The sequence below is a fragment of the Paucimonas lemoignei genome (assembly GCF_004342585.1).
Taxonomy (GTDB): Bacteria; Pseudomonadota; Gammaproteobacteria; order Burkholderiales; family Burkholderiaceae_D; genus Paucimonas; species Paucimonas lemoignei.
In genome coordinates this window covers 114,913-164,606 of record NZ_SLZQ01000009.1, presented here as the reverse complement: position 1 = coordinate 164,606, position 49,694 = coordinate 114,913, and the positions used below count along the sequence as shown (strand labels likewise).

At 57.3% G+C, this 49,694-nt stretch carries 66 protein-coding genes and 2 tRNA genes (1 of these 68 running past the window's edge); 9 read left to right on the top strand and 59 right to left on the bottom strand.

Annotated features, from left to right (window positions below; all coding sequences use genetic code 11):
• From EDC30_RS14370 to EDC30_RS14355, 4 genes are all read right to left on the bottom strand, one after another.
• The coding region (locus EDC30_RS14370; protein WP_132259548.1) for a branched-chain amino acid ABC transporter permease at window positions 1-884 on the bottom strand (884 nt) is incomplete at its 3' end.
• Window positions 885-1,001: 117 nt separating this feature from the next.
• The gene (locus tag EDC30_RS14365; protein WP_132259538.1) at window positions 1,002-2,246 is read right to left on the bottom strand and encodes a branched-chain amino acid ABC transporter substrate-binding protein; all 1,245 of its coding nucleotides are present in this window, start codon (window positions 2,244-2,246) and stop codon (window positions 1,002-1,004) included.
• A gap of 58 nt (window positions 2,247-2,304) precedes the next feature.
• Entirely contained in the window at window positions 2,305-3,096 is a 792-nt protein-coding gene (locus EDC30_RS14360) for an SDR family oxidoreductase (protein WP_132259537.1), read from the bottom strand.
• A 328-nt stretch (window positions 3,097-3,424) separates the two neighbouring features.
• A complete protein-coding gene (locus EDC30_RS14355) occupies window positions 3,425-4,345 on the bottom strand; it encodes a 3-hydroxyacyl-CoA dehydrogenase family protein (RefSeq protein WP_132259536.1) in 921 nt (306 codons plus the stop codon).
• Window positions 4,346-4,486: 141 nt separating this feature from the next.
• Here EDC30_RS14355 and EDC30_RS14350 point away from each other — a divergent pair, with 141 nt between their 5' ends.
• The 4 genes from EDC30_RS14350 to EDC30_RS14335 all read left to right on the top strand — a co-directional run bounded on the left by EDC30_RS14350 (window position 4,487) and on the right by EDC30_RS14335 (window position 9,417).
• Window positions 4,487-5,512 carry an AraC family transcriptional regulator gene (locus EDC30_RS14350; protein ID WP_132259535.1) on the top strand — a complete coding sequence of 342 codons (1,026 nt, stop codon included), beginning with the start codon at window positions 4,487-4,489 and terminating at the stop codon, window positions 5,510-5,512.
• A gap of 292 nt (window positions 5,513-5,804) precedes the next feature.
• A protein-coding gene (prfB, locus tag EDC30_RS14345) for a peptide chain release factor 2 (RefSeq protein WP_132259534.1) occupies window positions 5,805-6,909 on the top strand; the annotation gives its coding sequence in 2 pieces (ribosomal slippage) (window positions 5,805-5,885 and window positions 5,887-6,909; 1,104 coding nt in all).
• Window positions 6,910-6,954: 45 nt separating this feature from the next.
• Window positions 6,955-8,514, top strand: a complete 1,560-nt coding sequence (lysS, locus tag EDC30_RS14340) for a lysine--tRNA ligase (RefSeq protein WP_132259533.1) — start codon at window positions 6,955-6,957, stop codon at window positions 8,512-8,514.
• 177 nt (window positions 8,515-8,691) lie between these two features.
• On the top strand, window positions 8,692-9,417 hold the full coding sequence (locus tag EDC30_RS14335) for a glycine zipper 2TM domain-containing protein (RefSeq protein ID WP_132259532.1): 726 nt from the start codon (window positions 8,692-8,694) through the stop codon (window positions 9,415-9,417).
• 66 nt (window positions 9,418-9,483) lie between these two features.
• On the opposite strand, the gene iscX is transcribed toward EDC30_RS14335, so the two are convergent.
• The 12 genes from iscX to uvrB form a co-directional block, all read right to left on the bottom strand.
• Entirely contained in the window at window positions 9,484-9,678 is a 195-nt protein-coding gene (iscX, locus tag EDC30_RS14330; RefSeq protein ID WP_132259531.1) for a Fe-S cluster assembly protein IscX, read from the bottom strand.
• Between the two features lie 56 nt (window positions 9,679-9,734).
• Window positions 9,735-10,073, bottom strand: a complete 339-nt coding sequence (gene fdx / locus EDC30_RS14325) for an ISC system 2Fe-2S type ferredoxin (RefSeq protein ID WP_132259530.1) — start codon at window positions 10,071-10,073, stop codon at window positions 9,735-9,737.
• 42 nt (window positions 10,074-10,115) lie between these two features.
• Entirely contained in the window at window positions 10,116-11,981 is a 1,866-nt protein-coding gene (gene hscA / locus EDC30_RS14320; protein ID WP_132259529.1) for a Fe-S protein assembly chaperone HscA, read from the bottom strand.
• A 24-nt stretch (window positions 11,982-12,005) separates the two neighbouring features.
• Window positions 12,006-12,521 carry a Fe-S protein assembly co-chaperone HscB gene (gene hscB, locus EDC30_RS14315; RefSeq protein WP_132259528.1) on the bottom strand — a complete coding sequence of 172 codons (516 nt, stop codon included), beginning with the start codon at window positions 12,519-12,521 and terminating at the stop codon, window positions 12,006-12,008.
• Window positions 12,522-12,606: 85 nt separating this feature from the next.
• Window positions 12,607-12,930: an iron-sulfur cluster assembly protein IscA gene (iscA, locus tag EDC30_RS14310; protein WP_132259527.1), complete on the bottom strand. Its 324-nt coding sequence runs from the start codon at window positions 12,928-12,930 to the stop codon at window positions 12,607-12,609.
• Window positions 12,931-13,015: 85 nt separating this feature from the next.
• Window positions 13,016-13,414 carry a Fe-S cluster assembly scaffold IscU gene (gene iscU, locus EDC30_RS14305; RefSeq protein WP_132259526.1) on the bottom strand — a complete coding sequence of 133 codons (399 nt, stop codon included), beginning with the start codon at window positions 13,412-13,414 and terminating at the stop codon, window positions 13,016-13,018.
• 57 nt (window positions 13,415-13,471) lie between these two features.
• Window positions 13,472-14,725: an IscS subfamily cysteine desulfurase gene (locus tag EDC30_RS14300; protein ID WP_132259525.1), complete on the bottom strand. Its 1,254-nt coding sequence runs from the start codon at window positions 14,723-14,725 to the stop codon at window positions 13,472-13,474.
• Window positions 14,726-14,740: 15 nt separating this feature from the next.
• Window positions 14,741-15,214 carry a Fe-S cluster assembly transcriptional regulator IscR gene (iscR, locus tag EDC30_RS14295; protein WP_132259524.1) on the bottom strand — a complete coding sequence of 158 codons (474 nt, stop codon included), beginning with the start codon at window positions 15,212-15,214 and terminating at the stop codon, window positions 14,741-14,743.
• Between the two features lie 335 nt (window positions 15,215-15,549).
• Window positions 15,550-15,906, bottom strand: a complete 357-nt coding sequence (locus tag EDC30_RS14290) for a four-helix bundle copper-binding protein (protein ID WP_132259523.1) — start codon at window positions 15,904-15,906, stop codon at window positions 15,550-15,552.
• A 72-nt stretch (window positions 15,907-15,978) separates the two neighbouring features.
• Window positions 15,979-17,079: a hypothetical protein gene (locus tag EDC30_RS14285; RefSeq protein ID WP_132259522.1), complete on the bottom strand. Its 1,101-nt coding sequence runs from the start codon at window positions 17,077-17,079 to the stop codon at window positions 15,979-15,981.
• A gap of 158 nt (window positions 17,080-17,237) precedes the next feature.
• A complete protein-coding gene (locus tag EDC30_RS14280; RefSeq protein ID WP_165973833.1) occupies window positions 17,238-18,008 on the bottom strand; it encodes a uracil-DNA glycosylase family protein in 771 nt (256 codons plus the stop codon).
• A gap of 107 nt (window positions 18,009-18,115) precedes the next feature.
• Entirely contained in the window at window positions 18,116-20,209 is a 2,094-nt protein-coding gene (uvrB, locus tag EDC30_RS14275; protein WP_132259520.1) for an excinuclease ABC subunit UvrB, read from the bottom strand.
• Window positions 20,210-20,334: 125 nt separating this feature from the next.
• On the opposite strand from uvrB, the gene EDC30_RS14270 reads away from it, so the two are divergent.
• Window positions 20,335-21,549: an amino acid aminotransferase gene (locus tag EDC30_RS14270; RefSeq protein WP_132259519.1), complete on the top strand. Its 1,215-nt coding sequence runs from the start codon at window positions 20,335-20,337 to the stop codon at window positions 21,547-21,549.
• Between the two features lie 61 nt (window positions 21,550-21,610).
• Window positions 21,611-21,686 (top strand) — tRNA-Asn (locus EDC30_RS14265).
• Window positions 21,687-21,765: 79 nt separating this feature from the next.
• On the opposite strand, the gene EDC30_RS14260 is transcribed toward EDC30_RS14265, so the two are convergent.
• Window positions 21,766-22,995, bottom strand: coding sequence for a Yip1 family protein (locus EDC30_RS14260; RefSeq protein ID WP_132259518.1), 1,230 nt, complete (start codon window positions 22,993-22,995; stop codon window positions 21,766-21,768).
• Between the two features lie 365 nt (window positions 22,996-23,360).
• On the opposite strand from EDC30_RS14260, the gene EDC30_RS14255 reads away from it, so the two are divergent.
• Window positions 23,361-23,436 (top strand) — tRNA-Asn (locus tag EDC30_RS14255).
• Here EDC30_RS14255 and EDC30_RS20000 read toward each other — a convergent pair.
• From EDC30_RS20000 to EDC30_RS14125, 25 genes are all read right to left on the bottom strand, one after another.
• Window positions 23,395-24,969: a recombinase family protein gene (locus EDC30_RS20000; RefSeq protein WP_424446922.1), complete on the bottom strand. Its 1,575-nt coding sequence runs from the start codon at window positions 24,967-24,969 to the stop codon at window positions 23,395-23,397. The two genes, EDC30_RS14255 and EDC30_RS20000, sit on opposite strands and share 42 nt — an antisense overlap.
• Entirely contained in the window at window positions 24,966-25,610 is a 645-nt protein-coding gene (locus EDC30_RS14240) for a hypothetical protein (protein ID WP_132259517.1), read from the bottom strand. Before EDC30_RS14240 ends, EDC30_RS20000 begins: the two co-directional genes overlap by 4 nt.
• Window positions 25,611-25,777: 167 nt before the next feature.
• Entirely contained in the window at window positions 25,778-26,782 is a 1,005-nt protein-coding gene (locus EDC30_RS14235; RefSeq protein WP_132259516.1) for a tyrosine-type recombinase/integrase, read from the bottom strand.
• A gap of 643 nt (window positions 26,783-27,425) precedes the next feature.
• Window positions 27,426-27,698 carry a hypothetical protein gene (locus EDC30_RS14230; RefSeq protein ID WP_132259515.1) on the bottom strand — a complete coding sequence of 91 codons (273 nt, stop codon included), beginning with the start codon at window positions 27,696-27,698 and terminating at the stop codon, window positions 27,426-27,428.
• Between the two features lie 12 nt (window positions 27,699-27,710).
• Window positions 27,711-28,211, bottom strand: coding sequence for a hypothetical protein (locus EDC30_RS14225; RefSeq protein WP_165973832.1), 501 nt, complete (start codon window positions 28,209-28,211; stop codon window positions 27,711-27,713).
• 65 nt (window positions 28,212-28,276) lie between these two features.
• Complete coding sequence (locus EDC30_RS14220; protein ID WP_243656795.1) at window positions 28,277-28,738, bottom strand: hypothetical protein; 462 nt, start codon at window positions 28,736-28,738, stop codon at window positions 28,277-28,279.
• Window positions 28,739-28,740: 2 nt separating this feature from the next.
• Window positions 28,741-28,944, bottom strand: a complete 204-nt coding sequence (locus tag EDC30_RS14215) for a hypothetical protein (protein ID WP_132259513.1) — start codon at window positions 28,942-28,944, stop codon at window positions 28,741-28,743.
• Window position 28,945: 1 nt separating this feature from the next.
• Window positions 28,946-29,164 carry a hypothetical protein gene (locus tag EDC30_RS14210; RefSeq protein WP_132259512.1) on the bottom strand — a complete coding sequence of 73 codons (219 nt, stop codon included), beginning with the start codon at window positions 29,162-29,164 and terminating at the stop codon, window positions 28,946-28,948.
• Complete coding sequence (locus EDC30_RS14205) at window positions 29,154-29,675, bottom strand: hypothetical protein (protein ID WP_132259511.1); 522 nt, start codon at window positions 29,673-29,675, stop codon at window positions 29,154-29,156. Before EDC30_RS14205 ends, EDC30_RS14210 begins: the two co-directional genes overlap by 11 nt.
• Window positions 29,676-29,691: 16 nt before the next feature.
• On the bottom strand, window positions 29,692-29,988 hold the full coding sequence (locus EDC30_RS14200) for a hypothetical protein (protein ID WP_132259510.1): 297 nt from the start codon (window positions 29,986-29,988) through the stop codon (window positions 29,692-29,694).
• Window positions 29,981-32,743, bottom strand: coding sequence for a toprim domain-containing protein (locus EDC30_RS14195; protein WP_132259509.1), 2,763 nt, complete (start codon window positions 32,741-32,743; stop codon window positions 29,981-29,983). Before EDC30_RS14195 ends, EDC30_RS14200 begins: the two co-directional genes overlap by 8 nt.
• Before the next feature lie 298 nt (window positions 32,744-33,041).
• Window positions 33,042-33,290, bottom strand: coding sequence for a hypothetical protein (locus EDC30_RS14190; RefSeq protein ID WP_132259508.1), 249 nt, complete (start codon window positions 33,288-33,290; stop codon window positions 33,042-33,044).
• Window positions 33,287-33,481, bottom strand: a complete 195-nt coding sequence (locus EDC30_RS14185) for a hypothetical protein (protein ID WP_132259507.1) — start codon at window positions 33,479-33,481, stop codon at window positions 33,287-33,289. The genes EDC30_RS14190 and EDC30_RS14185 overlap by 4 nt, the downstream gene beginning before the upstream one ends.
• Entirely contained in the window at window positions 33,478-33,771 is a 294-nt protein-coding gene (locus EDC30_RS14180) for a hypothetical protein (RefSeq protein WP_132259506.1), read from the bottom strand. Before EDC30_RS14180 ends, EDC30_RS14185 begins: the two co-directional genes overlap by 4 nt.
• Entirely contained in the window at window positions 33,768-34,145 is a 378-nt protein-coding gene (locus EDC30_RS14175) for a DUF2528 family protein (RefSeq protein WP_132259505.1), read from the bottom strand. The genes EDC30_RS14180 and EDC30_RS14175 overlap by 4 nt, the downstream gene beginning before the upstream one ends.
• Complete coding sequence (locus EDC30_RS14170) at window positions 34,138-34,539, bottom strand: hypothetical protein (RefSeq protein ID WP_132259504.1); 402 nt, start codon at window positions 34,537-34,539, stop codon at window positions 34,138-34,140. Before EDC30_RS14170 ends, EDC30_RS14175 begins: the two co-directional genes overlap by 8 nt.
• A gap of 20 nt (window positions 34,540-34,559) precedes the next feature.
• Window positions 34,560-34,988: a hypothetical protein gene (locus tag EDC30_RS14165; protein WP_132259503.1), complete on the bottom strand. Its 429-nt coding sequence runs from the start codon at window positions 34,986-34,988 to the stop codon at window positions 34,560-34,562.
• Window positions 34,985-35,542, bottom strand: a complete 558-nt coding sequence (locus EDC30_RS14160; RefSeq protein WP_243656794.1) for an HD domain-containing protein — start codon at window positions 35,540-35,542, stop codon at window positions 34,985-34,987. The genes EDC30_RS14165 and EDC30_RS14160 overlap by 4 nt, the downstream gene beginning before the upstream one ends.
• On the bottom strand, window positions 35,539-35,784 hold the full coding sequence (locus EDC30_RS14155; protein ID WP_132259502.1) for a hypothetical protein: 246 nt from the start codon (window positions 35,782-35,784) through the stop codon (window positions 35,539-35,541). The genes EDC30_RS14160 and EDC30_RS14155 overlap by 4 nt, the downstream gene beginning before the upstream one ends.
• Window positions 35,781-36,209, bottom strand: coding sequence for a DUF7673 family protein (locus EDC30_RS14150; protein WP_207907283.1), 429 nt, complete (start codon window positions 36,207-36,209; stop codon window positions 35,781-35,783). The genes EDC30_RS14155 and EDC30_RS14150 overlap by 4 nt, the downstream gene beginning before the upstream one ends.
• Window positions 36,210-36,233: 24 nt before the next feature.
• Window positions 36,234-36,428: a hypothetical protein gene (locus EDC30_RS14145; protein WP_132259501.1), complete on the bottom strand. Its 195-nt coding sequence runs from the start codon at window positions 36,426-36,428 to the stop codon at window positions 36,234-36,236.
• Window positions 36,425-36,619: a hypothetical protein gene (locus EDC30_RS14140; protein WP_132259500.1), complete on the bottom strand. Its 195-nt coding sequence runs from the start codon at window positions 36,617-36,619 to the stop codon at window positions 36,425-36,427. The genes EDC30_RS14145 and EDC30_RS14140 overlap by 4 nt, the downstream gene beginning before the upstream one ends.
• Window positions 36,616-37,287, bottom strand: a complete 672-nt coding sequence (locus tag EDC30_RS14135; RefSeq protein WP_165973831.1) for a tyrosine-type recombinase/integrase — start codon at window positions 37,285-37,287, stop codon at window positions 36,616-36,618. The genes EDC30_RS14140 and EDC30_RS14135 overlap by 4 nt, the downstream gene beginning before the upstream one ends.
• A gap of 56 nt (window positions 37,288-37,343) precedes the next feature.
• Window positions 37,344-37,541, bottom strand: a complete 198-nt coding sequence (locus EDC30_RS14130; RefSeq protein ID WP_132259498.1) for a hypothetical protein — start codon at window positions 37,539-37,541, stop codon at window positions 37,344-37,346.
• A 103-nt stretch (window positions 37,542-37,644) separates the two neighbouring features.
• On the bottom strand, window positions 37,645-37,842 hold the full coding sequence (locus EDC30_RS14125) for a hypothetical protein (protein WP_132259497.1): 198 nt from the start codon (window positions 37,840-37,842) through the stop codon (window positions 37,645-37,647).
• Here EDC30_RS14125 and EDC30_RS19510 point away from each other — a divergent pair.
• Window positions 37,841-37,987 carry a hypothetical protein gene (locus EDC30_RS19510; protein ID WP_165973830.1) on the top strand — a complete coding sequence of 49 codons (147 nt, stop codon included), beginning with the start codon at window positions 37,841-37,843 and terminating at the stop codon, window positions 37,985-37,987. The two genes, EDC30_RS14125 and EDC30_RS19510, sit on opposite strands and share 2 nt — an antisense overlap.
• Before the next feature lie 25 nt (window positions 37,988-38,012).
• Here the strand turns inward: EDC30_RS19510 and EDC30_RS14120 are convergent, their stop codons facing one another.
• The gene (locus EDC30_RS14120; RefSeq protein ID WP_132259496.1) at window positions 38,013-38,483 is read right to left on the bottom strand and encodes a phage regulatory CII family protein; all 471 of its coding nucleotides are present in this window, start codon (window positions 38,481-38,483) and stop codon (window positions 38,013-38,015) included.
• A 180-nt stretch (window positions 38,484-38,663) separates the two neighbouring features.
• Between EDC30_RS14120 and EDC30_RS14110 the strand changes: the two genes are divergently transcribed.
• On the top strand, window positions 38,664-39,689 hold the full coding sequence (locus tag EDC30_RS14110) for a hypothetical protein (RefSeq protein WP_243656793.1): 1,026 nt from the start codon (window positions 38,664-38,666) through the stop codon (window positions 39,687-39,689).
• Here the strand turns inward: EDC30_RS14110 and EDC30_RS14105 are convergent, their stop codons facing one another.
• The 16 genes from EDC30_RS14105 to EDC30_RS14030 form a co-directional block, all read right to left on the bottom strand.
• Window positions 39,690-39,911 carry a hypothetical protein gene (locus EDC30_RS14105; protein WP_132259493.1) on the bottom strand — a complete coding sequence of 74 codons (222 nt, stop codon included), beginning with the start codon at window positions 39,909-39,911 and terminating at the stop codon, window positions 39,690-39,692.
• A 97-nt stretch (window positions 39,912-40,008) separates the two neighbouring features.
• Complete coding sequence (locus EDC30_RS14100) at window positions 40,009-40,503, bottom strand: hypothetical protein (protein WP_132259492.1); 495 nt, start codon at window positions 40,501-40,503, stop codon at window positions 40,009-40,011.
• Window positions 40,500-40,685, bottom strand: a complete 186-nt coding sequence (locus EDC30_RS14095) for a hypothetical protein (RefSeq protein WP_132259491.1) — start codon at window positions 40,683-40,685, stop codon at window positions 40,500-40,502. The genes EDC30_RS14100 and EDC30_RS14095 overlap by 4 nt, the downstream gene beginning before the upstream one ends.
• Window positions 40,682-41,197, bottom strand: coding sequence for a glycoside hydrolase family protein (locus EDC30_RS14090; protein ID WP_132259490.1), 516 nt, complete (start codon window positions 41,195-41,197; stop codon window positions 40,682-40,684). Before EDC30_RS14090 ends, EDC30_RS14095 begins: the two co-directional genes overlap by 4 nt.
• Window positions 41,194-41,436, bottom strand: a complete 243-nt coding sequence (locus EDC30_RS14085) for a holin (RefSeq protein ID WP_243656792.1) — start codon at window positions 41,434-41,436, stop codon at window positions 41,194-41,196. Before EDC30_RS14085 ends, EDC30_RS14090 begins: the two co-directional genes overlap by 4 nt.
• A 3-nt stretch (window positions 41,437-41,439) precedes the next feature.
• The gene (locus EDC30_RS14080) at window positions 41,440-41,922 is read right to left on the bottom strand and encodes a hypothetical protein (RefSeq protein WP_132259489.1); all 483 of its coding nucleotides are present in this window, start codon (window positions 41,920-41,922) and stop codon (window positions 41,440-41,442) included.
• A 2-nt stretch (window positions 41,923-41,924) separates the two neighbouring features.
• The gene (locus EDC30_RS14075; RefSeq protein ID WP_132259488.1) at window positions 41,925-42,611 is read right to left on the bottom strand and encodes a DUF4376 domain-containing protein; all 687 of its coding nucleotides are present in this window, start codon (window positions 42,609-42,611) and stop codon (window positions 41,925-41,927) included.
• Between the two features lie 14 nt (window positions 42,612-42,625).
• Window positions 42,626-43,501, bottom strand: a complete 876-nt coding sequence (locus tag EDC30_RS14070; protein ID WP_132259487.1) for a gp53-like domain-containing protein — start codon at window positions 43,499-43,501, stop codon at window positions 42,626-42,628.
• Window positions 43,502-43,504: 3 nt separating this feature from the next.
• Entirely contained in the window at window positions 43,505-44,098 is a 594-nt protein-coding gene (locus EDC30_RS14065) for a YmfQ family protein (protein WP_165973829.1), read from the bottom strand.
• Between the two features lies 1 nt (window position 44,099).
• The gene (locus EDC30_RS14060) at window positions 44,100-45,164 is read right to left on the bottom strand and encodes a baseplate J/gp47 family protein (RefSeq protein WP_132259485.1); all 1,065 of its coding nucleotides are present in this window, start codon (window positions 45,162-45,164) and stop codon (window positions 44,100-44,102) included.
• Window positions 45,154-45,624 carry a phage GP46 family protein gene (locus EDC30_RS14055; protein ID WP_132259484.1) on the bottom strand — a complete coding sequence of 157 codons (471 nt, stop codon included), beginning with the start codon at window positions 45,622-45,624 and terminating at the stop codon, window positions 45,154-45,156. Before EDC30_RS14055 ends, EDC30_RS14060 begins: the two co-directional genes overlap by 11 nt.
• Window positions 45,624-46,175, bottom strand: a complete 552-nt coding sequence (locus EDC30_RS14050; RefSeq protein ID WP_132259483.1) for a phage baseplate assembly protein V — start codon at window positions 46,173-46,175, stop codon at window positions 45,624-45,626. Before EDC30_RS14050 ends, EDC30_RS14055 begins: the two co-directional genes overlap by 1 nt.
• The gene (locus EDC30_RS14045) at window positions 46,172-47,341 is read right to left on the bottom strand and encodes a phage baseplate assembly protein (RefSeq protein ID WP_132259482.1); all 1,170 of its coding nucleotides are present in this window, start codon (window positions 47,339-47,341) and stop codon (window positions 46,172-46,174) included. Before EDC30_RS14045 ends, EDC30_RS14050 begins: the two co-directional genes overlap by 4 nt.
• Window positions 47,334-48,596, bottom strand: a complete 1,263-nt coding sequence (locus EDC30_RS14040; protein ID WP_165973828.1) for a DNA circularization protein — start codon at window positions 48,594-48,596, stop codon at window positions 47,334-47,336. The genes EDC30_RS14045 and EDC30_RS14040 overlap by 8 nt, the downstream gene beginning before the upstream one ends.
• Before the next feature lie 81 nt (window positions 48,597-48,677).
• Complete coding sequence (locus EDC30_RS14035; protein WP_132259480.1) at window positions 48,678-49,313, bottom strand: hypothetical protein; 636 nt, start codon at window positions 49,311-49,313, stop codon at window positions 48,678-48,680.
• Between the two features lie 66 nt (window positions 49,314-49,379).
• Window positions 49,380-49,694 carry the 3' end of a phage tail tape measure protein gene (locus EDC30_RS14030; RefSeq protein WP_132259479.1) on the bottom strand. It continues 1,800 nt past the right edge of the window, so 315 of the gene's 2,115 nt are visible here — the last part of the coding sequence; its start codon lies beyond the right edge, outside the window; it ends in the stop codon at window positions 49,380-49,382.

Sequence of the window (49,694 nt, the reverse complement as noted above, 5' to 3'; positions counted from 1 at the left end):
GCAAATGGAATCGTCGCCGCCAGCGAGGATATTTTCAGCGTCAGCAAGCCGCCGACTTCTTGCGCCCATTCCCCGGCGCCGACATAGCCCAGCACATCGGCCGCGCTCAGGTCGATGCCCACCGCAAACGAGGAAATCAAGCCGATCAGAATCGACGACACCATCGCGCCTTCGAGCGAACCCAGACCGCCGATCACCACCACCACGAACACCAGCACGCCCAGTTCCAGCGCCATGTTGGGGTTGGTGGTGTAGAACGCCCCGGCCACCGCACCGGCGAGACCCGCCAGCGCCGCGCCCACGCCGAACACGCCCATGAACACCATCGGCACGTTATGGCCGAGGGCTTCGGCCATCTTCGGGCGGTAGATCGCCGAGCGCACCACGATGCCGACGCGGGTGCGCGACAGCAGCAGGAAGACCAGGCCGAACATCAAGAGCGAGATGACGCCCATCATCAGGCGATAGAAGGGATAGTCGGTGCCGAAGAGCTGGAAGGCAGCGAAATTCAACGAGGACGGCACCTGGTAATTGACCGGATAATTGCCGAAGAACAGCTTGATGATTTCCGCGATGATGAACGACAGGCCGAAGGTCACGAGCAATTCATGCGCGTGGCCATACTTGTGCACGCGGCGCAAAAAGAAGCGCTCGACGACCACGCCGAGAAAGCCGACGATGATCGGGGCGACAATGATCGCCGGCCAAAAGCCAATCACCTTTTGCAGGCTGTAGGCCAGGTAGGCGCCGATCATGTAAAAAGAGGTATGGGCAAAGTTCAACACGCCCATCATGCCGAAAATCAGCGTCAAACCGGCCGAAACCATGAACAGCAACAAGCCGTAGATGGTGCCGTTGAGCAGCGATACGGTAAAGAATTCCATGAGCTTTTCCAGAAATTGCGGGACGCAGAGCCCCGTGCCGCGCATGGAAAACATGCGCGGCAGGACAGTCAAGTCGGTGCAGCGTCAACGCTCAACGCTACACCTGGTACAGCACCCTTAGGAGGGACGTTTCATGACGCAGCTGGATTGCACCGGGGTCGCAGCTTCTTCAGCAGAGAAACGCTTGACCGGCTTGAAGCCCATGTCGGTGCCGTCAACCTTGAACTTGGCATCCTTTGCCACGGTCGACACGATCATCGGCAGCAAAGCCTGGTGGTCGGCGGCACGCATCGACATTTCACCCACCGGGGTTTTCACCTTCGCCGTTTCCAGATTCTTGGCAAATGCGTTGACGTTCAATGCGCCTGCCTCCGGCTTGGTGCGCTTCAGGGCATCGGCAACCATCTGCATGCCGAACACGGTTTGCGGCTCGATGAATGCCGGCATATGGCCGGTCTTGGCCTTATAGTCGTTGACGAAGCGTTCGCCTTCGGCGCCACCGGCTTCCGGATTGAATGACTGAACGACATAGTGGCCGACAGCGACTTCGCCGGCGTTGGCGACGTTACCCGGCTGATCCAGGTAAACCGTCCCGAACCTGACTTTCAAACCGGCTGCGCGGGTAGCTTTCATCAACAACAGCAAGTCGTTGGACCAGTTGCCAGTCAAGACGGTGTCAGCGCCGCTGGCCTTGATCTTGGCAACGTACGGAGCGAAGTCCTGGATCTTGTTGACGTCATGCAGGGCCTTTTCCACGACCTTGTAGCCACCCGCCGCAGCATTGTCGGAAATGGCATGATCCATATCCTGGCCCCAGGAATAGTTTTGATTGATCGAATAGACCTTCGAACCAAGCACGTTCGCCTGTTTCATCGCATCGACCAGTGCCTTGGTGCGGACTTGCGCATTGCCGCCGAAACGGAAATGATGGAAATTGCACTTGTCGCCAGTTAATTCCAATGCTTCCGCGCCGACATTGATATAGACGATTTCCTTGCCTGGATTGCGCAGGTTGTGCTTGCGCACGTCTTCCGTGATTTGTCCGCCAACAGCCGACGATGCGCCTTGGACCACGATCTGCACGCCATCGGCAATCGCTGCCTTCAGTTTGTCCGAAGCGCCAGACGGGCCGCCCTGGTTATCGTAGTCGACCAGCTGGACCGGTTCGCCATTCCAGCCGCCGGTGGCGTTCATCTGGTCAACGGCATACTTGACCGCGGTGCGGTACAGCAGGCCGGTCGAAGCTTGCGGGCCCGAGAGCGTTTCCAGAACAGCGATCTTGACAGGCGCCGCGGTGGCGATGCCGGCCACAAGAGCCAGGGTCGGAGCGATTGCGAATTTTAATTGTGTGGATTTGTGCATGGTTGTCTCCAAGTTCTAATGCAGGAAGAAAAGAAAAGGGCGAAACTACTGACTACGCTTAAAGGTATTCGATGTTGCCATCGACACTGATCGCTTGTCCTGTCACGTTGCGCGCGGCAGGAGAGCTAAGGAATGCGGCCATGGCGGCCACATCATCCATGGTGACCATGCGGCGCAGGGAAATCTTGCGCAGATATTCCTCGCGCATGGCTTGAACTGAAACGCCGGTCGCTGCGGCGCGGGCACTGATGACACTGCTCATGCGTTCTCCTTCCACGACACCCGGAAGAATGGCGTTGACGCGCACTCCATGCGGGCCCAGCTCGATGGCCAGCGATTTCATGAGGCCGACGATGGCCCATTTCGTCGAGGCGTAAGGAGTGCGGAAGGCATAGCCCAGGCGGCCTGCGACCGAGCTCATGGCGATGATGCAGGGATTGGCGCTCGATTGCTTCAGCATGGGCACTGCTCTCCGCGCAAAATAAAACTGGCTGTTGAGATTGACCGATACGGTGCGATCCCATTCGTCCTGGTCAAGCTCTTCGACCGCTCCCGTAGGCCCGGCAATGCCGACATTGTTGACCAATACATCCAGCCCGCCCAATGCGCTCTGAACGTTGTCAAATACGAGGTCGACATCATCGGGCGCGGAGGCGTCAGCCATGGTGGCGCCGATACCCGGCACTTCGGCGGTCAGGCGATCCAGGGCAGCGCGGTCAATGTCGCAAACGTGAACCCGGGCACCGAGCTCGTGAAATGCGCGGGCGATTGCGGCGCCGATTCCCGAGCCGCCAGCTGTGACAAGAACCCGCAGGCCCGGCTCTGGAAGAAGTAAGGATTTGATGCTCATGATGGTTTTCTGAAATTTGATTTCACATTGGCAGTAATTTTTGCGCCATGCCGAAACATCAAGTTGGCGCTACTAGCCAAGAACTTTAGATGAGCGAGAGCCTGAAAAACATGTTTGATCCCCACACATTTACCGAACAACCAATGTGAACATGCCACTTATCCACCCGGCATTAACGCTAAACATTAACACTCGGCCTTGTTCGCTTAGTGCCCAACCCAGGCGGTCCCGCCGCTTTAGCTAAAGCTCGCCGTCCGGCTCTGCGCCCTCGGGTCGGGCATTGCCCGACTATCGACGAAAGCGCGTTTTTTATTCGAATAAATCGCAGTCAGCCCACAGGAGCGTTCATTGAAATCAATAGCGCAGCCAGCCTCCGCCGTACTTCGTCGGCTTGCTGCGGTGTCCAGGCGCGCAGCCCTTTTCCCGATTTCATGCCCAAATCCCCTTGCTTGATGAGCTGGCTCAGCGTTGGCGACGGTGTTTTGGAACAATCCAGATCAGGAAAGACAACGGCGTGCACCTCGCGGATAAGATCCAGTCCGACCAGGTCTGCGTTTTCCATGGGCCCCAGCACGGAAAGCCGCATGCCGAAGCTGTTCTTGATCACGGTGTCGATGGTTTCTGCATCACACACCCCGGCGTCAATCAAGGCGAAAGCTTCCCGCCACAAGGCATGCTGCAGTCGATTCCCAATGAATCCGGCGACATCCTGATGGACTTTTACCGGCATCTTGCCGACTGCCGCGAGGATGTCGAAACCAGTCTGAAACACGTCCTCTCTGGTATGCACGGTCCTGACCACTTCGACCAGCGGAATAAGGTGCGGCGGATTCCACCAATGCATGCCGAGCAACCTTGCGCGCGCATTCGCTTCGAGAAGCTCGCCGATCTGGGTGATCGGTATGACCGAGGTATTGCTGGCAAAAATTGCATGCTCAGGCGCCCATTTGGCGACGTCGGAAAAAATGCGCTGCTTGAGCGCCAGGAGTTCGGGAGCCGCTTCAATCACGAGATCGGCAGTCCTTACCGCCTGCGACAATTCGGCTTCGATGGCGATGTTGGCAAGCACCGGCTCGGCCTCGATATTCATTTCTGCCAGGTTGCGCGCGATATGCCTGAGCGCCGCATCCAGCGCCGCCTGGTTGGGATCGGTGAGCGTCACGCGATTGCCGGCCCGCGCAAAGACTTGTGCAATGCCATGGCCCATGAGCCCGGCGCCGATGACTGTCACGGAAAGAGCTTGTTGCATACTTGTCTCCATTTGATTTCTCCACCGGCCCGATGACCGATGCGTCAATTTTTTGCTATGGTAGTATTGGCAATCGGACAGTAGGAGGTTCCATTCGGACATGCACATATTCATCGAGGACAAACTGATTGGGAACAGACCGTGACAGTAAAACTGCCATTGCTGAATGAACGGATATACGCGCCCTACAAGATTGCAGCCCTGGTCGAGACCTTGGGTGAGCAAGGCATCTCCACAGAAGAAAGCCTTCAGGGAAGCGGCATTACCGAAGCGGAAATGTATGCCGCCGACACGCTGACATCGGTACGGCAGTATTTCGCGGTCTGCAAGAATGCCGTGCAGTTGTCGCATGATCCGGCTACTCCTTTCCAGGTCGGCATGCGCATGCACCTGTCCGCATACGGGATGTATGGCTACGCCCTGCTCTGTAGCGAAACCATCCGTGATTTTTTCGATTTGGGCGTGAAGTACCACAAGCTGGCCACACCGACCTTGGCAATTCAGTGGCGCGAAGAGCCGGGATTCGCCATCTGGTGGTTTCCCGAGAATTTCATCTCTGCGCCTTCGAAGGAGTTGCGCCAATTCCTCATCGAACAGCAACTTGCGCAGCATGTGACCCATCTTCGTGATGTGGTCAGTCCGGAATGCGTTCCGCAAAAAATCCACGTCTCGCACCCTGCTCCGCCGCACGCCGATCTTTACGAAAAATATCTGGGCTGCCCGACGTATTTTGATCAGCCGGTATCTGAAATTTATTATGACTCGTCTATTCTTGACCGCAAGCCGCAGCTCGCGCACCGCCTCACCTCCACCCTGCTGCAGGAAACCTGCGACCGCTTGATAGGACAGGCCAAGGTTTCTGCCGGCGTCGCCGGCGAGGTGTATCAGATCCTGATGCGCACTCCTGGCCAGTTTCCCGGCATGGACGAGGTTGCCGATGCCTTGCATATGACTTCCAGGACGCTGCGGCGCAAGCTCGAAGCAGAGGGCATGTCATTCGTGGAGATATTGAACGATGTCCGCTGTTCGCTCGCCACTGAATACCTTCAGACGACGAAACTGAGCACCGACGATATCGCCACCCTGCTCGGATTCAGCGATGCGGCAAACTTTCGGCAAGCTTTCAAAAAGTGGACTGGCAAAGCGCCGAGCGCCTATAGAAAATGAGCTGCAATAACTCGGCCTTGCAGCATCTTGACGGCAAGGAATTCGCTCCTTGGGCGCAAGTTTCTACAGCTCATCCCGCACCGCTTTACTCCCAATACCTGGCGCAGAGCCGACCAGTTCACGAATAGCAGATTTTCAAGCCTGACTACTCACCCAACCATATTGCAAGACAAGCATATTTGGCGAATGCCCAAATATCATCCTCGAAGAGGACAGGCGAAGAAATCGGCCGGAAATCTCTCTTCTTACCTCAGGTATAATGTAAGGTTTCACCAAATCCAAGAAATTCACCATGGAAGCCGAACGCCTCAATGCCCTTTCCGCCCTGCTGGCGGACCTCACCACCCGTGAGGCAGAACTACGGAGGTATCTTTGACTTCGCTGCGAAGTCGGAGAAACTCGAACAAGTCAACGCCGAACTGGAAGACCCCAACGTCTGGAATGACCAGAAGCGGGCCCAGGATCTCGGACGTGAAAAGAAATCCCTCGAAGCCATCGTCGTTTCGCTGACCGAAATCGAAGCCGGCCTGCGCGACGCCACCGATCTGTTCGAAATGGCGCGCGAAGAAGGCGACGACGATACCATCGTCGCTATCGAGCAGGATGCCGAAGAACTCAGGAAACGCGTCGAAGGCATGGAATTCCGCCGGATGTTCAACAATCCGATGGACCCCAACAACTGCTTCATCGATATCACCGCCGGCGCCGGCGGCACCGAAGCCCAGGACTGGGCCTCGATGATCATGCGTCAGTACCTGCGCTATTGCGAGCGCAAGGGCTTCAAGACCGAGATCCTGGAAATTTCCGAAGGCGAGGTCGCAGGCATCAAGACCGCCTCGATCAAGGTCGAAGGCGATTATGCCTATGGCTTTTTGCGCACTGAAACCGGCGTGCACCGCCTGGTGCGCAAGTCGCCGTTCGACTCGGCCAACGGTCGCCATACTTCGTTCTGCAGCCTGTTCGTCTATCCGGAAGTGGATGACTCGATCGAGATCGATATCAATCCGGCCGACGTGCGCATCGATACATACCGCGCTTCCGGCGCCGGCGGCCAGCACATCAACAAGACCGACTCCGCCGTGCGCCTGACGCACGCGCCGTCGGGCATCGTCGTGCAGTGCCAGAACGATCGCAGCCAGCATCGCAACCGCGCCGAAGCCTGGGACATGCTGAAGGCCAAACTGTACGAGCTGGAATTACGCAACCGCATGAGCGAACAGCAGAAGCTGGAAGATTCCAAGACCGATGTCGGCTGGGGCCACCAGATCCGCTCCTACGTGCTGGACCAGTCGCGCATCAAGGATTTGCGCACCGGTCATGAAGTCGGCAATACCAAGGCCGTGCTGGACGGCGACATCGACGACTTCATCGCCGCTTCGCTCAAGCAGGGTGTCTGATCCCTGCACCTTTCCGGCCATCGAACATAACAATACGCAATCATCATGACTCAGCAAAACGCTCAACAACCCGATCAGCAAGCCGCGCAACAAAACGATAGCGCCGCGCCGCAGGATGACAATTCCATCATCGCCGAGCGCCGCGCCAAGCTGGCGGCGATCCGCGAACAGGGTGTCGCCTTCCCCAATGATTTCCGCCCGCAGCACAAGGCCGCCGACCTGCAGTCGCAGTATGGCGAAACCGAACGTGAAGCGCTGGAAGCACAAGGCGTGAAGGTCTCCGTGGCCGGCCGCATGATGCTCAAACGCGTGATGGGCAAGGCATCCTTCGCCACCATCCAGGATGCTTCCGGTTCCAAGGCCGATGGCCGCATCCAGTTGTACATCAATGACGAAGCCACTGGCGCGGACGCCCATGCCGCCTTCAAGCATTACGACATGGGCGACATCCTCGGCGCGGAAGGCACGCTGTTCAAAACCAACAAGGGCGAGCTGTCGGTCAAGGTGACGAACCTGCGTCTGTTGACCAAGTCGCTGCGCCCGCTGCCGGACAAGTTCCACGGCTTGGCCGACCAGGAAACCAAGTATCGCCAGCGCTATGTCGACCTGATCATGAGCGAAGACACGCGCCGCACTTTCAAGGCGCGCACCGCCGCGATGTCGTCGATCCGCCGCTTCATGGGCGAGCACGGCTTCATGGAAGTGGAAACGCCGATGCTGCACGTGATCCCGGGCGGCGCCGCAGCCAAGCCTTTCGTCACCCATCACAATGCGCTCGACATGGAAATGTACCTGCGCATCGCCCCGGAACTGTATCTGAAGCGCCTGGTGGTGGGCGGCTTCGAGCGCGTGTTCGAAGTCAACCGCAACTTCCGCAACGAAGGCGTATCGCCGCGCCATAATCCGGAATTCACGATGATGGAATTCTATGCGGCCTACGTCGATTACAAATGGCTGATGGAATTCACCGAGCAGGTGATCCGCCAGGCCGCCATCGATGCGCACGGCACCGCCAAGCTGACTTACCAGGGGCGCGAGCTGGACCTGTCCAAGCCTTTTGAACGCCTGACCATCGTCGGTGCGATCAACAAGTACGCGCCGCACTACACCAACGAGCAGCTGCACGACGAAGCGTTCCTCAAGCAGGAATTGAAGAAGTTCGGCGTCGAGCCGCATGTCATCTCCGGCGTGGGCGCGCTGCAGTTATCGCTGTTCGAGGAAACCGCCGAAGCGCAATTGTGGGACCCGACCTACATCATCGACTATCCGGTGGAAGTCTCGCCGCTGGCGCGCGCCTCCGACACGGTGCCCGGCATCACCGAGCGCTTCGAGTTGTTCATCACTGGCCGCGAAATCGCCAACGGCTTCTCCGAGCTCAATGATGCCGAAGACCAGGCCGAGCGCTTCAGGAAGCAGGTGGCAGCCAAGGAAGCCGGCGATGACGAAGCCATGTACTACGACGCCGACTACATCCGTGCGCTGGAATACGGCATGCCTCCGACCGGCGGCTGCGGCATCGGCATCGACCGCCTGATGATGCTGATTACGGATTCGCCGAATATCCGCGACGTGATCTTGTTCCCGCATCTGCGCCGTGAAGACTGAAGATATGTTTTCGCGATAAGAAAAGGGCTGCACGGCAGCCCTTTTTTATTGACTGATTCGCCAGTCGTTACAAACCCTTACATCTGTCACCGCTTGCCGTCTATTTCCATTGAAACTTTCCTTCGATAATCAGTTCTTAGGAAGACAACTTCAACATGGATTTACACGGGAGCCTGTATGGACACCAACAACAAGCCTAATCGCATTCACCCACTGGTTGCAATCGCTGCCGTATCCGTCACGGTATTGAGCCTTGCCGGCGTAGCGGCCATCACCGGCCTGCTGCCCACCTCGCATAGCGAGAGCGGCCCTGCCAATGCGCCGGTTGCCAGCCTGATGGCACCCGCAGCCAATAGCGCCAGCGCTGCGCAAGCCGCGCCCGGCGTGTCCAGTGATAGCGCGCAAGCCAAGACTGCCGCCGACACGGCTTCGACAAAGACTCAGCTGGCAAATAACGAAGCGGAAAAACCGGCTCCCAAGGCGGCTTCCAAGACAACAACCCAGCACCGCAGCACACCCCGTCCTGCGTCGCAGAATTATTCCCAGCAAACGGCACAGGCACGCGCCATCTGCTATGACTGCGGCCGGATCGAAGCCGTTACTCCTGTCCAGGAACAGGGCCAAGGCAGCGGCGTGGGAGTGGTGGCCGGTGCAGTAGTGGGTGGTCTATTAGGCAACCAAGTCGGTGGCGGCAATGGCCGCAAGCTGGCTACCGTAGCCGGCGCAGTGGGCGGCGGCTTTGCCGGCAATGAAGTGGAAAAACGGGCCCGCGCAACTAGCAGCTATCGTGTCAGTGTCCGGATGGAAGACGGCAGCACGCGCAGCTTCAAGGAAACTACCGACAACTGGCGCGTTGGTGACCGCGTGCGCATCGTCAACGGTCAGTTGACCCTGCGCGGCTAAAAAGCAATTGGGCGGAGTGATATGAATCGCCTCCACCCAATTCAAGAATGCAGCAAACCGCGCTGCTTATTTTGCTTCCTCGATCCAGGCCATCTGGATGCCTTCGAGGATTTTTTCATTGGAGCGGTTCGGTTCGTCATCGAACCCTTCCAGACTACATACCCACTTATGCAGGTCGGTGAATCTGACCGTCAGCGGATCGATGTCGGGATACTTGTCGTACAGTTCTTCCGCAATCTGAATGGTATCGGTCCATTTCATGGTTTTCCTCCTTGGGTTGCCTATGCTGTCTTATGCGGGCACAGGCAGGATAGCGTTTAGTGATTTTCCCGGGCGTGATTGATGGTGTACTTGGGAATCTCGACCACCAGATCCTCGTCGCCCACGACCGCCTGGCAAGACAGGCGCGAGGTCGCTTCCAGGCCCCAGGCCATGTCGAGCAAATCTTCTTCTTTTTCCTCGGGCTCGTTCAGCGAATCAAAACCTTCGCGCACGACGACGTGACAAGTCGTGCAGGCGCAGGATTTTTCACAGGCATGTTCGATCTCGATATCATTTTCGAGCAGGACATCGCACACGCTCTTACCCTTTTCCGCTTCGATGACGGTGCCCTCAGGGCAAAGAGTGGCATGGGGAAGAACAACAATCTGGGGCACAATTACCTCGGTTAATTTAGTTATATGGAGTCAGCCGTTTGTTCAGGCGATCTCGTCAAGCTTCTTGCCCGACAGCGCGGCGCGCACGCTGCGATCCATTCTCCGCGCGGCGAATTCCTCGGTCCCTGCGGCAAGGTCATGGATTGCCGCCTTGATGGCGTTATGGTCCGAACCCTGCGCTACCTGACGAAGGTTCGCAAGCAAGCCATCGATGGCAGCGCGTTCTTCGTCGGACAGCAGGTTGCCGTCAGCAGTCAGCGCCGATTCGGTGGCCAGCACCAGACGGTCGGCTTCCACCTGTTCCTCGCGCAAGGCACGTGCCTGCATGTCGCTTTCCGCCGACTTGAAGGAATCCTGCAGCATCTGCGCAATCTCGTCGTCGGACAGGCCATAAGACGGCTTCACGGTGATCGAGGATTCGACACCCGAGCGCAATTCCCGCGCCGACACCGACAGCAGTCCATCGGCATCGACCTGATAGGTGACACGGATGCGCGCGGCGCCGGCTGCCATCGGCGGAATGCCATGCAACTCGAACTTCGCCAGCGAGCGGCAATCCGATACCAGCTCGCGCTCGCCCTGCACCACATGGATTGCCATCGCAGTCTGGCCATCCTTGAAGGTGGTGAATTCCTGCGCGCGAGCGCAGGGAATCGTGGAATTACGCGGAATGACTTTTTCCACCAGCCCGCCCATGGTCTCAATACCCAGCGACAGCGGAATCACGTCCAGCAGCAGCCAGTCGTCGCCCGGCGCACGGTTACCGGCCAAAAGATTCGCCTGGATCGCAGCGCCCAGCGCCACCACCTTGTCGGGGTCGATATTGGCCAGCGGCGTGGTCTTGAAAAACTCGCCGACCGCCTTGCGGATATGCGGCATGCGCGTGGCGCCGCCCACCAGCACCACGCCATCGATATCGTCATCGGTCAAACCCGAGTCACGCAAGGCTTTCTTGCATGGCTGCAGGGTCTTCTTGACCAGATGCTCGGTGATGGCATAGAAGATGTCGGTCGAGAGCGTCAGGTGCACTTCCTCGCCGCTATTGAGAACCGCATCGATCTGGGTTTCCGCCTTGGTGGACAACAGTTCCTTGGCTTCGCGGGCCTTGACCATCAGCAGGCGCGTGTCCTGGTCCGACAGCGGCGCCAGCTTGGCTTGCTCGATAATCCAGCACAGGATGCGGTGGTCGAAATCGTCGCCACCCAGGGCAGAATCGCCGCCGGTAGCCAACACCTCGAACACGCCCTTGGTGAGTTTCAAAATCGAGATATCGAAAGTGCCGCCGCCGAGGTCATACACGGCATAGATGCCTTGCGAATTGTGGTCGAGACCGTAGGCAATCGCTGCTGCGGTCGGTTCATTCAGCAGGCGCAACACATTCAGGCCAGCCAGCTTGGCGGCATCCTTGGTAGCCTGCCGCTGGGCGTCGTCGAAATAGGCCGGCACGGTAATCACTGCGCCAACCAGTTCATCGCCCAGCACGTCTTCCGCGCGCTGGCGCAATGTCGCCAGAATTTCCGCCGACACTTCCACCGGGCTTTTCACGCCCGCCACGGTCTTCAACTGGACCATGCCCGGCGTGTCGAGAAAATCGTACGGCTGGTTTTCCGCGTAAGCGATATCCTTCAGGCCGCGCCCCATGAAGCGCTTGACCGAGACGACCGTATTCTTGGGATCGGCCACCTGCGCGGCCTGCGCCTTGTAACCGATGTTCGCATGACCATTCGGCAGGTAGCGCACCACGGACGGCAGCAGCGCCCTGCCCTCATCATCGGTCAGCACTTCCGGGATGCTGCTGCGCACGGTCGCCACCAGCGAATTGGTCGTGCCCAGGTCGATCCCCACCGCCAGCCGATGCTGGTGTGGCGCGGTGGACATGCCCGGTTCGGAAATTTGCAGAAGCGCCATAAAATCAGTATTCCTTCAGTATTCCTACTCGCTGACCAGGTCGAACACCCTGGCCACTTCTTCTTCGAATTTTTCAATGAACATCATGCGCCGCACACCCTGCGCGGCAGCCTGGTAGTCGCCTGCATTCAAGGTCGCGGCAAGCGAGGCAAGCTCGCTCTTGCGCGCGGCGCGCAGTTCGCCCTCGAGATTTTCCAGTTCGCCGATGTCTTTACCGGCATGGGCATCTTCGAGCTTTTCACGCCACTCCATCTGCTGCATCAGGAATGCCGGCGGCATGGCCGTGTTGGATTCCACCTGCAAATCCACGCCATTCAGTTCGCACAGGTATTTCGCCCGCGCCAGCGGATTCTTCAGGGTTTTGTAGGCTTCGTTGGCGCGTGTCGCCCACTGCATGGCTACGCGTTTTTCGGCGCCGCTGGCACTGGCAAAGCGATCGGGATGCGCCTGGTTCTGCACTTCGTGATAGGCGCGATCCAAGGCTTCGGTATCGATCTCGAAGCGCTGCGGCAGATGAAAAAGCTCGAAGTGGTTTTGCATGATCTCTTAAAACAAAAGCCTGTCAGCAGACCAACAGGCTTCGGCAATCGCTCGGGCGGCGATGGCGCCTCGCGGCGCCACGATGTCAGATTCGGAAGCTTTCGCCGCAGCCGCACTCGTCCTTGACGTTGGGATTGCGGAACTTGAAACCTTCGTTCAAGCCTTCGCGCGCAAAGTCCAGCTCGGTGCCATCAATGTACGGCAAGCTCTTCGGATCAACAAACACCTTGATGCCGTGCGATTCAAACACCTCATCTTCGGCCGCGCTCTCATCCACGTATTCCAGCTTGTACGCCAGGCCGGAGCAACCGGTGGTGCGCACGCCGAAGCGCAGGCCGATGCCTTTGCCGCGCCGCTCAATATAACGAGAAATATGTTTCGCTGCTTTTTCCGTCAATGTGATTGCCATCTTGCTTTCCTCAAGCTATCCCCTCGTGAGGGACGCACCTTACTTTGCGCCTGTATTACGTCAATTACCTGCGCCACATCCTTACTTACGCTACTTCCTTGGACGCACCATGCTTGGCCTGGTAATCCTGCACCGCCGCCTTGATGGCGTCTTCCGCCAAAATCGAGCAGTGGATCTTTACCGGCGGCAGCGCCAGCTCTTCGGCGATCTGGGTATTCTTGATCGACAGTGCTTCGTCCAGTGTCTTGCCCTTGACCCATTCGGTCACCAGCGACGACGAGGCGATCGCCGAGCCGCAGCCATAGGTCTTGAATTTCGCATCCTGGATCACGCCATCTTCGCCGACCTTGATCTGCAGTTTCATCACGTCGCCGCAAGCCGGGGCGCCGACCATGCCGGTGCCGACCGAGTCATCGCCTTTTTCAAAAGCGCCGACGTTGCGGGGGTTTTCATAGTGGTCGAGGACCTTGTCCGAATATGCCATTTTGATGCTCCTTCTAATCTTGGTTTTTGCAGGGGGCCGAAAAATTGCGGCCTCCTGTCAGTGTGCTGCCCACTGGATCGAATTGATATCGATCCCTTCCTTGTGCATGTCCCACAGCGGCGAGAGATCACGCAGCTTGCCGACCTTTTCCTTCAGCAGCTTGACCGTGAAATCGACGTCTTCCTCGGTGGTGAAGCGGCCGATGGTGAAACGGATCGAGCTGTGCGCCAGTTCATCGCTGCGGCCTAGTGCGCGCAACACGTAGGACGGCTCCAGGCTGGCCGACGTACAAGCCGAGCCGGACGACACGGCGATATCCTTGATCGCCATGATCAGCGACTCGCCTTCGACATAGTTGAAGCTGACGTTGAGGTTGTGCGGCACGCGGTGATCCATGTCGCCGTTGATGTACACCTCTTCGATTTCCATCAAGCCCTTGGCCAGGCGGTCGCGCAATGCGCGGATGCGGGCCAGTTCGCTATCCATCTCTTCGCGGGCGATGCGGAAGGCTTCGCCCATGCCGACGATCTGGTGCGTCGCCAGGGTGCCCGAGCGCAGGCCGCGCTCATGGCCGCCACCATGCATCTGCGCTTCGATGCGCACGCGCGGCTTGCGGCGCACGTAGAGCGCACCGATACCCTTCGGGCCGTAAGTCTTGTGCGCCGAGAAAGACATCAGGTCAACCTTGGTCTTTTCGAGGTCGATCTTGACCTTGCCGGTTGCTTGCGCGGCATCGCTATGGAAAATGATGCCCTTGCTACGGCATAGCTCGCCGATTTCATCGATGGGCTGGATCACGCCAATCTCATTATTCACCAGCATGACCGACACCAGGATGGTGTCCGGGCGAATCGCCTCTTCCAGCTGCTGGATAGTGATCAGGCCATTGTCCTGCGGCTGCAGGTAAGTGGCTTCGAAACCTTCGCGTTCCAGTTCGCGCACGGTATCCAGCACAGCCTTGTGCTCGGTCTTGACCGTGATGATGTGCTTGCCCTTGGTTTTATAGAAGTGCGCCGCGCCCTTGATGGCGAGGTTGTTGGATTCGGTCGCGCCCGAAGTCCAGATGATTTCGCGCGGATCGGCATTCACCAGTTTGGCGACCTGCTCGCGCGCTTCTTCCACGGCCTTCTCGGCAGTCCAGCCATACATGTGGCTGCGCGAAGCGGGGTTGCCGAACTGCTCGCGCAGGTAGGGGATCATCTTGTCGGCCACGCGCGGGTCGATCGGCGTCGTCGCCGAGTAATCCATATAAATCGGAAAATGCGGCGCCTTGATGGTATCCAGCAGGCTTTTTTCCAGAGGGGCGTTCATTTATTCTTACTCCAATCAAACCACAACATGGGGACGCACGACGGAAACCACGTGCTGTTGCTCAGCTTTCTGTTTTTGCTGATCCACCAAATCTTTCAGGGAAACCGAATCGAGGTATTCGACCATCTTGGCATTCAAGGTCGACCACAGGTCATGCGTCATGCATTGCGTGCCGCTCTCCTGGTCCGCGCCGTGACAATTGCCCTTGCCGCCGCACTGCGTGGCGTCCAGCGGCTCGTCGACGGCGATGATGATGTCGGCCACCGTCACATCCTCGGGGCGCCGGGCGAGATTATAGCCGCCTCCCGGACCGCGCACCGACTCCACGATTTCATGCCGGCGCAGCTTGCCAAACAGTTGCTCCAGGTAGGAAAGGGAAATCTCCTGGCGACGGCTGATGGCAGCAAGCGTCACCGGACCGTTCTCCTGGCGCATGGCCAGGTCGATCATCGCGGTGACGGCAAAACGGCCTTTGGTCGTCAATCTCATCTGTCGTGTACCTCAAATACGAACATTATTTCTATGCAATCTCGGAATTTTATTGCTTTTGAGCAGTTAATATCCCGATTAGTTGAGTGTTTTGTTCGGCTATTATATCAAAGTCGACTAAAACCGTCAGGAATGTCTGGCAAGGGAAAGTTAAGGAGTAACGGGGAAATAATGAAGGTGCAATCCCCGAAGCATGGAGCCAGGATCGCGAATTACGCGGCTGCTAGCGTGCACGACAGGAGCAGCAAGGCGCGGGATAGGAATCGATGAAGTATAGAGAAATAGACTTATTGCCTTCTAAGCAGAAAGATTGCTTTCAAAGCATAAAGACTTCATTAGCCAAGCTTGACCACCATCGATTCAATTACATGGCGACAACTCTCTGCGCATCGCCTGCATGCCTGCGCCGTATCCGCCATGCCGCCTGCCTGTTCGCAGGCTTGCGCGCACAAATCGCAAATTGCAGCGCATAACTGGCAAGTCTGGTCCATAAAGGGAGAACCACGCAGCATGAAGTCGGCGGCAAACTGGCAGATTGCCGCGCAATCGGTCATGAGACGAAAGTGACCCGGTTCCAGATGAGGGCCTCCGCTTTCCTGGCTATGGCTCATCGACAGCTGCAGACAGGTGTTATGACACTTCTGGCATGCCTCGATGCATTTCTTCATTTCCGCACTGACCGGATGATGCATCTTTCTGCCCTCCAGGCTGGCTACGCCGTGCTTGATGAAGATCTCCGACCCTGGGCTAAGCGCCGGCTCGCCCTAATTGAACTTCATCTGCAGGCGAAAAAAAACCGTATAGGAAGTGGTTTTGTCACCATAGTAGGACAGGAGTTCATTCGGCATATCGCGCCGGCTTACCACCCCGCCGACGCCCAGCCTGGCCGGACCTTCCGTTTTCACTTCATACAGGTAGCCGACGCTCATCTTGTTGACGTTGTAGACCCGGTTGCGCGGACCTTCCTCGTCAAGGAACAATTCGTCATGGCCACCCCGCTCGATACGGCCGAACACCGTGTGCTGAAGGCCGAGCTGCATGGCAGTATCCAGCAAGTAGGTCGTGCTATCCGTTCCGGATGATCCTTTTCCCCTGGCGTAGGCGAGCGTTGAGTGCCAGGGATTACCTGCAAATTCATTGCGATAAGTCAGCGATGCGGTGCGGCGGCGGCTCTTCTGATCCTGGCGGAATTGGTCGGGTGTATTCAAATAGCCGCGACTCAGTTGAAACGCCCAGTTCGGCCCGAATTTATAGGCGAGCCGGCGCTTGGCGGCATCCATGCGCAGCAGTTCGGTATTGCTATTGCGGGACTGGTCGCTGTCGCGCTCCTTGAACAGCGCGCCTTCCAGTCTCAGGTTGCGCCAGGTATAACCCAACGCCGCCATGCTGGAGCCGCGATTGCGGGAATTGAGCCAGTGCACGCTCGGCCAGAAGCCCACGATGCGATGCACGTTCTCAATCGTGCCGGAATCGAACTGGACACGCGTGCCAGTCGGAGAAACCGCCGGTTCATGGCTAGCCAAATGCGACGGCACCGCGGCGAGCATATCAGCATCGATTGACTTTTCCGCGAGCGCGCTCGACACGGGCTCGTCTGCCAGGCTGCGCCCGTTTTCGTCATAGGAATCAGCCTGTGCCGGCTGCATCATCCAGGCACATGCGCATCCACATGACAGAATCGCCAATCGCATCGCATTCATCTTCACATCCCCCAATTCAACCAGGTGTCCCAGCAGTGCATACGCAAACGCCGTACCAGGAAAATCAGGACACTTGCCAAAGATGCCGGACAGCGCAGCCAGCAAGGAGAAGCGCCATAAGCGGGTGATTAAAACACCCTGCTCCCTGCCATTTTGAATGGTCAAGAGGCGCAAGTCTGTTATGCAAGCTTTACAGAAATGGCAATCTTTACAAGCCCACAACTTTCCCTTCAAGGCTTAGAGACGAAGATGGGCTGGCTAGTTACCGGACAGCGCAGCGATCCTTTGAGGGCTCACAAAGGTCTGTCCGGGCTTGAGTCTGATCAGACGCGCTTGTCGGAGGATTTCTGAAGCAGGTGCATGGGCCCGAACAAGGCTTGCATGGTGGGATTGAGAATGAAGCTCAGGTTATACGGATGCTCGGAAACCGCTTGCGGAAAATCTGGCAGCGCCGGGACCGACTTGAGCTGCTCGGCGATTTTCCCCCACAGGACAAGCGTCGGCAGCGGCTTCCCGGATTCGCCGGCATGGCGTTCCAGCGCTTCCAGCACGCATTCGAGAAACGGTTGCCACGCCTTGGCTTCCTTGAGCGGCGGCACATGCGGGCGAAATACCAGCGCTGCATTCAGCAAGAGAAAACCACGATCCGTGAGATTTTGCTGCAGTTCGGCGCGCGTCTGGATGAAATCGGAGTCCGCCGCATTGGCTTCCTGCGCGATATGCGCCATTGCGGCGCCCGAAGTATTGTCCGGTTCCAGCCGGCCATCCGCCACCAGCAAGAGCTTCATGAAATTGCGCAGCGAAGTGGCGCGATTGACCGGCTTGGACAAGCCGCTTTCCGACCACAGCGACTGCACCGCGCCATCCATGAAACAAAAGCCCGTGGCGCTTTCCGGACGCGGATAAGGCCCCTCGCCCACCAGGATGTAACGCACCGCCGGCAGGGGTTGCGCAAAGGCGGCAAACAAACGTCCTTCAGTAGGCAGATACTGGTCTTCAACCAGCGCCGGCAGGTAATCCGGATTGACTTCGGCCAGCGCTTCCAGGCCGGCGCGCAAGGCGGTCCGCCATGTTGCGTCAGCCAGGTCCAGCATGGCGAGAATCGCATCCGGAACGGCAGCATGCGACGCCGTCCCTTTCTTTATCGATTGGGCAGTTTTCCTGGCTGATGCCGAAGCGGCTGATGCATGCGCAGTCATGGTCATTTCCCCGTGATCGACACGACGTTATCGGCGCCCGGCGCGCCAAACAGGTTTTCCTTCAGGACTTGCAACTGGTCGCGCACCTTGGCCGCCTGCTCGAACTCTAGGTTCTTCGCATGATCGATCATCAGTTTTTCCAAGCGCTTGATTTCCTTGCTGATCTGCTTTTCGCTCATCGCCTCGTAATCGGTGCGGTCCTGCGCCACCTGCTGCTCCAGGCGGGCTTCGTGCGGATTGTAGACGCCATCGATGAGTTCGCGGATTTCCTTCGACACGCCGCGCGGCGTGATGCCGTGCTCCTTGTTGAAGGCAATCTGCTTGTTGCGGCGGCGTTCGGTTTCGCCGATGGCGCGCTTCATCGAATCGGTCATGCGGTCGGCATACAGGATCGCCGTGCCGTTCAAGTTACGCGCGGCGCGGCCGATGGTCTGGATCAGGCTGCGCTCGGATCGCAGGAAACCTTCCTTGTCGGCGTCGAGAATCGCCACGAGAGACACTTCCGGAATATCCAGGCCTTCTCGCAAAAGGTTGATCCCGACCAGCACATCGAAGGTACCCAAGCGCAGGTCACGGATGATTTCCACGCGCTCGACGGTATCGATATCGCTGTGCAGGTAACGCACCTTCACGCCGTTATCACCCAAGAACTCGGTCAATTGCTCGGCCATGCGCTTGGTCAGCGTCGTCACCAGCACGCGCTCATTCTTCTTGATGCGATCGGTGATCTCGGACATCAGGTCATCGACCTGACTGCTGGCTGGACGCACGATAACGATCGGGTCCACCAGGCCGGTCGGCCGCACCACTTGCTCGACCACCTGGTCGGAATGCTTGCCTTCGTAATCGGACGGCGTCGCCGATACAAAGACAGTCTGCCGCATCTTGGATTCGAATTCCTGAAATTTCAGCGGCCGGTTGTCCAGCGCCGACGGCAGGCGGAAGCCGTAATCCACGAGATTCGTCTTGCGCGCGCGGTCGCCGTTGTACATGCCGTTCAACTGCCCCAGCATGACATGCGACTCATCCAGGAACATGAGCGCATCCTGCGGCAGGTAATCCACCAACGTCGGCGGCGGCTCGCCCGGCTTGGCGCCCGACAGGTGACGAGAATAGTTCTCGATGCCCTTGGTGAACCCGATCTCGGCCATCATCTCCAGGTCGAAGCGGGTGCGCTGCTCCAGGCGCTGCTCTTCCACCAGCTTGCCCTGCGAGCGGAAGAATTCCAGCCGCTCGCGCAACTCTTCCTTGATCGACTCGATCGCGCGCAGCACGGTCGAGCGCGGCGTGACGTAATGCGAACCCGGATAGATGGTAAAGCGCGGAATCTTCTGGCGCACCTTGCCGGTCAGCGGATCGAACAACTGCAGGCTATCGATCTCGTCATCGAAGGTTTCGATGCGCAGCGCCAGTTCGGCATGCTCGGCCGGGAAGACATCGATGGTATCGCCACGCACGCGGAAAGTGCCGCGGGCGAAATCGACCTCGTTGCGCGCGTACTGCATCTGGATCAGTCGGGCGATGACATCGCGCTGGCTGACCTTGTCCTTGGCGCGCAAGGTCAAAATCATCTGGTGGTATTCGTTCGGATTACCGATACCGTAGATCGCCGAGACGGTTGCCACGATGACCACGTCGCGCCGCTCCATCAGCGACTTGGTGCACGACAGACGCATCTGCTCGATGTGCTCATTGATCGCGGAATCCTTTTCGATGAAAAGGTCGCGCTGCGGCACATAGGCTTCCGGCTGGTAGTAATCGTAATAACTGACGAAATACTCGACGGCGTTGCGCGGGAAAAATTCGCGGAATTCGCTGTAGAGCTGGGCCGCCAGCGTCTTGTTGGGAGCAAAGATGACCGCCGGCCGTCCCAGCCGGGCAATCACGTTCGCCATAGTGTAAGTTTTCCCGGAGCCGGTCACACCCAACAGGGTCTGGAATGACAAGCCATCCTCCACGCCTTCAACCAATTGCTGGATCGCCGTCGGCTGGTCGCCGGCGGGCGGAAACGGTTGGTAAAGTTGATAAGGAGAGTCCGGAAAAGTAATGATGCGGGATTCGTCGATCGCGCTGGGAACCTGGGTTAATTCAGCCATGTATGTAAGACCTTTGGTAGAATAATAGGTTGCAATTTCCGCGCGAAACCACGCAAAAATGGTTTTGCGAATTGGACAACCCTGCTGCGCCACCACCAACGCAGCCAACTTTTCATGTTATCACGATGAACGCACCTGCTTCCGCCTCCCTGTTCGGCGCCATCGAAATGGCCCCGCGCGACCCCATCCTCGGTATCACCGAAGCCTACAACGCCGACAAGAACCCCAACAAAACCAACCTCGGCGTCGGCGTCTATTACGACGACAACGGCAAGGTGCCCCTGCTGGAATGCGTGAAAAAAGCTGAAGCGCAGCTGATGGAAAAACTGGCGCCGCGCACTTACCTGCCGATCGAAGGCCTGGCAGCGTACGACAAGGCAGTGCAGGAACTGGTGTTTGGCGCCGACAGCGCCGTCATCGCCGAAAAACGCGCGGTTACCGCCCAGGCAATCGGCGGCACCGGCGCGCTCAAGCTGGGCGCCGACTTCCTGAAGCGTTTCTCGCCGAATTCGGAAGTCTGGATCAGCGACCCGTCCTGGGAAAACCACCGCGCCCTGTTCGAATCGGCCGGTTTCAAGGTCAACAACTACCCGTACTACGATGCCGCGACCCGCGGCGTGAACTTCGCCGGCATGCTGGAAGCCTTGAAAACCATGGCGGCCGGCTCCATCGTCCTGCTGCACGCCTGCTGCCACAACCCGACCGGCGCCGACCTGACGGAAGACCAGTGGACGCAAGTCATTGAAGTCATCACCCAGCGTGGCCTGGTTCCGTTCCTGGACATGGCTTACCAGGGCTTTGGCGACGGCATCGATGCTGACGGCAAGGTGGTGCGTCGCTTTGCGGACGCCGGCGGCCCGCTGTTCGTGTCGAACTCCTTCTCGAAATCGTTCTCGCTGTACGGCGAGCGCGTCGGCGCCCTGTCCATCGTCGCTGCCAGCGGCGAAGAAGCCGCCCGCGTGCTGTCGCAGCTGAAGCGCGTGGTGCGTACCAACTATTCCAACCCGCCGACCCATGGCGGCCAGGTGGTGGCCACCGTGCTGGCGACTCCCGAACTGCGCAAGCTGTGGGAAGAGGAACTGGCCGCCATGCGCGTGCGCATCAAGGAAATGCGCAAGGAGCTGGTTGAAAAGCTCAAAGCCAAGGCTCCGGGCCAGAATTTCGACTTCGTCATCCAGCAGCGCGGCATGTTCTCTTACTCCGGCCTGACCAAGGAACAAGTCCACCGTCTGCGTGACGAATTCTCAATCTATGCCGTGGATACCGGCCGTATCTGCGTGGCTGCGCTGAATTCGCGCAACATCGACGCCGTGGTCGACGCCATCGCCAAGGTGTTGTAAAAGCAAAAATTGCCCTCGGGTTTTGACAAAATCCCGAGGGCTGCTATAATCTCGCTTCCATTCCCTGATAGCTCAGTCGGTAGAGCGACGGACTGTTAATCCGCAGGTCCCTGGTTCGAGTCCAGGTCGGGGAGCCAGATTCAAGAAAAGCCCATTCCGCAAGGTTTGGGCTTTTTGCTTTGGGAGGCACAGCCTCCCCTTCTTACCGCTCCCTTCCTACTTTTTCGCGCCAGCCGTCTTCATCGAGTCAAGTTTGGCCAAATCGATGCTGGCTACTGCCTGCTTGAGCATCTTCATGTCAATTTGCTGGCCGCGCGCTTCGACCAGGAAGCGATTGCCAACCAGGACGCTGTATTCGCTCTCGCCGTCTTTGCTGAATCTTTCATGGGTAGGACGACCATCGACCTTGCCAGTTTTTTCATAGCCGGAGTCGTTTTCGCGTTCCTGTTCGACCATCGCCCAGCCTGCCAGCATACTAAAGGCAGCAACACCACCGCCGTCAGTAACGGTCAGGCTGATGTTGCGGCCCTGGTCATCACCATATTCACCATTTGCCTTGGAAACGTTGAATCCGCCCATTCCGACTTTTTCAGCCTCCAGCGCAGTGCGCTTCAAGCCAGCCAGCATCTCCGGCATCATCCCTTTCAACATGTTCTGGTCGACCACCTCGAATTGCCCGCCTCCCAGTGCGGCATTCATGATCGCGCCTGCTGCTTCGGCTTGTGCCTGCGGATTTCCCGACTGGGCAGCCTCTTCCATCTTCTTGCTTGCAGCTTCCATTTCCGCGCCCATTTTCTGAAGCTTTGCAAGCGCGTCGCCGCCTTCGCCGGCGGCGCCTGCCGAAGGAGCTCCGGATATATTGCCGATTGCCGCACCGGTGCTGGTAAATGCGCTTGCAACCGCACCGACGACGACGGTCAGGACAATCGCACAAATCACCACCACCGCGGTATAGGGGATCGCTTTTTCCTTCGGCGCTTTCATCAGCACCGGCAAACCGAGGTAAAGCACGTATAGGCTATACAGGCTTGCCAGCATCACCAGGATGCTAAGCGACGGCAAAACAAACAAGATGCTCGCCACCCATGCCGGCGTATAGGAAAATGCTGCGACTTTCAGCGCCTGCATCTGGTTTTTTTCACCGCCAAATGTCGGCGCCAGGGCATTGATCACCAGCGCCAGCAGATAGACTGCAATCAGGCCGAACACGAACGACACCAGTGCGCTCGATAAACCCGACAAAAACGGCACGCGATGCGTGCCGATAAATGGCAACGAGATGCCGACGATCGACAGGCCGATGAAGCTGGCAATGGGGCCAATTGCGGACAACGGCACGATGTATCCCTTATACAGGGCGGCGTTCGTTGTCGACTCATTGCTGACGACTTCCCACTCCGATTTTGGCGTGAGCACTATATTCTTGACGCGTTCGATCAAATTCATGCATTTTCTCCCTGAGTGGAACTTCGCGAATGTGATGACTTTTTGGAAACCAACGGCATTCTAAATGGGGATATTGAAAAAAGCTGTGAATAATTACCAAAAATCAGCAGGTTTTCGTTAGTCGATTATTTCGCATAGTGAAATTTCAACTTAAGCTACGTGGAACAGAAACATTGCAGAGTAAGAATTTACTTGTTCGCCGGATGGAATTCGTCCACAGTTTCCTGGCTCAAGACCGGATCGGGGGATCCATATGCAGGCGGCGTCCATTCCGCATTGGCGTGGGCGATTTTGCTTTGAGGAAGCGTTTCTCCTTCAGAATACTCGCCAGTTCTGAAAGAACACTGTTATAATTTCGCCTCTATTCCCTGATAGCTCAGTCGGTAGAGCGACGGACTGTTAATCCGCAGGTCCCTGGTTCGAGTCCAGGTCGGGGAGCCAAGATTCCTTACTATGAACCACGATTCTTTCGTGGTTCAAGATCTTCGAAGGGTTGTATTTAATTACAACCCTTTCTTTTTCCAGCGTCACTTTTTCCACGAACGAACTGAAGAAGCTCCGCGCCGCCTTTTGGTTTTCGCAGTCGATTACCATGGTCCGCAGGACGTCTGATGCCGTGTGGATATCCTCTTCGCTGACATTCATCACCGGATCCTGCTCCGACTCCAGCTCGGCCAGTTTCATTTCCAGAGTTTCCAGCGAAGACTTAATTTCCCGCAGGCGTTTTGTGACATCCGCCAGGTTGGGCGTGTCCTTGCCATACATCTCCAGCACGTCGAATAGGTTTTTCTGCTTTTTTTCCAGGTCGCGGATCTCCGCCACCACAGCCGCGCGCCGGCTTTCCCGGTCTTTCCACCAGGTGCCCACCGACTCTTCGATATCGCGAATGATTGCCTTGACCCTGTCCCTGGTCAAAATCTGGTCAAGAATGACCTGAGACAGGTATTCATCCAGCGCGGTGGCATTGATGCGGGCCGCCGTGCACCCCTGATGCTGCTTGGCGTTACTGCAGCGGTAGTAAAAATAGGTCTTACTGCGCCCGCTACCGCTTTCAATATGCATTGGGCTCTTGCACTGGCCGCAGAACAGCATCCCTGTGAAGCGGTGATTGCTTTTCGGGCTGCCAAGTGCCTCGCCTGGCGCCCGGCCGCTGATGATTTCCTGAGTACGCATGAACAGCTCCTCGTCGATGATTTCGGGATGGCTTTTGGTCCGGATCCAGTTCTCTTCCGGCTCGAATTTATTGGCATGGTGCCGGCGGCGGTTGAATACGGTGTAGCCGGCATAGATCTGGTTTTTCAGCATGTAGATCACGCTGCTTTTTACCCACTTTCTGCCATGGTTGGTATGACCAGCGTCATTCATTGCGACTGCGATCGCATGGGCGCCCATCCCTTTGGTGCACATGTGGAAGATCTCCCGCACCACGGCAGCCTCCTCTTCCTTGATCACGACGCGCTTTCTTCTCCCGTCCGGCACCGTCTGGTACCCGTACGGCACGCGGCCGCCGTTAAAAAACCCCTCGGTCGCATTCTTGATCATGCTGCGCCTGGTGTCCTTGCTGATGCGCCGGCTGGTGTTCTCGTCAAACACCTCCATCAACGCTTCCAGCATCCAGCCTTCGTCGGTCTTCGAGTCGATCGACACTGACACATACACTACATCGGTGCCGATTTCGCGCAGATCGCGCTTATACAGCGCCGCATCGATCCTGTTCCTGGCAAAGCGCGCCGTATCCCAGGCAATGAAGTAATCCGGCTTGTAGAGCTCGCAGTACTTAACCGCTTCCTGGAACTCCGGCCGCTGATCCGTGCGGCCCGACACGCCGTTATCGGTGAATACCCGGATCACCAGGGCATCCAGATCGCGTGCCTTTTTATAGGCGAACTGCAACTGGCTTTCAATCGGTAGCTCTTCCCTTGCCTGCTGTACCGAACTGACGCGCAGATAAATGATCGCGGTTTTTTGTGTCATCGCTTAATTCTATTCTTGTTGCTCAATCGCCAAATGTGAACAATCGAGATGTTTTCACATAGCTGCTGCTGGACGCGCTGCTGGATTTCCTTCGGTTTCAAACCTTGCGCGGCCAGCTGCTCGACGAAACGATTTTTTTGGAAACGCAGGTACCCTGAATACGGTCGCAAGATGGGTGACATGGAATCCCCGCCGTTGCGCTTAGCCTGCGGAATATTGTTTCGGTTCGCATCCAGGATGCGCCACATGCCGAGGAAGGCATCAACACCCAGATATTCTGCCACCTGTAGCCAGTAGTCCGCCAAGCCCATGGCGGCCAGCTCGTCGAGCCGCGGATCGCGCGGACGAGCGTCGATTTTTTTTACTCCTGGCTGGGTTTCAAAAAAATCGCGATTTTTTTGGTACCTTCCCCCCCCTGCCGGGGGAGGGCAAGACCTATGCCACCCCCCCACCCCCTTGGCCTGGACAGGCTCCTCGAACGACAGCTGTAGGACTAGCTGTGCAATTCCGCTGGCTGAGCTTCGCTTTTCATCTGTCGATAGCACTGTGCTTGCCCCTGCTGTTGCCTGTTGAGTTTCGCTTTCTGACAGATCACGAAACCCATCAGTAGCAGTGTGTGAGCCCCTGGTTGCTGTAGTCATTTTCGTTTTTGCTCGTTTTTAGGTGCAGTTTGGAGTGGTGCGGGATCGTCTCGCTAAGGCCTATAAACACTATCTCTCCGGACTAAGGCCGCCGCCGGGAATATGAGTTGTGTTCGGCTTGTTGATGTGCAGGCATGGCTAAGGCTCCAGCAAAAAAAAGACAGCGGTCAGGAGGAACGGCGAAGCTTCGAAATCAATTCGCCGACTGGTGTGCGGATCTTGGCGAACGGGTTGGCTCGGTCTGCCTCGGTCATCTTCTTGCGCATGGCCAGGTGCGTGTAGACCTCGGTGGAGCGTGGATCTGCGTGGCCCATCAGTTCCTGCCTGATGTGCTGATCGACGTCTGACTCGAGTAATTCGGTGCCGTACAGGTGGCGCAGGGCATGCGGATGCAGCTGGGCGTCCGGAATACCTGCGGCCTTGCCATGCTTCTTGACGATTTCCCAGATGGCTTTCGGGGCCATGCGGCGGTTTTCACCGATGTATTCATGTGGCGGCACCATCTTGTTGCCAAGGGAGACAAACAGCACCTTGTCGCCGCTCTCCAGCGTTCGGTCGATCGCCTGCAGGTCCTCGTGCTCGAGGTAGAGGCGCAGCACCATGTCGGCCTCACGCGGCACCGGCAGGATGCGCTCCTTCTCGCCCTTTTCCATCACGCGCAGGATGTAGCGCTTGTCGCCCTGGTGCTCGGTCTGCACCAGGTTGGATTCATTGAGGTTAGCCACGCCTTCACGGCGCAGGCCGCAGCCCAGTAACAAGGACAGGATGGCGGCATCACGCACGCCGGCGAACGTTGAAAAGTCTGGCGCCCACATCAGCTTCTCGGCATTGCCGAGGGTGATCATTGATGGCAGCCGGCGGCCGCCCTTTGGATAGCGCAGATCCGCAGCTGGATTGGTCTTAATCCTGCCGGCGCCGGCCAGCCACTTGTAAAACTCGCGCACCGCAGCCACGTAGGGGCGCCGGCTGATTGCGTTGACACCCTGCTTGTGCAGCCACAGGCCGCCGAAGAGCTCAACATCGTCGATCGACGCATCCTCCAGATCACGCCCTTCGAGGAATTCAACCAGGCGCTCGAGCGCTGCCTGGTAAGCCTCAGCCGTGCGCGGCTTGGCGCCGTCGTTGTAGCGCTTCCAGGTGATGAATTTATCGATCAGCTCAGCGTTATTCATTTCATTTTTCCTAAATTCAAGTTCCCAAAAGCAAGACACACAGGGGAACCACACGCAAAACAAGCTGTGGATGTATGGATGAAGTCATTTTTCACCTTAACCCCTTGAAAATATTCATTTTTCTATTCCACGGATTTCCATGAATTGGCCGCTTTTGCATATCTAATTTCATGGACGTTTTTTTCAGCAGCGCGCTAACCTGTGGAATTCCCCCTTCAACTTGTGGATGCATTTCCGCCCTCTTCTCCTTCCTCCCCTTCTTTTATTCTTCTTTATATTCAATTAGTTAGAGAGAGATAAATAAGAGTAGACGCGGATTAATTCCAAAAATCAAATATCTGGAAAACTGTTACACACCCATGGAAAAACGCATATCACTTGTGGATGGCACTCTCTCTAAAATCAACGACTTACGCACTTATCCACCGCTATCCACGAGTTTTCTGCACTCCCTGCTTTCCCATTGATAGAAAATACCTATGCGGACCTCCCTCCCCTTAAAGTTTTGCCGTTTCCGCGGCCCCATTTTTCGTGGAGGGGTGCGGGGAGGTCGACAAAGGACTTGCCGGCCTGGGCCAACAAATCAATATTTGGCGGCCGCACGGCCGCAGGATTGGGGAAGGCGTCCTGCGGACGCCCGGGACTAGGAGGAAGCCGCAGGAGCCTCGATTGGAAGCTGTTGATACGCCGGCACTGTCGATGGCAAACCAGCCAGGTCAGCCTTGCGTGGATGTACCCAGGCCACGCCCTCCAGGATCAAGAACGGCTCGCCTGTTTTAAGTGCCAAGCGCTCTGCTTCCTTCTCTGCACTTTCACGGCTCTCGTGCACGAAGCGCGGCGCGTACTGCAGCCCGACATTGCCATTAGTGAAGGGAGGGTCGCGCAAGACCATCCAGTATTTGGGATATAGGCTCATGGCAGCACCAATTTAAAAGGGCAAACAGTCGCATTCGGACTGCAGCGTGGGCTTGCCGTGGCACTGTGGGCACACAGGTGACTCATTACCTAGTGCCTGGTCAGCAGGTCTGCTTGCAAGGCCGCGCCACTTTCCGAGATTTATCTCAGGCAGTTTCCCGGATTCCTTGGCGGCCTCGTCTGGCGTGGCGCCACCATATATCCATTCGAGGCCAGTCCATCGGTTGAACCACTTGCGATTCTGGAACGGGTCGAAGGTCTGATAGATACCTGGGTAAACCGGCTTCAAATCTGCAGGGAACCACGCGGTCAACTTGGCGCGCATGACGTGGACTTCCTGCTCGGATTCCTTCTTAGCAGCAGGCCTGCAATCATCACAATTCCACCGGCACACCCATTCCGGCATCGGATCGCCTTCAAATCGCTCAAGACGCTCCACTGTGTCACCGCGGCGAATCCATCGTGCCACTGATTCTGCGACCTCCTTTTTACTGCCAGCATCGTCCCATGACATGGCAGAAACCTTACCGCATGGCCGTTTCGCTATGTACATGAATCCTAGTCGTTTTAATCGGTTAGTCATGGTCGATTCTCCGTGCCGCACTTCGCACATGCGGCTGTGTAGTAGGCGGTGACATTCATAAACACGCCACAGCCTTCGCAGCGGTACGTTTCGCGGTGCCTTTTTGTGGTTCTCAGCACAATGCCAGTGCCAGCCAACGCCTCGCTGCGCTTGATGTACTGCATATCAACGGCGGGCCTCGTCTTGCCGTCGATGTAGGACTTCGGCCACGGAATATCTGTTTCTCGGCTCTCGTGCAGTGCAAGGGCCTCGGCTTTCGTGTACACATGGGCCTTGCTCAGGTCGGTGGTGTAGCCATTGCCATCCTTGGCCCACCACAGAACGTCATTGCCGACATAGCTGCGGCTGTCTTGGAGGTAAAACAGTTCTTCCGGCTGGGAGATCCCAGTCTTTCGCGGGCAATCATCAGCATGCCCGCTGCGCGCATCACGCTCGCAAATTCCGCATTCGATGCTCATGCTCAAATCTCCAAGGTTTCATCAGCGTGGCGGCGAATGCGGTCAATGTTCTCCGCGCCTACGATCTCGGGCGATACTTCCACTTCATCGAAGCCGTCCGCCTCATTAAGTGCGTATTCCTGAGCTTTATCAGCGTCCTCATCGTCTTCAACCTCGACGGCATAGACGGTTACTTTGGTGACCTTCACTTCAAACCATTTGCTCATGCTATTCCCCGCTATTAATCTGGCAACGCTCATATTCACGGCCTTTGTTGAAAGCGGCCTCGGCAACAAGCTGCATATCTCTAAGGAATGCGACTTCAGCATCCTTCAGGAATTGATCGAACCGTATTGGCTCCATCTTGTGATCATGCGCACTAACCAACCATTGCAGCATTACGCTCACATAGTTCCGGTCCAACTTCGGCTTGGCTTCAATTTCCACTGCCATTCTCCTTGCTGTCAGACTGGTCCATGGCGGCTGCTATCGCCTCCCGCACAGATGTTCCAATCCCGCTTACTGCAACTTCTGCACCAAAGCCTGTCCTGACATATAGGCGTACGCCACCAGTGACAAAATGCATGTCGCTTTTCGCATCGCGCTTGCTTAGAGTGTCTAGCCAATCCAGTAGCGTAGCGTCCGCCGCATTCTGGACCAGCTTGGGATGCAGCTCTAAGGTTTCAGCATCCGGATCCACAATGTCGTTATGCATCAGCGTGTGGAAGCCCCAGGTCACGCGCATCAATCCACCTGGTGCGGCCTCGATGCATGCCATCACGCGCTCATAAAACACACGCAGGTGCTCTTGGTCATCCGGATCAAAAAACGTCGGCTCGTTATCTTCACTCTCCGGATCTCCGGACGGCGGGAAATACCCTTTTTCGACGTTATCAAGGACAGCAGTCAGGCGAATCGCCTGCTCCATGTCCTGTTCATTTGCCTTGGCCATTTTCATTGCAGTTACCTCCCTCTCATTTCAGATAAATCGGACCAGCCTTGAATGCTTGAAAACACAGCTCAGTGGCCAGCTCGTCATACGTGCGGCCGCCCATGCCGTTCGGGTGCTTCGCAAGGTTGAACACGTGCTGCAGCGGGTCGCTATTGGCCCAGGACTCAAACCGTGCGATCGCACGTGCCGCGGCGTTCTGCTCAATGGCTTGCCTCTTCAATGCGGCTGCACAAGGCTTTGATCTACCATCACGAAGCCAGGGATCATCACCACACCAGTTGATGCAGTCGCACACTACAGGCACTTTTTCGTTAGTCATGCTCATAGCTCTTCGTCGTTGATGGGGTGGCATACAGGCCGAACTGCCGGAGCTTTTCCAGGGAAATGATCTGCAGGTTCGACACGCGTCGTGTGTGGATGGTCCGCTCGCAATCGCCATCGATGACGCCGGCATTCATCATCTGTTTCTTGAACACGCGATCGCTTTTCACCGGCAATCCGTTCCACTTCTCGCGCAGCGCCGGCGCCGTCGATATGTGATCCATGATGTGACTGGTGCGCACCAGGAGCGCCTTGGCGTTATCGCCCTGCCCTTCCCAGGCATATGGGTAGGAGAACCGGCCGGCAGCGATTTCCGACAGCGCCGTCTCCATGATCCACACCCACGGTTCCCGATCGGCGCTGGTCTCACCGATGTGCCGGTTCATCTCCTCGAGCATGTCCGCGTCGAAGTCACCCTGCAGCGGATCCAGCCCGGCGAACTCGCACAAGTACTCCCAGGCCAGATAGAGGGCGGCATAGTTGGATGCCATGCGCAGGGCGCCATCGTCCTGGCCACTGGCCCGTGACGCATTCAGGCACATCTGCCGGATATCGCGGTACCGCTCCATCACCTGGACCTTGGACAACCTGGTCAGCCACTGCAGCCAGTTCTTGACCGGGAAGCGCGGCAGGTCGTCGGGCATCATCGGCCCCTTCTTGTTGGTCAGCTCGGTGCGCACGATCTTGCCCAGGAGGGACTTGACCGGCACATCCTCACCGGCCAGCAGCACGGGTGCCGACAGCAGGTATTCGGTCATGTCGGTACCGCGGCGGGTCACCGTGTACTGATAGTTTTCCTGCAGCAGGCCAACTGCCTTGTCGATCACGTCCTGCCGGCGCGCGGATAGCTCCTCCCAGCCGACCGGGTGGCTGGTGTGCGAGATCGATGTCAGCAGACGAAACTCGGTCTGCAGCGACTGCCCGGAAAACATCGTGAAGCCGATCGCCCGCTCCATCCGCTTAATCAGAGTCGATTTACCCATGCCCTTGTCCGCCTGGATCATCATGTGCGGCCAGAAGCCCAGGAGCACCTTCAGGTGGCCACCAAGCGCCCACACCAGGGGAATCAGGGCTGCATTCTGCTTGTACGTCGTCTGGAAGGCCTGGATCACCTGGCGGGCCTCCCTGGTGGTACCGCCCGGAAAAGTCAGATTGTGGTACGGGCACTGCTTGTCCGGTTCGGTGAAGTAGCAGTCCGGCCCCTCGTTGACGATCAGTTCGCCGTCGCGCCATGCCAGGCCGACGAAGTTGGCCGCCTGCCGTGCGCCCAGGTCGGCAGTACGCTCCAGGATGTTGATCATGCGAGAGAACGCGGACGGGATCCAGACCGGGCCGAACTTCTTCCAGCCGTCGATGTTGTGCAGCTGCTCGTCCTGCATCACCCGGCGCTGCAGCACCGGCCCGTGGCGCGGCGTCTGCACCGACACGGCAAAGTACACCGTCGGCTGATTGTCCGGGTCGCCCGTCATGGTCGATGTCGAGCTGGCCACAGACACGCGGGAGAGCGACGCCACCCTGAAGCCTGCCAGGTCGGACACGATCGGCGTCTTGATCGTTTCGCCATCCTCACCGTCTTTTTCCTCCATCTTGCCGATGTAATTGGTGAAGTCCGGCCGCACGCGGAATTTCCAATACTGGGCGAAGTCATGGGCTGGGAGATAGACACGCTTTTTACCGAACGTGCCAGCTTCACCAGACAGGCCGGGAATCAGCCACGGTTCGAACTTCTCCAGCGCGGCCCTCAGCTTTTCGGGCCCAATCGCCTGCAGGTAATCATTGACGTCGTTGATCAGCTCTTCGTCTTCATCCCTCCAGTCCGCCTGGTCGACCAGCATGGCGCCGATGTTCTGCGCCGTCAGCCGCTCGTACAAGCGCCAGGCAGCCTCCGGGCCTGGACGGTGTCCGGCCTGCTTGTGCGGCGGCTCGAACGGCTTGTCATTGTCCAGGCAGATGATGACGAACTTCCCGCGCAGGAAGGCCCAGTCCACCAGGTCGACGTTGCCCAGACCGCGCAGGACCAGGGCAACAGCATGCGGATCCGCGGTTTCGATCGACAGCGCATTGATCGAAGACTCGACGATCCAGACCCGTTTCGCGTTCTTGAAGCGTCGCCAGTCGCTGCACCACAGCACGCCATCCTTGTCCCCCTGGGATTGCGTCTTGACGCCGCCATTGAGCTCTGGATTCAGATATCGCAGGTCGACGGCTAGCACCGCATTGGTCTGCGGGTGGCGGACGATGAAAGCCGCAGCCGGACCACCATGGCCGACTTCGCCTTCGGCAATCTTCTTGGACGTGTAGGAATTGAATCCCAACGTCTTGGCCTTGATGGCCGCATCGATGACCTGGTCACTGATGCCGCGGCCGTTCAGGTATTCACGTACCTGCGGCGCCTCCGCAATGCACTTATCGGCGATGTACTCAGCGCGGGACTTCTCCCGTGGGACCTCCGCCGGCGCATCCTTCTTGTCGAGCGGGATCCCATACTCCTGGTGCAGCCAGCGCATGGCGTCGGCCACATCCGACATCTGCCGGAAATACATCACCATGTCGACGCAGGACCCCTTCGCATGAGGTGCGCCGTCATTGCTGTAGTCACGGAAGTAGCCGTCCTTAATGCCGATCGATGGTGATTTGTCTTCGTGGAATGGACTGTGATAGTTCGCATTCCCCCCTTTGCCACGCTTCAGACCCAGGCGCTCAGCCAGGTCGTGCATGTCGATGCGTTTTTTCAGTTCGTCAATCGATGCCATATTCTTCTTTGTTCAACAGACTCGCCCCGCCTTGTCACTCGCGCAGGTGCATCCAACCCTTCGGGAATTGTTACATCAGCCTCCCATATTCATGGGAGGAAGAAACTATTGCTTTGTGGTAATACTCTCGATTTTTATAGCAATACAAAATTGCCAAAATAGCCAGCTCACAAACACTTTTTCCGGGACGACTTCGCAGCGGTTGGTCTGCTCGTAGCGGATAGTCTGGGCACTGGCTCGAGGCAGCAGACAGGGAGCAAGCCTGGTGGCCAGCAGGCCGCGGCGCTGTAGCGAAACATTAAAAAAGCTGGAGAGAATCATTGTTGTTGGCTTTCTTGAGAAGTTTGTCTTGTACGGCCTGGATGGCTGCCCTGGCAGCGCCGAGGTATGCGGCGCTGGGATTCTTGTCGTTGCACTGGCCGGGCCGGTAATGGCGCCATACATCGCGCTGCAGATCCTTCGGCACCATGCGCCAGTGCTTCAGGCACATCAAGCGCTCCGGAGGCACGGCGACCGGGCAGTGAGGGATATGGCAGGTGTGCGTCATACCTGGCCACCGGCTTTGACAAATTCATCAAGATGCTTTTCCAGCTGCTCGACGTCGCTCGCCAATGTTTCGAACTGAGCGCGAAAGAATTCATCGACTTCACCCCAGTCAGTGGAAATTAGAAGTAATTTCGATTTGATGGAGGCTAGAGTCCGGCGGTTGTTGGCTGCCTGCCTTACTGTGGAAATCATGCGCAAATCTCCTTGTTCTCGTGTTTCTCTGCCTTTCTTCCGTTCGGATAACGCCATTCCTGGTAGCAGGCTTTGCACCATTGGTTCAGGCCGTCATCGCCTTTCACCTGATAGAAGAATTCGGTATCCGCTGGCCAGTAATCTTTGCAACGTGAGCAGCGCTTATAAAGCTCATCATCTTCGTATCGGTAGATGCCCTTCTTAAGCCTGCGCGCCAGAACGTCATCGGTTGGGTTGGCGGACTTAGCCTCGTACGTTGCGCCATTGGGCGCTGTGAATGTCGATATCATTGTGGCGTTTCGAGTCCAACGTAATAAGGGCCAAAAGAAATCGAGACGTCACCATCAAGACTAAAATGATCCGTGTGCAGCAACTTGATGCCATAACTGCCATCAAGTGGAGGCCATCCCTCCACCTTGCCCTTGACGAAATCATCGAATGGATTAATCTCGGAGAAGGTCGCAGCCAGCAACCTGGTGCATAGCATTTTCAAAACAGCGACAGTCAAGTCGCCATTTGCGGCCGCTAAACGATCTTTATCTCCACTCCAGAAGGAATTGATCTCGCCCATCACAGCCAATGTTTCTGGCGCATCCGATACTGCCACTTCGACCTGGTGGCCGGTATCGTCATAGGTCATGATGTATTGGCTCCAGTTAGCCATGGACCGCCTCCATCGAAGCGGTCTTAATGGCGCGGATGACGGCGCGCACCGCAGCAAGCCCTTCAGCCGGCAGACCGTCGATCTCAGCAGCGATTAACAACACCGTTTTGTTGATCGGTGATGGCTTCGCCTTCGGCTGCTCTTCTTTTCCGCCAAAGCGCAGCCAGGCCGCGTCGACGCCGAGCCAGTCGGACAACACGCGCAAGTGTCCCTGTGCCGGGATGGATTCTGCCTTGAGCCACTTTCGCACACCATGGATCGTCACCTTATCGGGAGAGCGAACATTGAACTCGCGGGCGATGTTGGTGACTTTCTTCGGGTCGTACTGGTGCTGTTCCAGCACACTGCACAAGCGTTCTGTGAATTGATCGCGTTCTAGTTGTGATGTTTTCATTTACCTCATCCCCCTTAAAATTACGGCGCGTAGGCCAAGCGCACACCGGTCTCACCGATCAGCAGCAGGCACGGCTTCCCGCCGGTGCAGAGCTGGATCCAGACGTACCGCCATGCAGCGTCATAGGCGCAAATCTTTTCCTTACTGATGAGCATTTCCATCAGCTGCTGACGGTCCGCTTCCGGGATGCGGCGCCAGAATGACTTCGACATCAGCAGCGTCAGGTAAAGCGGCTCAGCGTCGGCATATTCAGGCTCAAGGATGGCGGCCGCTTCCAAGTGCGGCACCGGACACTGGTCGACCAGTCCATCAAAGCGACCGGTAGCTGCGGCAATCGGCACCATCAAGGTCATGCCAGGACGCGCACCGATCAGGTGATCAAAGGCGCGATACAGGGCGCCGACTGGCTCATTAAACCGGCGCACCAGGTCGACAGAAAAGCTGCTCATAGGACCCCCGACAGTTCTTTAAAGCGCTGTAGGAAAGCGGCCTCAGCCGGCACCGGCAGCAGTGGCCGGATGGTGGCGGAACGGGGCTCCACACCATCCAGCACGGCCCAGCGCTGGTTATCCGGATGCATCAGGTCTCGGCGCTCGGTGGCCAGCATGACAAGGTCTGCTTGGCGGATCGCGTCGCGAGCGGCCTGGTAATCTGAGTGGACAATGCCAAAGCGTTCAAGGATGACCTCTAGGAGCAGGTCTTCCATGTCCCGGTATTCCAGGTTGAACGCCATGCGCTTCAACGGCATGACGATATCGCCCAGGTACGCCTCCGCGGCGTCATGCAGTAGCGCAGCGAGGCGATGCTCACGCGGCACGATATGCGACACCAGCACGGAATGCTGGGCAACGGAATAGAAGTTGCGGGTATGGCCACCAAACCGGTTGATTTGCGACAGCGCGTGCGCGATATCGACGATCTGGATGGTTTCCGGGTTCGGCTCACGTAGATCCACATACTGACCGCTATAGGTCAGGATGGAGCACAAAGTCTGATTGGTCATTTTTTGTTATCCCTGGAGAAGCGGTGCAGCACAATGCCGCGGATAAAGCTTGATGTAAAAACTACAGACAGCATGAACATTCCCCACTGGAAGTGCTGGTATGTACTGAAAAACCAGGCAGGCTGGCCAGCCAGGCCGATCCAGCAGCCAAGGCTGCGACGCTGTCCACGCGGATCCGCCATCAACCAGACGGACGCGCCGCCGGTGAGGAGGACCCAGGCTTGCAGCAGCTGCTCGGTCATCGCGCTGCGCCCTTCAGCTCCTGCAGCTCGATGCGCTGCAGACGGTAGTCGGTGACATTCCAGTCGCTGGCCATCTTTTCCCAGATGGCTCCGCCGTTCTCAAAGTAGCAATGCACTTCACGCTGCGGCGTGTTGTCCATCCTTAGTACAGCCAGACAATCTTCAAACAGCTCCTGGTCGAGTCCGCGCAGGTCGGTCAAGTCCATCTTGAAGCGGTTGCCGTTATAGAGAGACAGCAAAAAGTGAGCGATGACGCGGCTCTGGCCTGTATCGCGACGCGCAATCGGTAACAGGCGACGCAGCGCCGGCAGCCCTTCTGCCTGCGCCTGCAGGCGCCTTTCTTCCTGGGCCCGAATCCGGGCGATAAATGCGCTTTGCTGGCATGCGTCGTCTGCATTCACTGCTGGCGGCAATTTGGCATCCATGGTGAAGTCCTTTACGGTTGATGGTTAGCTGCCCAGCAAAGCAGCGCGCAAAGCCTTGGCTGCCTGCGGGGCCTCAAATTCCAGCCGGCCAGATAGATTGGCCAACATGGCGACAGCGCACAGGTTGGGCCTAGGCTCGGCCTTGACGGCATACTCAACTGCCAGGCGGATATGCTCAGCCAGCACTGCATCGGAAATTTCCTGAATGGCTCTCGTCATGCTTCCCTCACCAGGTCAAGTTCATCCAGAGGCAGGCGGTGCTCATAGCACGCCTCGTCGTACGGCTTCACAAAGGCATAACGCCGGCCGCCTTGCATGTTCGGCTTGATGCTCACCACGGTGCCAATGACGGCGCCCTGGTGCGATACCTTCTTGCCGATGACATCGGTCGGGTCAGAAATCAAAATCACGAAGCTCTCCTTTCGAATTGTTTTCTTAGCTGGGAGAGCGTGACGCGCTTGCCGGCCGGTGCATCGACCTGGTTCAGCGCCTCCTCGATCTCCTCTCTGGTTGCTTTGGTATACACGCCAGTGCTGGCGATGGATGTGTGCCCGAGTGCTGCTTGGGTAATGCCGCGCGGATCCTTGGCCTCGCTGCTGCGCATGATGTTCATGGCTCTGCTGTGGCGAAGCCAGTGCGGGGATACATCGGCGCGCAGGCCTGCGACCTTTGCCCAGTGCTTCAGGCGCAGCTCATAGGAGCGAACGGACATTGGCTTGCCGTATCCACCATGCTCACGGCTAAGCACCAGGGCATGGCTGAGGTTGGATTTTTCTTCACCGACGATTTCGAAGTGGATCTTGGCCAGATCCTCAAGGGCGGCACGCAACGCGGCGGTAACGAACACGCGATGGTCCTGCCCCTTGCCCTTGCGGTTTTCCTTCGGAATGAAAAGGTACTTCTCGCGCAGCGCTGCCATGGCATCGCCCAGGGTGATCCGGGAAAACTCCTGGATGCGCAGCCCCGAGTGCAGCAAGGCGCGGATCCAGGCATGGTCGCGGCGGTCGTAGATGTCAGCTGACTTGGCTGCAGCGCCGAGCAGCTGCTGCTGTTCTTGTGGTGTCAAATAGCGTTGCATGTGGTTCTCCATGCGGTTGGTTAATATTCCCGGCGCTCCCACACCGGATGAAAACTTCAGGCGCCGAATCCAGCGTTCGGCGGGTCGAGCAACTCGTGCAATGCCGTTGCGTGCTTGATACGATCCTTTTCCAGGTCGGCTTTCATGTTCGCGGATGTGCAGGTTTCCAACATCGCGTTGGTCTGTTTCATCGAGTTCATAACGGCACACTGCAGCACGAGAAATGTCTCGTCACTGATGCGGATCGTCTTCATTGCGCAGCCAGCAGCACAGGCTGGTCCAGAATGCTGGCCGTGACGAGAATCACGGCGACGATGAAAATGGCCAGCAGCCAGTCACAAAAACGTTGAAAGGACATCACTTACCCCCTGATCGAATGATTGCGGCGCGCGCCGCGTTCTTGATGGCCAGCGCAAAGGCCGGCGTTTCCAGCGCCTTTTCGAAAGGCAGTTTTTTCTTATCGGCGATACAGCGCTGATACGCTGCTTTCAGGTCGTCGATCGTCGGCTCGCGGACGATCACCTTCAGTTCCAGCGTGCGCTGGTATGGGCTCATGTACCTTGCCACCATTGCTCTCCCCCTTGAAAAGCTTTTTGATGATCTCGTTGCGGAACAGATTGACGAAGTCGGCCTCAAATCCACCGACATAGGAACCGGCCGGCACGTTGTCGACTGCGTGGGTAATGCCGGCGCGTTGTAGTGCGCGGGGCGCTGGTCTTGTAGATTTATTCATCGACCATGCCCTCGATGCGCTTGACCGTTTCCAGCACGGCAGTGATGAATTGAAGCGCTTTCTTTTTAATTTCGGCGTGCTCTTCTCTGGAAAACTTACCGTCCTTGAGCGCTTCCTTGATTTCGAAATGAAAGTGTCCAGCGCGGATATGAATCTCTGCCACCATTTCCAGCAGAGCTGCATCAGAAACGCCCTCCAGCTTGGGAAGACGCAAATGCAGGCCGCCCAAAGTCTGGCTTAATGCCTCCGCGATCCGGTGATCTCCGGAAACGACCGACACCAGAACAGACTCGCCCAGGTTGGGCTTATGGATGGTGGTTTCGTTGAGGTTGCACTTGTTATAGAGGGTGCCAACTGGCATCCCGAGCACGGCAGCCATTTCCGGTACGCCGTAGTCATAGACCACGGCGCGGAACGCCTCGTGCACGTCTTTGGGCGGAACTAAGGGACGATTCGACGACATGTGAATCCTGCAATAAAGTTAACACTTCTCTTTTTGCCGGATTGACTACACTGTCGTTGCATATTTGCAATCTAGTCAGTCCGGCGGGACTGCTGGTAAAGCACAGCCCGCATGACCGTTGGCGCGGTCATGTGGGCTTTTTTCTATGTCAGAAGGGATGCGTAACCGAAATGCTTCCGGATGATTTCTCGGGCCAGCGCGGAGCGGCTCAAGCCTTGGTCCTGGGCTTCTTTTTCGAAGACTTCGACGACCTCTTTATCTCGCCGTCCAAAGGTCACCATCACGAACTTGGTGTTCGAGGGGCTCGCCTTTGATTCCTTTGCGCCACTTTTCTTTTTGTTCTTCTGCGTGCCGGTAGTGGGGTTTGATATCATGAGCTTGTTTAAGAATTGTTTAATAGAGTCCTTAAATTCTATTCCTAATTTTATGAATTGGGAAGGGATTCTTCATAAATTTATGAATAAATTTGGGAGCACCATTTCGGAGCGCTTGGCCTTCGTTGTCGGCGATCGAAAGATCCACCCGTGGGCTAAGTCCATCGGTGTTAGCAAAGGAACAATTGAAAGCGTCATGAACAAGGGCGGCATGCCGGGAGCAGAAACCCTTGGAATCATCCGGCGCGCGGAGAATGTCCGGATCGACTGGCTGCTAGAAGGGAGAGGCACGCCTTTTTACGTGGCGCCGTGTGCCAGCGACCAGGCGGCCGCCAGCTTATTGGATGAGCTGCTATCAGAAGAGCAGTGGGAAGTGACTGTGGTGAGCGATCATCACCGACTGGCATTCGTGCTATCCCAGCCAGGAAGCCACAGCGTCAAAGACCAATTCATCGATTACACGATCGTCGAGGTAATTGTCGGACCTCTCGGCCCCGCGTCCATCCTTACTCTGCGCAAGCGGAACGGCACACTGTTTTATACCTATCTCGACGCCGCCTTAATGGAACAGCTGGAAAAGGGAGAGATCGGCACCTATAAGCTATTTGATAGGGAAAAAGGATTACTGAATGCGCGCGTGCCGATCGACGTGACCAGCCCAGTATTCGATGATTTCAAAGATCCCAGCATGCCTGTCGTAGCAATCGAAGAAGTTGAGCTTTTGCTGCACTACCGCATGCTCGATAAGGACAAAAAACAGGCAGTCCAGAAAATTATCAGTGCTATGACGCCGGATCCGGACGAAGGCGAGCTTCCGGCACCAAGCATGTAATTACCTCTCCGATGGACCGCGCTGCAGAAAAGCCATGGAGAGCTTGCCCGGGTCTTGAATGCGGCGCTCCTCCCGGGATGGTTCGACCCGCTCGGGATCCTTTCCCTGCAGCTGCTGGGCTGCATCGTCTTCCGTCATCTTATAGCGAGTGGTCCGCCTTTTTTTCGTGAGCGGGCAGGTGTACCGGAACAGGTAAAAGATTTCGATGCGCTCTGGCTGCATGGCTTTCACTGTATAAAATTACAGTATAAGCCTTTACCGGGAGTTATTGGTCAAACTTCCCGTCGGTGCCAATACCCGCTCCACAGTGACTGATCCGTCACGGTGCCATCCCGTTTTGCTGCAGGTGTCCCTGAGCGACGCGGCAGCCGGCGAAGACATGCTCAATCTTCAGTTCGAGCGCTCTAAAATCCTGGTCAACTCTTTCCGGAACCAGCCTGGTTCGGGGATCTCCACCATTGCTTCCGCCGGCGCGATCGGCTTCGGCTTCGACGGCAAGCTCACCACAGATTTCGGCGCTGATGCGCAGCCGAGGAGCGGCAGCGCTAAGAGCGCGACTTTTAGCAATTTCATCCGCATGTCCTTTCTTGAGTAATTGTTTTTCGTGCTCGTACTGGCCCTTGAGGATTTCCTGCGCCTGCAGCTCCTCCTGGATGGATGCCAGTTCGATGTCCTTGCGCTCGGTCTCCCTCTTCAGCCACTTTGCATCGGCAGCGTTATAGCCGTGGGTATAAATGCCATGGGTGATGGCGGCCAGGACGGCGACCACTGCGGCCGCGATAACGGCATAGATGCCCATGCGTATCAGGTTCATGATTGTGGCTCCCTGGGAGTGACCTTCTTTTGTGCCACGTTGCCGGTGATGTACGCGACTACGACGGCGATAACAACCGCTGAGTACACACCGTCGGCAATGTGCTCGCTGCAGACCAGCCAGGATGCAGATATCAGCGTCGCTAAGGCAATCAGGAATTTGCGGCTTAGGAATTTATTCATTGCATTGCCATGCACTTGGCATGCCGTTCCAGTTGGCGGGTCCAGACGCCCTTGCAGCCTTTCGGGCCCCAATTCTGAGGTTGCGAACAATCCCTTCCGCCTGCTCGCTTGTAAGCGAGCAGCGCGTCACAGGCCGCGACATAGTCACCTGCCAACAGGTGGCGCCGCATGCTCGATTCGCTCCATCTGCCGGTGCCGTACTGGTACACCCAATCCATGTACAGGTCGAACTCCTCCTGGTGCAAGCTGGCACCGGCCAGCGACTTGCGGAAAATCGCCTCTTCCTTGCTGACGTGCGCTTGCGCCTTGACCAGTGCGCGGGCCGGTGTGGTCGTGTCGCCCATCTTCACCGGTGAGCCGTCTTCATGGAACGTGCTGCCAAATCCCACGGTTGGCCTGTCGTTTTTGGTCGGGATGACGGCGTGATCGGTGTATCCCTCACTCTGAACAATGCCAATGAACCCAGCCGCAGAGAGCGACAGCGCAGCAACTGCAATGCGTGCTTTTTTCATTGCGTTGCTCCTTCCAGCGCTTTCATGCGCGCTTCGTGTTCACGCTGCTCACGTTTGTCTTTGCGGGCCGCATAAAAGGCATTCATGGCATAGGTCAGCAGCGCCGTGATAATGCCGATGATGATGCCGATATCGGTAAGCGTCAGTGAGGAAACCACGGAGATGATAGCTCCGGTATAGCTCCCTGCCTCGACTGGATTTGTTTTTAGCAGGCTCATGATCTGCCCTTCTTTTTTCATTTGTTACTTAGATCTCAGTCGAACAACTTCCGACTTTGCGAAATTGCACATCAAAAGATGTGCGGGGGTTACACGCTTGCAGACGTTCGGATCCAACATGGCCGTCCCGCCTTTCAGCACCTGCATGAAACTCAATTCACTGCACCACCAGGCATCATCATTGGCCCAGTCTTCCGAAGCCAGGAAAGGAATGCCCAACGCACCGGCGAAATCGTACGGCCTGCCATACTGCTCAAGGCCCCAGGCGATCGCCGCAGCCTTGTCCCGGACTGGCACGTACATGTCCTGGTACATCGCCACACCCTGCATTGCCACCTCAAGTGGAATGCCTACTCGGCATCCATGCAGCATGGTTGCTTCAAAGACCTTGCCATCAATGATGTTCATTGAGTGGCTAAAGTCCCTGGAGCCCCCGAGCCGTGCGGTTGCAAGGCTGGCCAGGTTGGGCGGCCATTTCGTCGTGAAGCGAATCGTGACGATGTCCATGGCTACCAGCTAATTGCTTGAACCTGCTCCGGTGTTACAGCGGCCGCGATCTGCTGTTTCAGCAATTGCGCATGGTTGAAATTTTCAGTGCCGCGGGCAGTCATAGACTTAAAGAAGGCCTTGAAATCGTCCACGCTGGCCATTTGCAGGATGGAGTTATCTACTGCCTTCCACCCCCCTGGGAATTCAGGCGGAAAGTTGCCGAAAAGAGCGATATGGTTCGCCGTGCCGTCGATATCGGAACGCGAGAGCACATCGCATGCAAACACTTTCCCTGCGTGCTCGAACGTCGAGGAATTGGCGGCTAGGCGTGCGGCGTTGATTTCCGCATTCTTCGCAGCCTTGATATCCTCCAGCGTCGGCGGCGGCGGGAAAACCGCAATCGGCTTGCCGTTTTTATCTGCCGTTATCGTTGCGCCCTTCGATTGCGCGTCAATCAGCGCGGCGTGTTCTTCGTCCGTTATCTCAACGGCGTCAGTAGGAATTTTGCTGTCCTGATTTGGCACCTTGACCGTCGGCGCGTCAGGGTTTAGCACCATATATCGATCCAGTGTCTCTCCACTCTCAGGATCAGTATCTATGTGCTCGATTTCTTTCGGTTCGAATGCCGGATCGATAATGAGAATAAAGCGCGCGCCGTGAATCGATTCGTCATAAAAACCGCGTTCTTTCGCTGAATAAAATTTCATTTTCTAATCTCGCTTTAATGACCAACGCAAATGTAGAGGCAGTTCGCCGACTGATTTGCGCCAGTCGTCGAAGATTGCATGCTGAACGTCGTTCCGGTAGCTGTAAGGTTCGAATAAGTAATAGTTGTGGCGCTTGAATTGGAAAGCGCCGCACAACTCAGGCACGAATTAGGGAACGCAATCGGCCAAGTGGTTAACGATCCACTTAACGCAGAAATTCCCCATTGAAATATGATTCCATTTTGTAGTTTCGTATATCCGTTAGTTGCCTTATTGTTTGCCAGAGATCCGGTAAATTGCGCCATCGCCGAACCGCCGATGATGCGCCAATAACTCGTGCCGGCGGTTTCCAAAACAATCGAATCTCCGGCCGTTAGCGTCAGCGAATTTCCCGTGCCTGTGTTGTATCCAATAACATCTGTGCCGCCTCGCTGCACAGTGCTGGAATTGCTATTGGCGTTGACGATAACGATCGTTGAACCAGATGGGAATGCATTTGCAGCAGGAAGCGTAATGGTTACGCCAGCGCCAAGAATGACAGCCTTCCCAATATGGGCCGCCGTCAGCGTAGCGCTAACATTAATGATGGTTTCTCCGGCGAACTGGAAGCCTGATGATTTAACGAACTCAGTTGTCGCCGCCTTTGTGCTGCTGTCAAACTGCAGCGGCGTCGCAAAAACCCCCGAAGCGCGCAAGGCAGCGAGCAGCTGCACTGAGCTGTTTTCATTAGGCGTCAAACCGGCTGCGACAATAACAGCCAGCAATTCATCCATGACTTGATTGAATGTCCGTGATGGAATGATCGAGGCCTTCCTGATGCCAGGCACGCCATCATCAAATTTGCCGTTATAAAGATCGAGCTCGGTAGACCGGCTTAATGGATAGTCCATGCATTACGCTCCATAGTGAAAAATCACCTGCGTGTGTGCAGGCTTGAGCTTGACGACACGGCATTCGAGAACCGTGTTGCCACTCTGTTGAAAACGGGTGCCAAAGCGATCGCCGAAACGTGCCGTGGTGTTCCCCTGCCCGGGCAAATTCAACTGCCACACGTTGCGCCATTTGCGACTATGGAAGCGATCCCCGAAGTGCGACCGGCCAAACCGCGCCACCGGGAATTCCGTCACCGTTGCGCCGGGGTAGCCGAGCGTGGCAGCGAGCTGAATGAAGTACGAAGCCGATGCTCCGCCTGTTGCTGTGATTTTGGCGTGCACGGCAGCGCGGCGCTCGCTTTCGGTACCTTGGATCAGAGAGCACTCGTCCGGAAGACCTGCGAAGCGCTCCCAGTCGTCCAGCAGTTGGGATGAACTGCGCGGATCCAGCTCACGCGCCAAGAGCAGCAAAGATGCGTGTACAGATGCGTAAGAACGGGAAAACGCCTTGTACAGCTTGCCCAGCACACCATTCGGATTACGCGACCAGGCCAACCCGCGCGGCTGCAGCTGCGCATGGGCAGAGGCATATTGATCTTTGTCGAGCGTCTCCATATCAACCTCCCGTGAACGTGATCGTGCCGAGCACGGGAATCTCATTGAGGAGTGCCGTCACGTTGGCCGTCGGGGCCACCAACACGTGATCGGTCTCGCCTTCTGCCAGGGAAATAGCTTCATCCATGTGAGACTTCAGCATGGTGCCGCCCAAAGTCGCTTCCCTGGCGTATAGGTCTTGTAGCTCGGCGGTGACGGCCGCACGCGTGGCCGCGGTGTCCGGCGTCAGTTTGATGGTGTAATTGACCACCTTGGAGGTAGGCGCATATACACCGACAGATGCCGCAACAGGCTTGATCTCCTGGCTATTGATATGCGCCTGCACGGCGGCAACCGCCGCGGCGTCCGGGATGATGCTGACATCATCGTTATCCCGGACGAAATACACCTGCACGGTAGCGTCGCCATCCAGACCACCATAGACCCAGACGCGCGTCACGCCAGGCACTTCCCGGGCCCAGGTGATGTAATCGGCCACGGATCCGCCATGCGCCGGGTTCTGCACCCGCTGCAGGTAGCGCGCATACAGGCTATCCATGTCTTCGGCATCTGTGCCGCCCGTCACACCGGTGCCATCTACCGTGGCCGTGCTAGCCACACCGGCGATTGGGTTGACCAGGCTCAGTTCTGTGGCCGGCGGCAGGTTGCCGGCGGCGCCTGGCACCACTGCCACTACGGTAGCGAGAGCGACGCCGGCGGCGATCGTCACCTCGGCCTGCGTGGCATATTCCCGGCCGTCAGCCGCCTGCAGCAGCGTATCGGCTTCAATGACACTGCCATTGGTACCGGTCAAGGTGACCCGGCCAGTAGCGGCGGTGGCCGGCAGTTGCATGACACCCCAGACTTCTGCCCATTGGCGCAGTAGGAAGCCACGCGACCATGGCAAGCATTGAGAAATGAATTCGCGGATAAAGGCATACATGCCGCGCGCCATGCCGGCCATCACGCGCGCCAGGACGTTCAAGTTGCTGCGGCGTAGCCGCGCATTGGTGCCCGGCAGCTCGGCTTCGATATCGGCTTGTGCGCGACTGATCAGGGTGCGCAGGTCCGGCAGTTCAAAGGCCATTATGTCCCTTCCAGAAAGATTCAAATTGGTAACGGGAGGCCGTGCCGTCCGGTCGGTAGATCGCGACATTCAGGGCACGAATTCCCTGGCGTGGAGACAAGGCGCTCACCACCACGCGGGATGCGATACCGTCGTCAACCATCCATTGCAGCGCCTCCTGGGCGTATTTCCGGTCGCGCTCGAGCACGGCCGGCAGCTGCTTGGCCGCTTCGTTCAGCCACAGGCGAGAGCCGATCCGGTCCCGCGGATCCTCGTTGAACTCGTCGCCCCACCAGCCGCGGCGATCGTCATCGCCCAGATCCGCATTGGGCAGCTTGTCGTCCGGATTGGCTTGGCGATCGGTAAAGAGCGACATCACCACGGCAGTGAGCAAGCCATCATCCTCGGCCAAAAAAATGCCATCGATCACCAGGTCGGCGCCCTGGGTGAAGTCGATGAACCTGGTTGCGATATCGGCCATCAGAACACCTGATTCGGCTTGCTGGTCTTCCCGCCAGCCACATTGGTTTCGTTGTGGTCGTGCGCGTTATGCTTGGTGCGCATGTCCGCCATCGTCACGCCGCCGCTATCGCACTTGTCTTTGATCTCCCCAGTGTTTTCGACCATGGGTGTCTCGAACCTGACCTTTTCCGATGCCTTGACCACGAAAGTTTTCGTGTTCAATTCCGCGATGCGGCCGCGCTTCAGGACGAAGTAATCTTCTTCGTCGGTGTACATCGCCACCTCACCGTTTTTCAGCAAATCCACTTGGTAGCGGCGGTCATCCATGCACAGGATGACGGTGTGGTCACGCGTGCCGCCCAGGGCCAGCATAATGCCCTCGGCACCAGCCAGCGGCCGGGAGCGAAATCCGTATTGCTGGAACAGCTCGGCGTCATCCTTTGGTTCGCCGTCCAGTGCCTTGACTTGGACCGACACGGCATCTTTCATCAGCTTCAGCACCGCGCGGCTGGCCAAAAGACGCAGTTGCCGCCGCAGCGGCTGCAAAGCCCGACCCAGTTCTTCCATCATTGGTCGCCTCCTTCGGCATTGCCGGTCGACAGATCGATGATCGCGCCGGCCGACTTGTTGCCCTTGGCGCGTTCCTTGGCGTGCTTGCGGTTGTCTTCCAGGCCATTCGTGCCGCGGATCCGGCGATTCAGCGGGGTACCGCGCACGCCTTGGAGCACGTCGAACGCGGATGGGTGAACAAGCTGTAAGGTGGTCAATGTGCCGCTGCTATCGTCCTTGGAGTAAATACATTTCGCGATCAGCAGCTGCTGGTCAATGTATAGATAAGGCGATTTGACAGGCACCAGGAGGTTCGGCCGCCACAGTTTGCCGTCGTTCATCGTCCAACCTTGTACGACGATCGTTGCCCGGATCCCGCGGCCGCGCCGCACATTGCGTTCCCATTCGGCGCGCTGCTTAAAGCTTGGCCCCTTGCCGTGCTGCTCGGCGATCACGATCAACGGCCGGTAACGCGTGATCGCGTCATCCTGGACCGTGGCGCTGCCGTGCGCGACTTTCTCGCCAAACTCTGTGAGATTGCCCTTGCCCTGCCCCTTGATGGTGATCTGGCTGTAGCGCTCTTTCCAGGAATTTTCCAGCTCAGCAAAAAGAATGTTTTCGCCTTCTACCAGGCTCGTGCCAGCCTTCTGAGTCGATGCGCGCGTCAGAATCAGTTTCCCGGTGCCGTCGGTCGTCACCAGCACGCTGCGCATGCGCGCAGCGCGGTCGATCGTCTCGAAGGCTCGCTCGCCTTCCTCGATGTTGAAGCTGTCGAATATTTCGCCCGTATCGCCATGGGCCACGACCTCGATGCCGAAGGGCTTGCAGATATCGCGAGCGATGCGGTCCAGCGTGACGTTTTTCCACTGCCCGGACTTATAGATCGCCGAGCAATCAATCAGGTCCATGGTCTTGTCACGCCCGGACACTGAAATGCCATGCGACTTGCTGTCGTAGCGCGGTTTCGGCACGTCGATAAATCCGGTAATCACCGTTTGCTCCGCCAGCATCAGCGTGCAAGCCTCTCCCGCCCTGACCTGCAGGGGCGTGGCCTGCCCGGCCCAACGGTCGGTCACGCCAAGCTCGAAGGCGCCGGCGCATTGCTCGATGCCAACCTCGGCACGCATGGTTTTCCACCCGCCGAATACGTTGCTGCCGACCTTTAGCTGGACAATGGGCTCAGACACGGCGCACTCCCAGCGCGGTACCGCCTGGCACAAACAGCGGATGCATGATCGTCGCCGCCGCCTGGTTACGCGCAATGATCTCGTCCGCGTAGTTACCACTACCATACAGCCGATAGGAAAGCGCCTGGGCCGGCATCGATGCTGGCAGGGTCACGCTGGAAACCTGCGCCAGATCCGCGCCGCGCGCGGTGATGTCGCGCACCATGGCACTGCGTAGCGCATGCAGCACTTCATACACCGCATCGGGCGCATCAAGCATCACATCTTCCATGGCGTCATAAAGCTGGTCGCGCACGGCCACCGACGCTTCGATGTTGTCAAACGGGATATACACAGAGGAGCGCACCGCCTCGACAACGGCGGCACGGGCAATCAGAGAATACAGGGCGGCGGTGCTGGTGGCCTGCTGCCGGCGCAATGGGGTATTGGCGGGCACACTGGGGCGGGCATACGCGGTGCCCGTTTGGCCATATTGCCGCAGCGGTAGCAGCACGTTCATCGGTTGCTTGACCTGGTGACGCGCGCCGAAAAGCTGGTTCTGCGCCGCGGAGAAATCGAACAGGCCGACGATCCCGCGAACCAGGCTCGTCAGTTCTCCGGCCAGCGCGCTCGGCGTGGCCAGCAGCCCGACGATATTGGATTTAAAAATGTTGCCGGCACGAGCCAGTGAGGACAGGCTGGTCATGTCGAGCCGCAGGCTGTCCCGCACTGAAGAAATCACATCATTGATCTGGCCGACTTCAGTGGCGATCGCGTCGATTGACCAGCCTGGCAACCCGTCCACGCTGAAATCGCCGACGAAGACATCCTCCAGGGGACCATAACTGGCATCGGCCGCATCTTCGACCACCTGCTGGGTGTCGATAAGGACTTGCGGCTGCGCCTTGTCGCCATCTTCAACAAAAGTCAGCGAGAACGACACCATGCCGCGGCGCTCAATGAATTGCTCGCGCAGCCTTGACGGATTCACCAGCACGACTTGCCGCTCGCCGTGGGTCGGGTGCACCAAGGTGCCGGGCCCCGGCTTCTTCAGCGCTTTAATCAGCGCTTCCTTACCATCGAGATAATTTTCCCCGATGATGAAGCCATCCACTACGAACTCATCGGCCTTGCCGCCCATGTCCTCTGCGTAGGGTTGATCCTTGTGCGGAAACTCATGGACCACCACGCGCCGGCCGACGACCGTCTCTGCGGCGGGTGCCTCGAAAGGCACCCCGCGGAATGAGGCAGGCTGTAATTTGTCTCGGAAGCTCAAGGGATCGACTCGGCACGCAGGTATCAGTGCCGCCGAGTTTCACCCTTTCGTCAATACAACAAGAGGGGGGAGGTTGTTAGGTCAGAAGCCGTAAAGATTCTTCAACACGTGCTCAGCCTTCTTTTCTTTTTCGTTTCTGAAGATGCGGCGGCGCAGTTTGTACAACTTTGGAGATCGTGAAATGACAGCCCTCTCGAGAAAATAAATTGCGAATTCGGCATAGTCTGCGGCTTTGATATAAGCATTGCAGACTGTTGCGACGTCGGCATTTATTAGCTCGATACCGCGATCTGGCTTCTGACCTTTCGCGATCAGGTAGAGATCGTCAGCCAAACGTAGATAGACCGGCTCAACACTGCGCATGAGTCCTTGGAAAAGTGAGAGGTATGATCCCAGCGATTTGTCGCAATTCACAACTCTCAGGAACGACGAGTCGAACAAGGGGGAAAGCACGGGCCTTATATGGGTCAGTTTTTCAACCATAAAATAGTTGAGATCTTCTACTTTCACGCCCTTTTCTCGCGCCATTTGTTTGATCGTATCAACAGAGCTGCAAACGCCAAACAGATCAGCAACAAGCATCACCGCTGCGCCTCGTTCCTCTGCGCGCCGCGCACTTGCTGCAACGATCACAGCAACCCATAGCGAGCCGAATACGCCAATGACCGCGCCTACCAGCTCTTTCCACGCCTGCAAAAACTTAACAAATTCTTCCACTCTCCCCCCAAGGAAATTATCAAAAGGAACATATGATAAGGGATGTGCAACCGTACGAAGCCCCAATCAGTGCGTCAGCGTCGGACCGGTATCCAGCCGCATGTTCTGGCTTGTCAGTTTAGTCTGCGAGACTATCGGCTGGCCGAACGAATCAAAGGCGACCTGCAGCTGTAGCTTGGCTTCGATCGGGTTGAATTTCACCGACTGCTGAATTGCCTGCGACACCTTTTCCGCACTCGGATCGGCCTTCGCTGCCGGGCCGCGAATACTGTCGACGGTAGCCTGTTGCCTGGCAAGCTGTCTCTCCAGCTTCGTCTGCAGATCGGTGTCGCCATTGGCCTTAGCCATATTGATCCGGCGCTGCAGCGCCTCGTTTTCCAG

What these genes read in the sequence shown, in the direction of transcription:
- iscX (WP_132259531.1), bottom strand. Translation starts at nt 9,678, where the DNA reads ATGAAATGGACCGATACCATTCAGATTGCGGAAGAACTGTACGACAAG.
- EDC30_RS14365 (WP_132259538.1), bottom strand. Translation starts at nt 2,246, where the DNA reads ATGCACAAATCCACACAATTAAAATTCGCAATCGCTCCGACCCTGGCT.
- EDC30_RS19510 (WP_165973830.1), top strand. Translation starts at nt 37,841, where the DNA reads ATGTACCTTGCCACCATTGCTCTCCCCCTTGAAAAGCTTTTTGATGAT.
- EDC30_RS14360 (WP_132259537.1), bottom strand. Translation starts at nt 3,096, where the DNA reads ATGAGCATCAAATCCTTACTTCTTCCAGAGCCGGGCCTGCGGGTTCTT.
- EDC30_RS14235 (WP_132259516.1), bottom strand. Translation starts at nt 26,782, where the DNA reads ATGAATAACGCTGAGCTGATCGATAAATTCATCACCTGGAAGCGCTAC.
- EDC30_RS14185 (WP_132259507.1), bottom strand. Translation starts at nt 33,481, where the DNA reads ATGATTTCCACAGTAAGGCAGGCAGCCAACAACCGCCGGACTCTAGCC.
- EDC30_RS14160 (WP_243656794.1), bottom strand. Translation starts at nt 35,542, where the DNA reads ATGACCAATCAGACTTTGTGCTCCATCCTGACCTATAGCGGTCAGTAT.
- EDC30_RS14130 (WP_132259498.1), bottom strand. Translation starts at nt 37,541, where the DNA reads ATGAAGACGATCCGCATCAGTGACGAGACATTTCTCGTGCTGCAGTGT.
- EDC30_RS14230 (WP_132259515.1), bottom strand. Translation starts at nt 27,698, where the DNA reads ATGAGCCTATATCCCAAATACTGGATGGTCTTGCGCGACCCTCCCTTC.
- EDC30_RS14060 (WP_132259485.1), bottom strand. Translation starts at nt 45,164, where the DNA reads ATGGCCTTTGAACTGCCGGACCTGCGCACCCTGATCAGTCGCGCACAA.
- EDC30_RS14050 (WP_132259483.1), bottom strand. Translation starts at nt 46,175, where the DNA reads ATGATGGAAGAACTGGGTCGGGCTTTGCAGCCGCTGCGGCGGCAACTG.
- hscB (WP_132259528.1), bottom strand. Translation starts at nt 12,521, where the DNA reads ATGCAAAACCACTTCGAGCTTTTTCATCTGCCGCAGCGCTTCGAGATC.
- EDC30_RS14070 (WP_132259487.1), bottom strand. Translation starts at nt 43,501, where the DNA reads ATGGACTATCCATTAAGCCGGTCTACCGAGCTCGATCTTTATAACGGC.
- iscA (WP_132259527.1), bottom strand. Translation starts at nt 12,930, where the DNA reads ATGGCAATCACATTGACGGAAAAAGCAGCGAAACATATTTCTCGTTAT.
- EDC30_RS14225 (WP_165973832.1), bottom strand. Translation starts at nt 28,211, where the DNA reads ATGTCATGGGACGATGCTGGCAGTAAAAAGGAGGTCGCAGAATCAGTG.
- EDC30_RS14065 (WP_165973829.1), bottom strand. Translation starts at nt 44,098, where the DNA reads ATGGAGACGCTCGACAAAGATCAATATGCCTCTGCCCATGCGCAGCTG.
- EDC30_RS14170 (WP_132259504.1), bottom strand. Translation starts at nt 34,539, where the DNA reads ATGAAAACATCACAACTAGAACGCGATCAATTCACAGAACGCTTGTGC.
- EDC30_RS14355 (WP_132259536.1), bottom strand. Translation starts at nt 4,345, where the DNA reads ATGCAACAAGCTCTTTCCGTGACAGTCATCGGCGCCGGGCTCATGGGC.
- EDC30_RS14080 (WP_132259489.1), bottom strand. Translation starts at nt 41,922, where the DNA reads ATGGACATCGTCACGATTCGCTTCACGACGAAATGGCCGCCCAACCTG.
- EDC30_RS14240 (WP_132259517.1), bottom strand. Translation starts at nt 25,610, where the DNA reads ATGACTACAGCAACCAGGGGCTCACACACTGCTACTGATGGGTTTCGT.
- hscA (WP_132259529.1), bottom strand. Translation starts at nt 11,981, where the DNA reads ATGGCGCTTCTGCAAATTTCCGAACCGGGCATGTCCACCGCGCCACAC.
- iscU (WP_132259526.1), bottom strand. Translation starts at nt 13,414, where the DNA reads ATGGCATATTCGGACAAGGTCCTCGACCACTATGAAAACCCCCGCAAC.
- EDC30_RS14190 (WP_132259508.1), bottom strand. Translation starts at nt 33,290, where the DNA reads ATGACGCACACCTGCCATATCCCTCACTGCCCGGTCGCCGTGCCTCCG.
- EDC30_RS14220 (WP_243656795.1), bottom strand. Translation starts at nt 28,738, where the DNA reads ATGAGCATCGAATGCGGAATTTGCGAGCGTGATGCGCGCAGCGGGCAT.
- EDC30_RS14055 (WP_132259484.1), bottom strand. Translation starts at nt 45,624, where the DNA reads ATGGCCGATATCGCAACCAGGTTCATCGACTTCACCCAGGGCGCCGAC.
- EDC30_RS14090 (WP_132259490.1), bottom strand. Translation starts at nt 41,197, where the DNA reads ATGAAAAAAGCACGCATTGCAGTTGCTGCGCTGTCGCTCTCTGCGGCT.
- EDC30_RS14125 (WP_132259497.1), bottom strand. Translation starts at nt 37,842, where the DNA reads ATGAGCCCATACCAGCGCACGCTGGAACTGAAGGTGATCGTCCGCGAG.
- EDC30_RS14290 (WP_132259523.1), bottom strand. Translation starts at nt 15,906, where the DNA reads ATGCATCATCCGGTCAGTGCGGAAATGAAGAAATGCATCGAGGCATGC.
- EDC30_RS14180 (WP_132259506.1), bottom strand. Translation starts at nt 33,771, where the DNA reads ATGATATCGACATTCACAGCGCCCAATGGCGCAACGTACGAGGCTAAG.
- EDC30_RS14300 (WP_132259525.1), bottom strand. Translation starts at nt 14,725, where the DNA reads ATGAACGCCCCTCTGGAAAAAAGCCTGCTGGATACCATCAAGGCGCCG.
- EDC30_RS14335 (WP_132259532.1), top strand. Translation starts at nt 8,692, where the DNA reads ATGGACACCAACAACAAGCCTAATCGCATTCACCCACTGGTTGCAATC.
- EDC30_RS20000 (WP_424446922.1), bottom strand. Translation starts at nt 24,969, where the DNA reads ATGACACAAAAAACCGCGATCATTTATCTGCGCGTCAGTTCGGTACAG.
- EDC30_RS14105 (WP_132259493.1), bottom strand. Translation starts at nt 39,911, where the DNA reads ATGCAGCCAGAGCGCATCGAAATCTTTTACCTGTTCCGGTACACCTGC.
- EDC30_RS14110 (WP_243656793.1), top strand. Translation starts at nt 38,664, where the DNA reads ATGATTTCTCGGGCCAGCGCGGAGCGGCTCAAGCCTTGGTCCTGGGCT.
- EDC30_RS14145 (WP_132259501.1), bottom strand. Translation starts at nt 36,428, where the DNA reads ATGACGAGAGCCATTCAGGAAATTTCCGATGCAGTGCTGGCTGAGCAT.
- EDC30_RS14200 (WP_132259510.1), bottom strand. Translation starts at nt 29,988, where the DNA reads ATGACTAACGAAAAAGTGCCTGTAGTGTGCGACTGCATCAACTGGTGT.
- EDC30_RS14120 (WP_132259496.1), bottom strand. Translation starts at nt 38,483, where the DNA reads ATGTCGTCGAATCGTCCCTTAGTTCCGCCCAAAGACGTGCACGAGGCG.
- EDC30_RS14100 (WP_132259492.1), bottom strand. Translation starts at nt 40,503, where the DNA reads ATGAACCTGATACGCATGGGCATCTATGCCGTTATCGCGGCCGCAGTG.
- EDC30_RS14150 (WP_207907283.1), bottom strand. Translation starts at nt 36,209, where the DNA reads ATGGATGCCAAATTGCCGCCAGCAGTGAATGCAGACGACGCATGCCAG.
- EDC30_RS14155 (WP_132259502.1), bottom strand. Translation starts at nt 35,784, where the DNA reads ATGACCGAGCAGCTGCTGCAAGCCTGGGTCCTCCTCACCGGCGGCGCG.
- EDC30_RS14095 (WP_132259491.1), bottom strand. Translation starts at nt 40,685, where the DNA reads ATGAATAAATTCCTAAGCCGCAAATTCCTGATTGCCTTAGCGACGCTG.
- EDC30_RS14260 (WP_132259518.1), bottom strand. Translation starts at nt 22,995, where the DNA reads ATGAATTTGATCGAACGCGTCAAGAATATAGTGCTCACGCCAAAATCG.
- lysS (WP_132259533.1), top strand. Translation starts at nt 6,955, where the DNA reads ATGACTCAGCAAAACGCTCAACAACCCGATCAGCAAGCCGCGCAACAA.
- EDC30_RS14205 (WP_132259511.1), bottom strand. Translation starts at nt 29,675, where the DNA reads ATGAAAATGGCCAAGGCAAATGAACAGGACATGGAGCAGGCGATTCGC.
- EDC30_RS14165 (WP_132259503.1), bottom strand. Translation starts at nt 34,988, where the DNA reads ATGAGCAGCTTTTCTGTCGACCTGGTGCGCCGGTTTAATGAGCCAGTC.
- EDC30_RS14270 (WP_132259519.1), top strand. Translation starts at nt 20,335, where the DNA reads ATGAACGCACCTGCTTCCGCCTCCCTGTTCGGCGCCATCGAAATGGCC.
- EDC30_RS14075 (WP_132259488.1), bottom strand. Translation starts at nt 42,611, where the DNA reads ATGAAATTTTATTCAGCGAAAGAACGCGGTTTTTATGACGAATCGATT.
- EDC30_RS14195 (WP_132259509.1), bottom strand. Translation starts at nt 32,743, where the DNA reads ATGGCATCGATTGACGAACTGAAAAAACGCATCGACATGCACGACCTG.
- EDC30_RS14175 (WP_132259505.1), bottom strand. Translation starts at nt 34,145, where the DNA reads ATGGCTAACTGGAGCCAATACATCATGACCTATGACGATACCGGCCAC.
- EDC30_RS14215 (WP_132259513.1), bottom strand. Translation starts at nt 28,944, where the DNA reads ATGAGCAAATGGTTTGAAGTGAAGGTCACCAAAGTAACCGTCTATGCC.
- EDC30_RS14280 (WP_165973833.1), bottom strand. Translation starts at nt 18,008, where the DNA reads ATGCTGGACCTGGCTGACGCAACATGGCGGACCGCCTTGCGCGCCGGC.
- EDC30_RS14085 (WP_243656792.1), bottom strand. Translation starts at nt 41,436, where the DNA reads ATGAAAAAAGAAGGGCAGATCATGAGCCTGCTAAAAACAAATCCAGTC.
- uvrB (WP_132259520.1), bottom strand. Translation starts at nt 20,209, where the DNA reads ATGGCTGAATTAACCCAGGTTCCCAGCGCGATCGACGAATCCCGCATC.
- iscR (WP_132259524.1), bottom strand. Translation starts at nt 15,214, where the DNA reads ATGAGATTGACGACCAAAGGCCGTTTTGCCGTCACCGCGATGATCGAC.
- EDC30_RS14135 (WP_165973831.1), bottom strand. Translation starts at nt 37,287, where the DNA reads ATGCAACGCTATTTGACACCACAAGAACAGCAGCAGCTGCTCGGCGCT.